The organism is Klebsiella sp. HMSC09D12 (genome assembly GCF_001808475.1).
GTDB classification, from domain to species: Bacteria; Pseudomonadota; Gammaproteobacteria; order Enterobacterales; family Enterobacteriaceae; genus Klebsiella; species Klebsiella oxytoca.
The window spans coordinates 1-57,491 of sequence record NZ_KV793482.1 but is presented as its reverse complement, the minus strand read 5'-3'; the positions used below and the strand labels follow the sequence as shown (position 1 = coordinate 57,491).

General features: G+C 54.6%; 50 protein-coding genes, 1 tRNA gene and 1 pseudogene (1 of these 52 running past the window's edge). 27 read left to right on the top strand and 25 right to left on the bottom strand.

The features are described 5' to 3' along the window. Positions 1-1,008: the 3' portion of a PTS cellobiose transporter subunit IIC gene (celB, locus tag HMPREF3178_RS14860; protein WP_070585268.1), read on the top strand. It extends 348 nt beyond the left edge of the window; 1,008 of the gene's 1,356 nt are visible here — the last part of the coding sequence; the start codon falls outside the window, past its left edge; its stop codon occupies positions 1,006-1,008. A gap of 105 nt (positions 1,009-1,113) precedes the next feature. Here celB and treC read toward each other — a convergent pair whose 3' ends face one another. From treC to treR, 3 genes are all read right to left on the bottom strand, one after another. Further along, positions 1,114-2,769: an alpha,alpha-phosphotrehalase gene (gene treC, locus HMPREF3178_RS14855; protein ID WP_004117526.1), complete on the bottom strand. Its 1,656-nt coding sequence runs from the start codon at positions 2,767-2,769 to the stop codon at positions 1,114-1,116. 54 nt (positions 2,770-2,823) lie between these two features. Then, the gene (treB, locus tag HMPREF3178_RS14850) at positions 2,824-4,242 is read right to left on the bottom strand and encodes a PTS trehalose transporter subunit IIBC (RefSeq protein WP_004108948.1); all 1,419 of its coding nucleotides are present in this window, start codon (positions 4,240-4,242) and stop codon (positions 2,824-2,826) included. A 128-nt stretch (positions 4,243-4,370) separates the two neighbouring features. Continuing rightward, on the bottom strand, positions 4,371-5,318 hold the full coding sequence (gene treR, locus HMPREF3178_RS14845) for a trehalose operon repressor TreR (protein WP_070585266.1): 948 nt from the start codon (positions 5,316-5,318) through the stop codon (positions 4,371-4,373). A 180-nt stretch (positions 5,319-5,498) separates the two neighbouring features. Here treR and mgtL point away from each other — a divergent pair, with 180 nt between their 5' ends. Together mgtL and mgtA are read left to right on the top strand one after the other, a co-directional pair. Continuing rightward, the gene (gene mgtL / locus HMPREF3178_RS32210; protein ID WP_139025212.1) at positions 5,499-5,552 is read left to right on the top strand and encodes a mgtA regulatory leader peptide MgtL; all 54 of its coding nucleotides are present in this window, start codon (positions 5,499-5,501) and stop codon (positions 5,550-5,552) included. A gap of 145 nt (positions 5,553-5,697) precedes the next feature. Next, positions 5,698-8,406, top strand: coding sequence for a magnesium-translocating P-type ATPase (mgtA, locus tag HMPREF3178_RS14840; protein ID WP_023329150.1), 2,709 nt, complete (start codon positions 5,698-5,700; stop codon positions 8,404-8,406). A gap of 67 nt (positions 8,407-8,473) precedes the next feature. On the opposite strand, the gene ridA is transcribed toward mgtA, so the two are convergent. The 5 genes from ridA to HMPREF3178_RS29980 all read right to left on the bottom strand — a co-directional run bounded on the left by ridA (position 8,474) and on the right by HMPREF3178_RS29980 (position 12,289). After that, on the bottom strand, positions 8,474-8,860 hold the full coding sequence (ridA, locus tag HMPREF3178_RS14835; RefSeq protein ID WP_023320223.1) for a 2-iminobutanoate/2-iminopropanoate deaminase: 387 nt from the start codon (positions 8,858-8,860) through the stop codon (positions 8,474-8,476). A 153-nt stretch (positions 8,861-9,013) separates the two neighbouring features. Continuing rightward, positions 9,014-10,468, bottom strand: a complete 1,455-nt coding sequence (gbpA, locus tag HMPREF3178_RS14830; RefSeq protein ID WP_064352001.1) for an N-acetylglucosamine-binding protein GbpA — start codon at positions 10,466-10,468, stop codon at positions 9,014-9,016. A 270-nt stretch (positions 10,469-10,738) separates the two neighbouring features. Next, positions 10,739-11,200 carry an aspartate carbamoyltransferase regulatory subunit gene (gene pyrI / locus HMPREF3178_RS14825; protein ID WP_070585264.1) on the bottom strand — a complete coding sequence of 154 codons (462 nt, stop codon included), beginning with the start codon at positions 11,198-11,200 and terminating at the stop codon, positions 10,739-10,741. Positions 11,201-11,212: 12 nt separating this feature from the next. After that, complete coding sequence (gene pyrB, locus HMPREF3178_RS14820) at positions 11,213-12,148, bottom strand: aspartate carbamoyltransferase (RefSeq protein WP_004108911.1); 936 nt, start codon at positions 12,146-12,148, stop codon at positions 11,213-11,215. A 36-nt stretch (positions 12,149-12,184) separates the two neighbouring features. After that, on the bottom strand, positions 12,185-12,289 hold the full coding sequence (locus tag HMPREF3178_RS29980) for a pyrBI operon leader peptide (protein ID WP_077260121.1): 105 nt from the start codon (positions 12,287-12,289) through the stop codon (positions 12,185-12,187). Positions 12,290-12,482: 193 nt separating this feature from the next. Here HMPREF3178_RS29980 and HMPREF3178_RS14815 point away from each other — a divergent pair, with 193 nt between their 5' ends. The 6 genes from HMPREF3178_RS14815 (at position 12,483) to HMPREF3178_RS14790 (ending at position 18,941) form a co-directional block, all read left to right on the top strand. Continuing rightward, positions 12,483-12,935 (top strand): NanQ anomerase/TabA/YiaL family protein, encoded by a 453-nt coding sequence (locus tag HMPREF3178_RS14815; RefSeq protein WP_024273633.1) that lies wholly within the window; start codon positions 12,483-12,485, stop codon positions 12,933-12,935. A gap of 244 nt (positions 12,936-13,179) precedes the next feature. Next, complete coding sequence (locus tag HMPREF3178_RS14810; RefSeq protein WP_004108909.1) at positions 13,180-14,154, top strand: SIS domain-containing protein; 975 nt, start codon at positions 13,180-13,182, stop codon at positions 14,152-14,154. A gap of 11 nt (positions 14,155-14,165) precedes the next feature. Then, a complete protein-coding gene (locus tag HMPREF3178_RS14805) occupies positions 14,166-14,996 on the top strand; it encodes a PfkB family carbohydrate kinase (protein ID WP_070585262.1) in 831 nt (276 codons plus the stop codon). A 94-nt stretch (positions 14,997-15,090) separates the two neighbouring features. Continuing rightward, entirely contained in the window at positions 15,091-16,656 is a 1,566-nt protein-coding gene (locus HMPREF3178_RS14800; protein ID WP_004108904.1) for an amidohydrolase, read from the top strand. A 56-nt stretch (positions 16,657-16,712) separates the two neighbouring features. Continuing rightward, on the top strand, positions 16,713-18,131 hold the full coding sequence (locus tag HMPREF3178_RS14795; protein WP_024273635.1) for a YfcC family protein: 1,419 nt from the start codon (positions 16,713-16,715) through the stop codon (positions 18,129-18,131). 84 nt (positions 18,132-18,215) lie between these two features. Further along, a complete protein-coding gene (locus HMPREF3178_RS14790; RefSeq protein ID WP_001727696.1) occupies positions 18,216-18,941 on the top strand; it encodes a GntR family transcriptional regulator in 726 nt (241 codons plus the stop codon). Positions 18,942-18,943: 2 nt separating this feature from the next. On the opposite strand, the gene argF is transcribed toward HMPREF3178_RS14790, so the two are convergent. Continuing rightward, positions 18,944-19,948, bottom strand: coding sequence for an ornithine carbamoyltransferase (gene argF, locus HMPREF3178_RS14785; protein ID WP_004108896.1), 1,005 nt, complete (start codon positions 19,946-19,948; stop codon positions 18,944-18,946). After that, positions 19,918-20,013 carry a putative translational regulatory protein ArgL gene (argL, locus tag HMPREF3178_RS32205; protein WP_370798676.1) on the bottom strand — a complete coding sequence of 32 codons (96 nt, stop codon included), beginning with the start codon at positions 20,011-20,013 and terminating at the stop codon, positions 19,918-19,920. The genes argF and argL overlap by 31 nt, the downstream gene beginning before the upstream one ends. A gap of 99 nt (positions 20,014-20,112) precedes the next feature. On the opposite strand from argL, the gene rraB reads away from it, so the two are divergent. Together rraB and miaE are read left to right on the top strand one after the other, a co-directional pair. Then, positions 20,113-20,532, top strand: coding sequence for a ribonuclease E inhibitor RraB (gene rraB, locus HMPREF3178_RS14780; RefSeq protein WP_004108894.1), 420 nt, complete (start codon positions 20,113-20,115; stop codon positions 20,530-20,532). 52 nt (positions 20,533-20,584) lie between these two features. Further along, positions 20,585-21,343 carry a tRNA isopentenyl-2-thiomethyl-A-37 hydroxylase MiaE gene (miaE, locus tag HMPREF3178_RS14775; protein WP_023320228.1) on the top strand — a complete coding sequence of 253 codons (759 nt, stop codon included), beginning with the start codon at positions 20,585-20,587 and terminating at the stop codon, positions 21,341-21,343. 40 nt (positions 21,344-21,383) lie between these two features. Here miaE and HMPREF3178_RS14770 read toward each other — a convergent pair whose 3' ends face one another. The 5 genes from HMPREF3178_RS14770 to pepA all read right to left on the bottom strand — a co-directional run bounded on the left by HMPREF3178_RS14770 (position 21,384) and on the right by pepA (position 28,117). After that, complete coding sequence (locus tag HMPREF3178_RS14770; protein ID WP_004117557.1) at positions 21,384-22,406, bottom strand: alpha/beta hydrolase; 1,023 nt, start codon at positions 22,404-22,406, stop codon at positions 21,384-21,386. 152 nt (positions 22,407-22,558) lie between these two features. Further along, positions 22,559-23,062 (bottom strand): GNAT family N-acetyltransferase, encoded by a 504-nt coding sequence (locus HMPREF3178_RS14765; protein ID WP_004108871.1) that lies wholly within the window; start codon positions 23,060-23,062, stop codon positions 22,559-22,561. A 122-nt stretch (positions 23,063-23,184) separates the two neighbouring features. Continuing rightward, on the bottom strand, positions 23,185-26,040 hold the full coding sequence (locus HMPREF3178_RS14760) for a valine--tRNA ligase (protein ID WP_016808109.1): 2,856 nt from the start codon (positions 26,038-26,040) through the stop codon (positions 23,185-23,187). After that, positions 26,040-26,483: a DNA polymerase III subunit chi gene (gene holC, locus HMPREF3178_RS14755; RefSeq protein ID WP_004098129.1), complete on the bottom strand. Its 444-nt coding sequence runs from the start codon at positions 26,481-26,483 to the stop codon at positions 26,040-26,042. Before holC ends, HMPREF3178_RS14760 begins: the two co-directional genes overlap by 1 nt. 122 nt (positions 26,484-26,605) lie before the next feature. Then, complete coding sequence (gene pepA, locus HMPREF3178_RS14750; protein ID WP_032728802.1) at positions 26,606-28,117, bottom strand: leucyl aminopeptidase; 1,512 nt, start codon at positions 28,115-28,117, stop codon at positions 26,606-26,608. 267 nt (positions 28,118-28,384) lie between these two features. On the opposite strand from pepA, the gene lptF reads away from it, so the two are divergent. Next, positions 28,385-29,482 carry an LPS export ABC transporter permease LptF gene (lptF, locus tag HMPREF3178_RS14745; RefSeq protein ID WP_004108862.1) on the top strand — a complete coding sequence of 366 codons (1,098 nt, stop codon included), beginning with the start codon at positions 28,385-28,387 and terminating at the stop codon, positions 29,480-29,482. Beyond that, a complete protein-coding gene (gene lptG, locus HMPREF3178_RS14740) occupies positions 29,482-30,564 on the top strand; it encodes an LPS export ABC transporter permease LptG (protein ID WP_004108859.1) in 1,083 nt (360 codons plus the stop codon). The genes lptF and lptG overlap by 1 nt, the downstream gene beginning before the upstream one ends. Before the next feature lie 41 nt (positions 30,565-30,605). Here the strand turns inward: lptG and HMPREF3178_RS14735 are convergent, their stop codons facing one another. Beyond that, positions 30,606-32,108, bottom strand: a complete 1,503-nt coding sequence (locus HMPREF3178_RS14735) for a helicase HerA-like C-terminal domain-containing protein (protein ID WP_004108856.1) — start codon at positions 32,106-32,108, stop codon at positions 30,606-30,608. 86 nt (positions 32,109-32,194) lie between these two features. Further along, positions 32,195-33,016 (bottom strand): TIM barrel protein, encoded by an 822-nt coding sequence (locus tag HMPREF3178_RS14730; RefSeq protein WP_049591348.1) that lies wholly within the window; start codon positions 33,014-33,016, stop codon positions 32,195-32,197. Between the two features lie 360 nt (positions 33,017-33,376). On the opposite strand from HMPREF3178_RS14730, the gene HMPREF3178_RS14725 reads away from it, so the two are divergent. Next, positions 33,377-34,882: a CoA-acylating methylmalonate-semialdehyde dehydrogenase gene (locus tag HMPREF3178_RS14725; RefSeq protein WP_004108850.1), complete on the top strand. Its 1,506-nt coding sequence runs from the start codon at positions 33,377-33,379 to the stop codon at positions 34,880-34,882. A gap of 18 nt (positions 34,883-34,900) precedes the next feature. Further along, on the top strand, positions 34,901-35,710 hold the full coding sequence (gene iolB, locus HMPREF3178_RS14720) for a 5-deoxy-glucuronate isomerase (RefSeq protein WP_004117568.1): 810 nt from the start codon (positions 34,901-34,903) through the stop codon (positions 35,708-35,710). A 196-nt stretch (positions 35,711-35,906) separates the two neighbouring features. Here iolB and HMPREF3178_RS14715 read toward each other — a convergent pair whose 3' ends face one another. Further along, on the bottom strand, positions 35,907-36,764 hold the full coding sequence (locus HMPREF3178_RS14715; protein ID WP_004098142.1) for a MurR/RpiR family transcriptional regulator: 858 nt from the start codon (positions 36,762-36,764) through the stop codon (positions 35,907-35,909). Positions 36,765-36,915: 151 nt separating this feature from the next. Next, positions 36,916-38,829 (bottom strand): bifunctional 5-dehydro-2-deoxygluconokinase/5-dehydro-2-deoxyphosphogluconate aldolase, encoded by a 1,914-nt coding sequence (locus HMPREF3178_RS14710; protein ID WP_064345352.1) that lies wholly within the window; start codon positions 38,827-38,829, stop codon positions 36,916-36,918. Between the two features lie 526 nt (positions 38,830-39,355). Between HMPREF3178_RS14710 and iolD the strand changes: the two genes are divergently transcribed. From iolD to HMPREF3178_RS14685, 5 genes are all read left to right on the top strand, one after another. Beyond that, complete coding sequence (gene iolD, locus HMPREF3178_RS14705) at positions 39,356-41,296, top strand: 3D-(3,5/4)-trihydroxycyclohexane-1,2-dione acylhydrolase (decyclizing) (RefSeq protein ID WP_032728804.1); 1,941 nt, start codon at positions 39,356-39,358, stop codon at positions 41,294-41,296. 48 nt (positions 41,297-41,344) lie between these two features. Continuing rightward, on the top strand, positions 41,345-42,358 hold the full coding sequence (locus HMPREF3178_RS14700; protein ID WP_004108840.1) for a bifunctional inositol 2-dehydrogenase/D-chiro-inositol 1-dehydrogenase: 1,014 nt from the start codon (positions 41,345-41,347) through the stop codon (positions 42,356-42,358). Positions 42,359-42,399: 41 nt separating this feature from the next. Beyond that, the gene (locus tag HMPREF3178_RS14695) at positions 42,400-43,284 is read left to right on the top strand and encodes a sugar phosphate isomerase/epimerase family protein (RefSeq protein WP_004098146.1); all 885 of its coding nucleotides are present in this window, start codon (positions 42,400-42,402) and stop codon (positions 43,282-43,284) included. A 24-nt stretch (positions 43,285-43,308) separates the two neighbouring features. Beyond that, positions 43,309-44,208 carry a myo-inosose-2 dehydratase gene (gene iolE / locus HMPREF3178_RS14690; RefSeq protein ID WP_004108838.1) on the top strand — a complete coding sequence of 300 codons (900 nt, stop codon included), beginning with the start codon at positions 43,309-43,311 and terminating at the stop codon, positions 44,206-44,208. Between the two features lie 167 nt (positions 44,209-44,375). Continuing rightward, positions 44,376-45,875 carry a sugar porter family MFS transporter gene (locus HMPREF3178_RS14685; RefSeq protein WP_004108837.1) on the top strand — a complete coding sequence of 500 codons (1,500 nt, stop codon included), beginning with the start codon at positions 44,376-44,378 and terminating at the stop codon, positions 45,873-45,875. Positions 45,876-46,047: 172 nt separating this feature from the next. On the opposite strand, the gene HMPREF3178_RS14680 is transcribed toward HMPREF3178_RS14685, so the two are convergent. The 6 genes from HMPREF3178_RS14680 to ahr form a co-directional block, all read right to left on the bottom strand. Then, positions 46,048-47,358, bottom strand: coding sequence for an ABC transporter substrate-binding protein (locus HMPREF3178_RS14680; protein ID WP_004108836.1), 1,311 nt, complete (start codon positions 47,356-47,358; stop codon positions 46,048-46,050). Beyond that, on the bottom strand, positions 47,351-48,424 hold the full coding sequence (locus HMPREF3178_RS14675; RefSeq protein ID WP_070556577.1) for an ABC transporter ATP-binding protein: 1,074 nt from the start codon (positions 48,422-48,424) through the stop codon (positions 47,351-47,353). The genes HMPREF3178_RS14680 and HMPREF3178_RS14675 overlap by 8 nt, the downstream gene beginning before the upstream one ends. 5 nt (positions 48,425-48,429) lie before the next feature. After that, the gene (locus tag HMPREF3178_RS14670; protein WP_070585261.1) at positions 48,430-49,254 is read right to left on the bottom strand and encodes a phosphodiesterase; all 825 of its coding nucleotides are present in this window, start codon (positions 49,252-49,254) and stop codon (positions 48,430-48,432) included. Positions 49,255-49,264: 10 nt separating this feature from the next. Beyond that, entirely contained in the window at positions 49,265-50,152 is an 888-nt protein-coding gene (locus tag HMPREF3178_RS14665) for a carbohydrate ABC transporter permease (protein ID WP_023320236.1), read from the bottom strand. Continuing rightward, positions 50,142-51,014, bottom strand: coding sequence for a carbohydrate ABC transporter permease (locus HMPREF3178_RS14660; protein ID WP_049088883.1), 873 nt, complete (start codon positions 51,012-51,014; stop codon positions 50,142-50,144). The genes HMPREF3178_RS14665 and HMPREF3178_RS14660 overlap by 11 nt, the downstream gene beginning before the upstream one ends. 190 nt (positions 51,015-51,204) lie before the next feature. After that, complete coding sequence (ahr, locus tag HMPREF3178_RS14655; RefSeq protein ID WP_004108819.1) at positions 51,205-52,224, bottom strand: NADPH-dependent aldehyde reductase Ahr; 1,020 nt, start codon at positions 52,222-52,224, stop codon at positions 51,205-51,207. Positions 52,225-52,458: 234 nt separating this feature from the next. On the opposite strand from ahr, the gene HMPREF3178_RS14650 reads away from it, so the two are divergent. The 7 genes and pseudogenes from HMPREF3178_RS14650 to HMPREF3178_RS14620 form a co-directional block, all read left to right on the top strand. Then, positions 52,459-52,543, top strand: a tRNA-Leu gene (locus HMPREF3178_RS14650). A gap of 189 nt (positions 52,544-52,732) precedes the next feature. Continuing rightward, entirely contained in the window at positions 52,733-53,983 is a 1,251-nt protein-coding gene (locus HMPREF3178_RS14645) for a tyrosine-type recombinase/integrase (protein WP_070585259.1), read from the top strand. Positions 53,984-54,094: 111 nt separating this feature from the next. After that, on the top strand, positions 54,095-54,904 hold the full coding sequence (locus HMPREF3178_RS14640; protein ID WP_070585257.1) for a DUF6387 family protein: 810 nt from the start codon (positions 54,095-54,097) through the stop codon (positions 54,902-54,904). Between the two features lie 166 nt (positions 54,905-55,070). After that, the gene (locus HMPREF3178_RS14635) at positions 55,071-55,277 is read left to right on the top strand and encodes a helix-turn-helix transcriptional regulator (protein ID WP_001092369.1); all 207 of its coding nucleotides are present in this window, start codon (positions 55,071-55,073) and stop codon (positions 55,275-55,277) included. 20 nt (positions 55,278-55,297) lie between these two features. Continuing rightward, the gene (locus HMPREF3178_RS14630; RefSeq protein WP_032723346.1) at positions 55,298-55,597 is read left to right on the top strand and encodes a hypothetical protein; all 300 of its coding nucleotides are present in this window, start codon (positions 55,298-55,300) and stop codon (positions 55,595-55,597) included. Between the two features lie 295 nt (positions 55,598-55,892). Next, positions 55,893-57,095 (top strand): tyrosine-type recombinase/integrase, encoded by a 1,203-nt coding sequence (locus HMPREF3178_RS14625; protein ID WP_070585255.1) that lies wholly within the window; start codon positions 55,893-55,895, stop codon positions 57,093-57,095. After that, positions 57,088-57,491 (top strand): annotated as a pseudogene (locus tag HMPREF3178_RS14620) (site-specific integrase); the annotation flags it as partial. The gene HMPREF3178_RS14625 and the pseudogene HMPREF3178_RS14620, both read left to right, overlap by 8 nt.

Here is a 57,491-nt window from a genome sequence, read left to right as displayed (position 1 = left end):
ACGATCCCCCAGGTGACGCTCTTTACGCCGGCAGACGGTTCAGCGGCGCAAATCGTCAAAGGCGTGCTGCCGGTGGGGATGATTGGCAGCCAGGGACTGTTTGTGGCGATTGTGATTTCGCTGCTCTCTACAGAGATTTATCGCCTGGTGGCCAGCCGTAATCTGGTGATCCGCATGCCGGACGGCGTACCGCCCGCGGTGGCGAAATCTTTTCTCGCCCTGATCCCCGGTTTCTGCGTGCTGGCCGTGGTGCTGGCGCTGCGCCTGATCGTTGAAGCTTCGCCGTTCGGCGATATCAATAGCATGATTACCACCCTTATCGGTATTCCCATGTCGCACGTCGGCGGTTCGCTGCCGGGGATGATTATCTCGGTGATCCTGATTGGTATCCTGTGGACCCTGGGGCTGCACGGCGACACCATTGTGCTGGTGTTTATTCGCCCGGTCTGGCTGTCGAATATGTCGGAAAACCTGGAAGCGTTTCAGAATGGACTGCCGATCCCGCATATCATTACCCAGCAGTTTTATGATCTGTGGATTGCGCCCGGCGGTACCGGTGCGCTGCTGGGGCTGGTGATTTTTATGCTGCTGCGCAGCCGTAGCCAGCAGATGAAACAGCTGGGGAAAATCGCCGCACCGGGGGCGCTGTTTAATATCAGCGAGCCGATGGTATTCGGCATTCCGCTGGTAATGAACCCGTACTTTTTCCTGCCGTTTATTTTGACGCCGGTCCTGCTGGTGATTGTCTCGTATACCGCGATGGCCACCGGGCTGGTAATGAAGCCGGCGGGGATTGCGCTACCGTTTACCACGCCTATTTTTATGAGCGGCTATCTGGCGACCGGAGGGCATATTTCCGGCGCGGTGCTGCAGGTGGTGAACCTGGCGATCTCGCTGGTGATCTACTATCCGTTCTTCCGGGTATGGGATCGCCTGAAGGCGAAAGAAGAGCAGGTGTCCGCGCAGCCGGAGGCCAGCGCGACGCTGTCGGCGGCTGACCGTATTTAAAGCGTATTCCCGGAGGCGGCGCTTGACGCGCCTGCCCGGGCTACCGGCCCGCAGACGGCTGTGAATCGGTAGCCCGGCTAAGCGTAGCGCAAGCCGGGGAGGGGGTTACGCCTGCAGCCACCATACCGCTTCAAACGGGCGCAGGGTCATATCGGCAGGGCGGTTCGCCGCTTCCGCGTAGTTGCTCATGAGCGTCCGCCAGTCGCCACTCATGGCTTCCGGCTGCCAGCGCTGGAACTCGCGGCTCAGGTTCGCCACGACGACCAGCGTTTGTCCCTGCCACTGACGGCGGTAGCACCACAGCGACGGATGTTCCGGCAGCAGGTCCTGGTAATCGCCCCAGGTCAGCACCGGCGTGCTCTTGCGCAGCGCAATCAGCTGCTGATAGGCATAAAACACGGATTCCGGGTCCGCCAGCGCTGCTTCGGCGTTAATCTCGCGATAGTTGTCGCACAGCGCAATCCACGGCTCGCCTGCGGTGAATCCGCCGTTTTCACCGCGGTTCCACTGCATGGGCGTGCGGCTGTTATCGCGCGATTTACTGGCCAGAATCGCCAACAGTTCATCCGCGTCCCGGCCCTGAGCCGCGCGTTCGATATACATGTTGTGGCTCTCAACGTCGCGATAATCGGTGATGCGCGTAAAGTGCGGATTAGTCATGCCAATCTCTTCGCCCTGATAAATATAGGGCGTGCCCTGCATGCCGTGCAGCACCATCGCCAGCATTTTCGCCGCCGGGACGCGGTATTCCCCTTCATCACCGAAACGGGAGACGATGCGCGGCTGATCGTGGTTACACCAGAACAGCGCATTCCAGGCGCGATTGTGCATTCCCTGCTGCCAGTGCCTGAACAGCGATTTCAACGCCACAAAATCCGGTCGCGCCAGCGTCCACTTCTCTCCGCCGGGGTAGTCCACCTTCAGATGGTGGAAGTTAAAGGTCATCGAGAGTTCGCTGCCGTCGAGCGCCGCATATTTTTGGCAATGTTCAAGCGTGGTGGAGGACATTTCGCCCACCGTCATCAGATTTCGCGGGGTGAAGACATCGCGGCTCATCTCCTGCAAAAATTCGTGCGCTCGCGGACCGTCGGTATAAAAGCGGCGGCCATCGCCAGCGGTATCGGACGGGAAGGACTGGTCTTTGGAGATAACATTGATCACGTCGAGGCGCAGGCCGTCGACGCCGCGATCGGCCCAAAATTCGCAGACTTTTTTCAGTTCTGCGCGCACGGCAGGGTTTTCCCAGTTCAGATCCGCCTGCTCAACGGCGTACAGATGCAGATAGTACTGCTCGCTTTCGGCGTGCCACTGCCAGGCGTTGCCGCCAAACTTAGATTGCCAGTTGTTCGGCGGGGTGGTCGGCTCGCCGTCGCGCCAGATATAGAACTGGCGATACGGACTCTCTTTGCTGAGCGCTTCCCGGAACCAGGCATGCTCGGTCGAAGTGTGGTTCAGCACCATATCCAGCACGATACGAATTCCTCGCGCCTTCGCCTGAGCCACCAGCTCATCGAAATCGTCCAGCGTGCCGTAGGCAGGGTCGATAGCGGTATAGTTGGCCACATCGTAGCCGTTATCCACCTGCGGCGAGACATAGAACGGCGTCAGCCAGATAGCGTCAACGCCAAGCTTTTGCAGATAGTCGAGGCGAGAGGTGACGCCGCGCAGATCGCCGGTACCGGTGCCGGTCGTATCCTGGAAACTCTTCGGATAGATTTGATAAATAACGCCGTTTTGCCACCAGAGGGGAAGGGTATTCATATTGCGTTCCTGCTACAAAAGAGGGGGGCGACAGCGCGCCCCGAAAATAAGATGTCAGACAATCTGTAAGGTGCCCTGGCGGAATTTGCGTTGGTAAACGACCGTCGTCAGGACAATCGGCACAATCACGGCAATGGCCATCGCCAGTGCGTAAACCTGCCAGTAGGTGGGTTGAATAGAGAGAATGCCCGGCAGGCCACCGACGCCGATGCCGTTGGCCATCACACCGTTCAGTCCGCACAGCAGCCCGGCAAGACCGGAGCCGACCATCGCGCAAAGCATCGGGAAGCGGTATTTCAGATTGATACCGTACATAGCGGGTTCCGTCACGCCGAGATAGGCGGAAATGGCGGCCGGAACGGAGATTTCGCGTTCGTTCTGTTTACGGCTGGCGATGATTATCCCCACCACTGCCGACGCCTGAGCGATGTTGGACAACGCAATCAGCGGCCATACCGGCGTACCGCCCATGCTTTGAATCATCTGCATATCGATGGCGAGCGTGGTCTGATGGACTCCGGTGATCACCAGCGGGGCGTACAGGAAGCCGAACAGCGCGGCGCCAATCGGCGCAAAGCTGCCGGTTAACAGATGACGCACGGCCCAGGCCACGCCGTCGCCAATCATGCGGCCAACCGGTCCGATAAAGGCGTGCGCGAGGAAGACCGCCAGGATCAGCGAACAGACCGGCACGATCACCAGGTAAAGATAGTCAGGCACGATGCGTTTCAACCGCGTTTCAATAAAGCCGAGCGCCAGCCCCGCCATCAAGGCCGGAATCACCTGCGCCTGGTAGCCGACTTTCTCAATCGTAAACAGGCCGAAGTTCCATACCTCCGGCACCTGCTGACCCAGCAGGTAGGCGTTCATCAGCTGCGGAGAAACTAACGTAACGCCCAGCACGATGCCGAGGATCGGCGTGCCGCCTATTTTCTTTACCGCAGACCAGCAGATACCCACCGGCAGGTAGAAGAAGATCGCCTCGCCAATCAGCCACAGGAAGTCATAAAGGGTTTTCAGCGACGGATGCATCTGCGCCAGCGTCTGGCCGTTGCTCATTGGCAGATCGCCGATCACGTTGCGGAAGCCTAAGATCAGGCCGCCGCTGATCAGCGCAGGTAGCAGCGGGAAGAAGATCTCCGCGAAATGTGAAATGAGTTGTTCATGCCACTTCATATTCTGGCGTGCGGCTTTTTTGGCCTGCTCTTTATCCGCGCTGGCCTGGCCGGTGGTCGCCAGTAGCGCTTTATAGTAGTCGCCAACCTCGGTACCGATCACCACCTGGAACTGACCGGCGTTGGTAAAGCAGCCCTTCACCATGCGTAGTTGTTCAATTTCTTTCGGTTTGGCAATGGCTGGATTATTCAGCACAAAGCGCAGACGGGTAATACAGTGGCTGACGGTGGCGATATTATCGCGTCCGCCCACCAGTTCGATAAGTTTATCGATGTCCTGCTGATTTACTTTACTCATGATGAGGCCTCATGACCGAGGGGAGAGGTTGCATTTAACTTGCAGCGGATCCTACTCGCTCCGTTTGAATTGCAAAATGGGAACGTTCCCGAAACGCAGCGAAGATCACATAAATCGTTAAGACTGGCTTAATTCAGTACGGCGGGAATGACGATTTGACGAGGCTCTCGACTGCCGGCGATCTGCTCGATCAGCTGCTTAGCCGCCTGGCGTCCGGACTCGGCGTAGCCGGGATCGACGGTCAGGATCTCCGGGTGGAGAAACTTCATCAGCGGCGTGCTGCCGACGCTGGCAAGCTGGAAATGATCGATACCCTGTTGCTGGAGATATTTGCTGGCCCCCAGCGCGAGGGTGTCGGTGGCGCAGACCAGCGCGCTGGTTTCAGCCGACAGCAGGCAGGCGACGTTTTCGTAGCCCTGCTTCATGCCCAGGCCCGGCAGCGCGGCAAGGGGCGAGAGGTGCTTTTGACGGCAGAAATCGAGGTAGGCCTGGTGGCGGCGCTGCCCGGTGGTGACGTCGCTGTGCGGAACGCCGAGGAAGCTAATGTGGCGATGCCCGCGATCGTACAGGCGCTGCATCAGCATCCTGATCGACCCTTCATCGTCATAGCACACGGAGGCGATGCCCGGCGCGTCGCGGGCCAGCAGCACCAGCGTCTCCCGCCACGGGGTGAGCATCTCTTCATGGATGCCGGTAAAACCAAACAGCACCACGCCGTCGATATTGCGCCGGGCGAGCATGCCGAGATGCTCCTCTACCAGCGCCGGGGAGAACTGGCTTTCCATCATAATCGGATCGTAGCCCTGCTCGTAAAAGGCGGGCAGCATGGTCTGGACGGCAAGGTTTTCCGACAATGAATCCAGACGCGTGACGATAATCGCCACCACTTTGTCGCTCTGGCCGCGCATCGCCCTGGCAGAACGAGAGGGTGAAAAACCGTGCTGCTGCATCACCGCTTCGACTCGCTCGCGAGTGCGTTCGCTAACGCCGCTTTCGTTATTAAGCACGCGCGATACCGTCGATTTCCCGACGCCGCTTAAGCGCGCGATATCTTTGATGGTCAGCCGGTTTTGCATGCAGGGTTCTCGTTGTAGTCCGCTTAAAGTGAGCCTAATGCTACTCAACGAAACCACAATGAGCAAAGTCTGGTTTACGTCTGGTTTAGTTGCCGGGGGGTATCATCGCCATAATAGCCACAAATAGATTATCGGTGACGTTATAATTCGCGCCGTTTGTATTCATTTACCGGAGATTTTATGGACCCCGATCCCACTCCTCATCCTCGATGGAGCTACCACTTTTTCCGGTAAATCTGCTTAGCGCTGCTTTACCGGAAGCGTAAAGCAGCGATGTCTTTGATGTCCCTGCCATAAAAATAACATGCCTGACAGGTAAGGTTGACTTGCGCCTGTCGTTAGCGCTGCGTTCGCTCGTGCGAGCGCGGAGGGACCGTTTATGTTGAAAAATTTTACCCGCCAGCTGTTTGCCCAGCTTGGCCGCCATTTACCGCATCGTTTAGTCCAGCGCGATCCGCTTCCTGATGCCCGCAATATGGCGAGCGCGCCAATCCCCGATTCTCTTGGCAAGCAGTGCCTGAACGTCGCGGCAATGGATGAGAATGAAATCTGGCGCGCTTTCGCCAGCCATCCGGAAGGGCTCAATGCAGGCGAAGTGGCGCAGAAAATCGCCCGGTATGGCGAAAACCAGATCCCGGCGCAGAAACCGTCACCCTGGTGGGTGCATCTGTGGAGCTGCTATCGCAATCCCTTCAACCTGCTGTTGACCGTCCTGGGTATCGTCTCCTACTCGACGGAAGATCTGTTTGCCGCGGCGGTCATCGCCCTGATGGTGGGGATCTCCACGCTGCTGAACTTTATCCAGGAAGCCCGCTCGACCAAAGCGGCGGACGCCCTGAAGGCGATGGTCAGCAATACCGCGACGGTACTGCGGGTGGTGAATGAGCAGGGTGAAAGCCGCTGGTGCGAGCTGCCCATCGACCAGCTGGTGCCGGGGGATATCGTTAAGCTATCGGCGGGAGACATGATCCCCGCAGATCTGCGCGTTATTCAGGCGCGCGATCTGTTTGTCGCCCAGGCGTCGTTGACCGGTGAATCGCTGCCGGTTGAAAAAGTCGCCCGTACCCGCGACCCGCTGCAGACGAACCCGCTGGAGTGCGACACTCTGTGCTTTATGGGCACCAACGTGGTGAGCGGTTCGGCGCAGGCGATTGTTTTCGCCACCGGCGGCGGTACCTGGTTTGGTCAACTGGCTGGCCGCGTCAGCGAGCAGGAAAGCGAGCCGAACGCCTTTCAGAAAGGGATCAGCCGGGTCAGCATGCTGCTGATCCGCTTTATGCTGGTGATGACGCCGGTTGTGCTGCTGATTAACGGCTATACCAAAGGCGACTGGTGGGAGGCGGCGCTGTTCGCGCTCTCCGTCGCGGTGGGCCTGACCCCGGAGATGCTGCCGATGATCGTCACCTCGACCCTGGCGCGCGGGGCGGTGAAGCTGTCAAAACAGAAAGTGATCGTCAAGCACCTCGACGCGATACAGAACTTTGGCGCGATGGACATTCTGTGCACCGATAAAACCGGTACCCTGACGCAGGATAAAATCGTGCTGGAGAACCACACCGATGTCTCCGGCAAGGTGAGCGAACGCGTGCTGCATACGGCCTGGCTGAACAGCCACTATCAGACCGGACTGAAGAATCTGCTCGATACCGCAGTGCTGGAAGGCGTTGAACAGGAGTCGGCGCGCGGGCTGGCGGAACGCTGGCAGAAAGTGGATGAGATCCCGTTCGATTTTGAGCGTCGCCGCATGTCGGTGGTGGTGCAGGAGCAGAGCAACGTTCATCAACTGATCTGCAAAGGGGCGCTGCAGGAGATCCTCAACGTCTCGACCCAGGTGCGCTATAACGGCGACATCGTACCGCTGGACGACACCATGCTGCGGCGCATCCGTCGGGTGACCGACAGCCTCAATCGTCAGGGATTGCGCGTGGTGGCGGTGGCGACGAAGTATCTGCCCGCCCGCGAAGGCGACTACCAGCGCGCGGATGAATCCGACTTGATCCTTGAAGGCTATATCGCCTTTCTGGATCCGCCGAAAGAGACCACAGCCCCGGCGCTGAAAGCGCTGAAGGCCAGCGGTATTACGGTCAAAATCCTGACCGGAGACAGCGAGCTGGTGGCGGCCAAAGTCTGCCACGAAGTAGGTCTGGATGCGGGTGAAGTGGTCATCGGCAGCCAGGTTGAAGCGCTGAGCGATGATGAACTGGCCGAGCTGGCAAAACGTACCACCCTGTTTGCGCGCCTGGCGCCGCTGCACAAAGAGCGTATCGTGACTCTGCTGAAACGCGAAGGACACGTGGTGGGATTTATGGGCGACGGCATTAACGACGCCCCGGCGCTGCGCGCGGCGGATATCGGTATTTCCGTCGATGGCGCCGTGGACATTGCTCGTGAAGCGGCGGATATCATCCTGCTGGAGAAGAGCCTGATGGTACTGGAAGAAGGGGTTATTGAAGGCCGCCGGACCTTCGCCAATATGCTCAAATACATCAAAATGACCGCCAGCTCCAACTTCGGCAACGTGTTCAGCGTGCTGGTGGCCAGCGCCTTCCTGCCGTTCCTGCCGATGCTGCCGCTGCATCTGCTGATCCAGAATCTGCTGTACGATGTCTCCCAGGTCGCCATTCCGTTTGATAACGTTGACGATGAGCAGATCCGTAAACCTCAGCGCTGGAACCCGGCGGATCTCGGGCGCTTTATGGTCTTCTTTGGGCCGATCAGTTCGATATTCGATATTCTGACGTTCTGCCTGATGTGGTGGGTGTTCCACGCCAATACGCCGGAACATCAGACCCTGTTCCAGTCCGGCTGGTTTGTGGTGGGCCTGCTGTCACAGACGCTGATCGTGCATATGATCCGCACGCGGCGGATCCCCTTTATCCAGAGCCGCGCGGCCTGGCCGCTGATCGTGATGACGCTGCTGGTCATGGTGGTTGGGGTAGCGCTGCCGTTCTCGCCGCTGGCGGGGTATCTACAGCTTCAGGCGCTGCCGTTAAGCTACTTTCCGTGGCTGATTGCTATCCTGGCGGGCTATATGACCCTGACCCAAATGGTTAAGGGCTTTTACAGCCGTCGCTACGGCTGGCAGTGAGCGAGGCGCTTTAAGAGCAGAAACAACAAAGGCAGCCACGGGCTGCCTTTGTTCATACTGTCTATGATTAGCGGCGAATGGCGATCGCTTCAATCTCAATCTTCACGTCTTTCGGCAGACGCGCCACTTCTACGCAGGAGCGCGCCGGGAAGGTGGCGTTGTGCTCGGTGAAGAAGGCTTCATACGCAGCGTTAACGGTTGCGAAATCGTTGAGGTCTTTCACGAAAACGGTGGTTTTAACGATATCGCCCACTTTCAGGCCCGCGGCTTCGACGATAGCTTTCACGTTCTCCAGCGACTGACGCGCCTGAGCTGCAACCTCTTCCGGCACGCTGCCGGTTTTCGGGTCTACAGGGATCTGCCCGGAAGTGATGATCATGTTACCCAGATCAACGCCCTGAACGTACGGGCCGATGGCTGCTGGCGCATTTTCCGTCGCGATAGTTTTAGACATGAGTTCTCCTGAAATATTTAAATGTAATCAGACTGGCGTGGGCCATTATAAAGAGTGCTGGCTGCTTTATCATTAAGCAGGCCGCATTTTGCGAAGGAGAAAAGCGGATAACGCAGGGCGCTATCCGCATAAGGCGTGAGCCGCCGGGAGAAATTATTGGGCGACTTCGGTCCAGGCCATCGCCCAGTCAGAGCCAACCCCCGGCTCGTACTGGCTGGCGTGTTGGCTCCACTGCACGCAGTAGCCGCTGTAGGGGAACGGACGACATTGGTACACTTTGCCATTTTTAGGCTGCATGACCTTCGTTCCCGCCGTATAGCTTTTCAGGTTATCCGGGAAGGTATAATCGTAGTTTCCGGTAGGCGCTGGCGTTGGTTCGCTCTTCTCTTCCAGCATCAGGTTGATCACACCCTGGCTGATGATGGCGCCCTGCGCATTACTGGCTGAGTAGCGCAGCATATGATGGCCTGCCTGAACGTTGGTCAGTGGAATCGATAACGGCAGAGAGCGATTATCTATCGTTTGCTGGAGACTCCCTTTCTCTGCACCCGCATGATCGCTGACGACGGCGATGAGATGCATCTCGCCTTTGGCCGCGGCGTTGAAAGTCACCGTTGCTTTGCCGTTTTCGATGGGGGTTGCGGCGACGTTGCTGAGGCTCAGGGATTCTTTCGCGGTATCGTCCGCTTGCGATTCGCTATAACTCAGCGTGACGCTTTGCAACGCGCTGCCTTGCGGCGCATACACCTGGTTAACGCCATAGATGGGATTAATGTTGCCACTGTCGTCTTTTACTCCGGCACGCAGGCTATCATGGTGTGCGGTATTAATGACTTCCGCCAAATCGTAAGACCATTGGCTGGATTTCCCTTGCGCTTCGCTGGCAATAGTCAATTCCGTTTGCAGCGAATGAACCTCTCCGCTGGCATTAAAGAAATGGGCAATGACTTTATCACCAGCATGAAGATCTTTTCCGCTCAGCTGACCGGTAAGCTGCGTTGTCCAGAGGGAACCGTTCTCAGCGTCATCGCCGGTACCGCCAAAATCGACGTCAATGGCCTGATAAAAACTATTTGCCGTATCGGCGATTTCCCAGACTGCATAAATAACCTGATAACCGGTACGCTCTGGCACATTACATGAGTGGGTGACCTCAATAGCCGGCGTCATGCCGTTACCGTCAATTTGACAGAAGGGCTTACTTTCAAAATCGCTGCGCGTCAGCGGCTTATTTTGGTCCCAGTTCTGCTTGGTTATGTAATAACGCCAGTTGGTGGTTCTATGGGGAGCAGAATGGTGCCAGATGAAGTTATTTTCCCCGCTCTTTATTGCGCTTTTAGCCCAGCGAGTCGGGCTCTGGCTATCAAGCTGTGAGAAGTTGGCTTTACCCGCGCTGGCCAGTTGACCGTCCGGCGGCATTGCGCCTTCAGGAAAACCGCTCGTTTGCTCAACGCTTTGCGGCTCCCACTGTACTGAACCGCAGTCGCTGTTTTTGCCTGTATTACATTGATAGGCCCGACTGGGCGGAAACGCCACGTAGCCATGAGCCAACGCCGAGGAGGTAAATAATAATGCGGCGGTATATATCGATAATTTCTTCAGTTGCATAATTCATCCAGTGAACAATGATTAATTATTGGAAAGCGTTTATGCAGTGTATAAAGCGAAAAATACCGGAGCAATATCGATGATATTTAATGATGAATATAAATAATGACTCATTTTAGCAATGAGGTGAGACGATCGTAAATGATAATAAACTGAGATAGAGTGATGCCTTTTCAAACGAACATTGAAATGGCAGCCGCGCGTTTAATGTATATGATGCTTTCAGGAACAGGCCCCTTTTCGGGGCTGCTCCTGATGACGCTAATAAATTTAGTTTGCCAGCACGACATGATGTGAAAATTCTTTTTCACAGTATTTGCACTTCAGCGCGATATCGTTTTCACGTTTCTTCACCGCAAAGCTGGAGGATACCGGCTCGGCGTGGCTGATGCAGTTGCTGTTCGGGCATACCAGCACGTTATTGATACGGTCCGGCAGATTCGGTCGTGATTTACCAACGACTTCATACTCATCAATGCGGTTCACCGTGGCCTGAGGCGCATACAGAGAGAGCTGGTTGACCTGCTCATCGGTCAGGAAGGTGTTCTCAATTTTGATTAAATCCTTACGGTCCATTTCGCCTGACGGCAGGTTCAGGCCGATGGTGATGCGCTGATCCGTTTCGGTTAGTTTGAACAGCGTCAGCAGCTTAAAACCGACCTGCGCCGGGATATGGTCGATAACGGTGCCACGTTTGATGGCTTCTACCTGTAATTTATTGTCGTGTGTCATCTTTATTTCCCCTTACAGTGCCAGATCGCTATTCAGTACCAGCGCCAGTAACGCCTGGCGCGCGAAGATGCCGTTGCCCGCCTGCTGGAAGTACCAGGCGTGCGGCGTTTTATCAACATCGGTGGTAATTTCGTCAATGCGCGGCAGCGGATGCAGCACCTTCATATTCTCACGGGCGCCTTCCAGGTCGGCGGCGCGCAGAACAAACTGCGCCTTGACGTTGGCATATTCTGACGGGTCGAGACGCTCTTTCTGTACGCGAGTCATATACAGAATGTCCACCTCTTCCATCACCTCTTCAATCGCGTTATGCAGGCTCCAGGCAATGCCTTTTTCGTCGAGCATATCGAGAATGTACTGCGGCATGGCCAGCGCGTCCGGCGCGATAAAGTAGAAGCGATTGCCGTTAAATTTCGCCAGCGCCTGCGTCAGGGAGTGGACGGTACGGCCATACTTCAGGTCGCCGACCATCGCCACGTTAAGATTTTCCAGACGGCCCTGCGTCTCCTGAATGGTGAAGAGATCGAGCAGGGTCTGCGTCGGATGCTGGTTAGCGCCATCGCCGGCGTTGAGTACCGGAATACCGCCGGAGAACTCGGTCGCCAGGCGCGCCGCGCCTTCCTGCGGGTGGCGCATCACGATAGCATCGACGTAGGTGCTGATGACCGAGATGGTGTCGGCCAGGGTTTCGCCTTTTTTGCCCAGCGAGGTGTTGCTGCTGTCTGAGAAACCGACCACGCTGGCGCCCAGGCGGTGCATGGCGGTTTCAAAAGACAGGCGTGTGCGGGTCGACGCTTCAAAAAAGCAGCTGGCAATCACTTTATGCTTGAGCAGCTCCGGCTGTGGATTTGCTTTCAGTTTTGCAGCGGTCGCCAGTACCAGTTCAAGGTCTTCGCGGCTGAGATCGTTTATGGAAATGATATGTTTTTGGAATAGCGGGTTAGCCATGTTTATCTCCTGACGCCTGGGCAAAAAAAAAGCCCCTTAAATAAGGGGCTTTACGAATACGGATGCAACGGAAAGGAAAAACGGCAGGCCAGCGTCTGTTCTCAGACGCGGTAAGACGCGATGTCGTACACACTGAACCATAATTCCTCCCGGCAAAACGGGTGGCATTATACGCAGCTCATTTTTCGGATCAAGCGATTAATCCACAAACAGGTAAACGTTTGCCTGGGTAATCATGCGTTAACGCAAAAAACCCGTAAAAAGTGGTGGTATGGCAGTCAGAAGGGGGGTATAAAACCTGAAAATGAAAAGCTGTTTTACATTTGAGGTTACTATGATCGTTGGAAATATTCACCATCTGCAAAGCGGGTTGCCGGAGCCTCTGCGCAAAGCTATTGAATACGTGAAAGCCCATGTCACCGACGCGACGCCGCTGGGTAAACATGATATTGACGGTAACAATCTGTTTTATCTCATTTCTGAAGATACTACCGAGCCGATGGCCGACCGCCGCGCCGAGTATCACGCCCGCTACCTGGACATCCAGATTGTATTGAAAGGTCAGGAGGGCATGACCTTTAGCGTTCTCCCTGCCGGCGAGCCGGATACCGACTGGCTGGCGGATAAAGACATCGCTTTCCTGGCTGAAGGGGCGCAGGAAAAAACCGTGATTCTCAGCGAAGGCGACTTTGTCGTGTTCTATCCCGGCGAAGTGCATAAGCCGCTATGCGCGGTTGGCGCACCGGCGAAGGTGCGCAAAGCGGTTGTGAAGATGCTGATGGTTTAGTTGACGAGCGTATTTTTACCCAAGGCTAGCAATTGTCGTCTTGTGACCATTGTTAGCCTTTGTTTTTTCTAGCTATTCCCAATTTTTTACTTCTTATTCCCTCTCATTTGATGCTTCAGCCAAATGCTCATACCGCGCGCATTGTGCAAATTTTGATGGCGATCTCATTAATACGTTATATAACGTATTAATGTTGTTTCCGTTAATTTGAACAATCAATAGTGAGATGTGGAGTTATTACTATATGAATACTAAAGAAATAATTAATGCCGTTGCGAAAGAGATAGAAGATAAAGGCGGAATCCGCCAGGTGTTCCTTGTGGCCTGCGGCGGATCATTAGTGGATATGTATCCGGCTAAATACTTTCTTGATAGCGAGGCGACAACGCTTCATGTCGGCATGTATACCGCCAATGAGTTTGTCTACGCGACGCCAAAAACGTTGGGGGTAAATTCGCTGGTTATCGTCTGTTCGCACGGGGGCAACACGCCAGAATCCGTCGCTGCGGCTAAGCTTGCACAGCAGCATCAAGCGCATACTATTACGCTGACTCACAACGCTCAGGCACAGCTGATCGAATACGCCAGCCACAACATTCTCTATGCCTGGGGTAACGATACCAATGTGGTCGATAATCCGATGGCGATTATCCTCAATCTGTGCGTTGATACGCTGCAGCAGGTTGAAGGTTTCGATAATTACGCTGATTTCCAACAGGGAATGGCCCAAATTAACGGCGTCATTGCTCATGGCCGTCAGCAGGTTGCGGATCGCTGCCAGCGTTTTGCCCAAAAATATCAGGATGAAAAACTCTTCTATATCCTCTCCAGCGGAGCTTCTTACGGCCATGCTTATGGTTTTGCTATCTGCTCACTAATGGAAATGCAATGGCTACATGCCGCACCTATTCACTCCGGTGAGTACTTTCACGGGCCTTTCGAAGTTACGGATAAAGAGACGCCGTTTATTTTATTAATGAACGAAGGCCGTACGCGGGCGATGGATGAGCGAGCTTTGGTCTTCCTCACCAAGTACGCAGAGAAAGTGGAAGTCGTTGATGCTAAAGAACTGGGTATCGGGGTTCTCCCTCCGTCAGTCGTGGAGTTTTTCAACCCGGTGCTGTTTTACAGCATCATGTGTGAATATCGTTCTGCGCTTGCCGACATTCGTCAGCATCCATTGGATACCCGCCGCTATATGGGGCTGGTGGAATACTAAGGGGAATTATGATGAATGTGATTGGAATTGGCGATAACGTCGTCGATAAATACGCCCATACTCAGACCATGTATCCCGGTGGAAATGCGTTGAACTTTGCCGCTTATGCGGCCATGTTGGGACACAACGCGGCCTATCTGGGGATTTTTGGTAATGATGCCTCTGCGGAGCACGTTATGCAGGTGCTGGATAAAGTTGGCGTCAAGTGGCCCCACTGTCTGCAGGTGGCCGGGGAGAACGGCTGTGCGCAGCTGAAAATCGAAGAGGGAGAACGGATATTTCTTGGTTCGAACGCCGGGGGGATTCGTAAGACAACTTCGATGGATTTTATTTTTCAGCATGAGCAATACCTGCGTGAGTTTGATCTGATCCATAGCGGTTGTTACAGCTACATGGAGACGCAATTACCTCAGTTACGCAAGCTCAACATTCCTGTCTCTTTCGATTTTTCAGATGACTTTGTACTGGAGCAGGCGCTGCCGCTGTGCCGTTACGTCGACTTCGCATTCTTCTCATGCGCTGACTACAGCCTGGCGCAAACGCGTGAAATTGTGCAACAGGCGCAGGCCAGCGGGAGTCGCATTGTCTGCGCGACGCGTGGGGATGAAGGCGCGATTTTATTTGACGGGCAGGATTGGTATCAGCAGGCGCCCGATTACGTCACTCCAGTCGATACAATGGGCGCAGGTGATGCTTTTATTACCGCTTTCGTTTGCCATTTTCTGGCCCAACCTACGGGTAACAAGCGCGAAGCGATTACCAATAGCCTGCAAAAAGCAGCAGCTTTCTCGGCACAAATTTGCCTGAAAGAAGGGGCGTTTGGCTACGGGACTCACTACTAACCTATAACGCCCTCTCTCATTTTTCCGTACTGATTTCCGTCCGCTTGCCGGGCGGAAACGGGGATTCGTGCGCTTTTTCCGTGAGGAAAGAAATATGCATAGTGAAGCTGCTGATTTGATTTTACGTTCTGATGCTATTTTTACTGCTGCCAGAAATGAGCTATTTAGCGGATATGTCGTCATTAAAAATGGCGCTATCGCGGCGATGATAGCGAATGGGGAAGATATTCAACCCTGGAGAGGTGAAAGTACTCGCTTTATCGAACTTGGCGATCGCCTGATTTGTCCGGGATTTTGCGATAATCACACGTTTTTTACCGGCTATATGAGCATGCGGCGTGGCGTCGATCTCCATGCCGCCCGCGACAGTAATCATGCTCTTGAACTACTACAGGCTGCAGAAAATCTTCTCCCTGAGGGGAAAAGCCTCTATGGCTGGGGCTGGTCTGTTGCCCGTTGGGGAGCGGTGCCTGATGCCAGGTTACTGGATGACGCTTTCCCGCAGAGGCCGGTTGTCGCCATTAACGATGACAAAAGCTATTGCTGGATGAACCGTGCCGCCGTGGAGCTTTATGGCTTTACCGCTGAAGAGTGCAGCGCGGAGGCGAGAATCGCATTATTGGATGAGATGCTGGCTGATACCGCACAGTTAAAAAAAGAAATGCGGGCATTTATGACCCGACTTGCCGGACAGGGAATCACGGCGATAAAAGACGTTTGTTTCAACGATGCGCCGCGGTTGATGAATGCCTGGGATGAACTGGAAAAAGAGGATGCGCTGTCGCTGAGGGTGAGCATTGTTTCTCAGCCCGTATCTGCGCCTGTCGATCTTGCTTTCGGTGAACAGGCCCGACGCCGCTTTCATTCGCCATGGCTGCGGTTTCATGGTTTTAAATTTATGGTCGATGGCGTTATTGCCGATCATACCGGCGATATGATTTACCCCTATGCCGATCGTCCCGGCACGAACAATGAAAGGCCCGTTGACTATGATGCCCTGCGCCAGCAGGTTTTGCTGGCTGATGCTCGTGGATTCAACTGCTGTATGAATGCGGAGGGCGATGCCGCAATTCGCCGCTGTATAGATATTTTTGCCGAATGCCGTCAGCGTCACCCGCAGAGTGTGATCAGACATTCTCTGAGCGATCTGGAATGCCCGCATCCAAACGATATTCCCAGAATGGCTGAGCTCGGCCTCTTTGCCGAAGTTTATGCACAAATTCTGCTCCTTAATCCCTGCGAAGCCGAAGCCTATATGCGCGAACGCTATGGAGAAGAGCGCGAAGCGCAATTCTACGATTATGCCGCACTATTCGGGGCTGGCGTAACGGTCACTATTGGTACCGATCTGCCCCTGTTTATTCCTTCTGTTCCTGACGCGATGTATGCCGCCTGCTGTCGTCAGTTCCCTGATGGTTCACCCGTAAATGGCTGGTACCGCGAACGCGGAATGACGCGACAGCAGCTCTTAACGGCCTGGACGCTGAATAGTGCTCGACATCACGGCATGGAAGATATGACCGGTAGCCTTGAGCCGGGAAAACGTGCGGATATCGCGGTTTTTGACCGTAATTTGTTGAGCTGCCCGAATGATGAGTTACGGACTTCCACCGTTGTACTGACCCTGGTGGATGGCCGTATTACCCATGACCTTCTGTGACTCTAAAAATGCCGAATGACGGCGAACATAATATAAACATCTTACCGAGGCGGATTATGCGTATTGCAAAAATAAAGTGGGCGATGCCACACTGCTACGCTCTGATTTTCTTCATTATTATATTAGTAGCGCTGCTGACATGGTGTATTCCCAGCGGCAGTTTTGATTATCACTCAGTGACTTTACCCGGCGGTGAAACGAAAACATTAGTGATCCCGGGGTCTTATCATCTGCTGGAAAAAGTCAGCAGCGAGGGCGATTTACGTCAGGGTATTGCCGCCGTACTGGCCGCGCCGATGGAGGGAATTATCAAGGCCGCCGACGTAGTGGCGTTTGTACTCATTGTTGGTGGTGCTTTTGGCGTTATTTTACGTACTGGCGCTATTGAGCGGGGGCTGGTGGCGCTGGCTGAACGTCTGGCTGGTAAAGGGATTCTGGTTATCCCTATCGCAATGACCTTGTTTAGCCTGGGGGGCGCAACTTTTGGTATGAGCGAGGAGGTGATCCCTCTTTATGCGATCTTTATATCCCTCATGTTCGCGCTGGGTTATGACTCAATGACCGCGATCCTGATTCTTTTTCTGGGAACCCAGATTGGCTATGTTGGCGCAATGACCAATCCGTTCTCTGTACTCATTGCCCAGGGCGTAGCGGGTATTCAGGGAAATCCGCAGCTTTGGCTGCGTGCCATCGCATGGCTGGTCTTCACATTGCTGGCGATGACTTACACCATGTGGTACGCACATCGTGTTAAACGCACTCCACAAAAGTCGCCGGTATATGAGAATGATTGCCGCAACCGTGAGCAGTTTTTGTCGATACAGGATACGTCGGTCCATTTTTCCATCGCCGATCGAGTGATTATCATCGCTTTTGTGCTGGCGCTGACCATCATCTCATGGGGGTTAATCACGCGTGGCTGGTACATGGTTGAGATCGGCTCCGTGTTCCTGGCTCTGGGGCTATTTTCTGGGATCGTCGGGCGCATGGGTATTAGCGGGATGGCCGACAGCTTTGTCGAAGGGTGTAAAGAGTTTGTTTACGCCGCCGTAGTGATAGGACTCGCGCGCGGTATTTTGGTGGTGGCGGAGAACGGACGAATTATCGACACGTTGCTCTTTGGCTTGTCGGAAATGCTGGAAGGGTTGCCGCAGTACGCATTCACCACTCTGATGCTATTAGGGCATAACGTCATCACCTTTTTTGTCCCCTCCTCTTCGGGCGAGGCTGCGCTCACTATGCCCGTGCTGGCGCCATTAGGCGATTTAGTGGGTATCAATAAAGAGGCGATGGTAATGGCTTATCAATTTGGCAATGGCCTGACGAACCTGGTTTCTCCTACCGGTGGTGTATTGCTGGCCGGGCTGTCTATTGCGCGCATTGGATTTGGTCAGTGGTTAAAGGCGATTGCGCCGCTGTTTCCGGTGCTGTGGATAGTCAGCGCCGTGTTTGCTGCGATTTCGGCCTGGGTCTAAGGGATATGCGCGCCGTCGTAGTTTGATCTGCGCGCTTCGATTATAATCCTGCTTCGCATCAATGGCCGTGCTGGTACCTCTTTTATGTCGAATTTTGGACTGCAACAGAATACTTCCGTACCGTTATACAGGCAGCTTAAAGATAAAATCCTCAGCGATATCTCGTCCGGGAAACTCGCTGAAGGAGAGAAAATCCCCACCGAGATTGAGCTCAGCGAACTTTACAATATCAGCCGCATTACGGTGCGCAACGCAGTGAAAGAGCTGGTAGCCGAAGGCTATTTGGTGAAAAAGCAGGGGAAGGGGACTTTTGTCTGTCTGCCTAAAATTGAGCGTAAAGTTGTGCACCTGCTTAGCTTTACTGCCGCATGCGATGCTAACCATCTACCAACCCACAGCGTAGTGACTCGTCGTGAGATTCTGCCGGACTATCGTAATGCGCGTCAGCTTCTTGAGCTTGAGAGGGATGATTCCGTGCTTTATATCCAACGCCTCAGGATCGCTGGCGATGCGCCGTTAATGTTAGAGAATAATTACTACTCACTGAAACGATTAGGATTTTTACAGCAGGAAGATCTCAGCGGGTCGCTTTATCAGCTATTGCGTGATAAATACGCGATCGTGCCTACCTATGCGGGTGAAACGACGGTAGAGATGGTGCGCGCGCATTCTGACAACGCACCGCTGCTGCAGCAACCGCCCGGCGAACCGTTATTCCTGATGAAAACGCTGATTCTGGATAGCCAGCATCAGCCTATTCACTATGGAGAACAGTATATTGTCGCCGAGCGTTACACGTTTAGTTTTTGATTTCAGTGGGAAAGCGTCGCAACCATCACCGCTTTGATGGTATGCATGCGGTTTTCCGCCTGATCGAAAACGATGCTCGCCGCGGATTCAAATACCTCGTCGGTCACTTCCATTCCGCCGTGCAGGCCGTACTCCGCCGCCATCTGTTTGCCGAGCGTGGTCTGGTCGTCGTGGAACGCGGGCAGACAGTGGAGAAATTTCACCTGCGGATTGCCGGTCAGCGCCATCATCTCGCGGTTCACCTGATACCCGCGCAGCAGCGCGATACGCTCCGCCCACTTCTCTTTAGCTTCGCCCATCGATACCCAGACGTCGGTATAGATAAAGTCCGCGCCCTTCACGCCCGCAGCGATATCTTCAGTTAGCGTAATATTGCCGCCGTTTTTCTGCGCCAGCGTGCGGCACTGCGCAACCAGCTTCTCTTCCGGCCAGCAGGCCGTTGGCGCGACCAGACGCAGATCCAGCCCGGTCAACGCAGCGGCTTCAAGCATGGAGTTACCCATGTTATTCCGCGCGTCGCCGGCGTAGACCAGAGTCATCTCGTTAAAAGCTTTGCCCGGCAGGTGTTCCTGCATAGTCAGTAAATCCGCCAGCAGCTGGGTGGGGTGAAATTCGTTGGTCAGGCCGTTCCACACCGGAACGCCGGCATACTCGGCAAGGGTTTCCACCACTTCCTGGCCATGGCCGCGATATTGAATACCGTCATACATGCGCCCCAATACGCGAGCGGTGTCTTTAATCGACTCTTTGTGGCCAATCTGGCTGCCGCTTGGTCCGAGATAGGTGACGCGAGCGCCCTGGTCAAATGCGGCAACTTCGAAAGAGCATCGGGTGCGGGTAGAGTCTTTTTCGAAGATGAGCGCGATGTTTTTACCGGCGAGATGCTGAATTTCGATATTGTTTTTCTTATCAGCTTTAAGCCTGGCGGCCAGCTCAAGCAGAGCGGTGATTTCGGCGGGGGTAAAATCGAGCAACTTTAAAAAATGCTTCTGATAAAACGCGGACATGGTTCCCTCACGTGGCTCAAGCCATTTGTTGAATTAAAATTCACTTTATATGTATGAATATTCATTTGCAACCCCGCATCATAAATCTTTCTCTCAGAAGGTGGAGGCAATCACGGCGGTATGTGACAATAGAAGTATCTGCGACACATTATGAGGAACGAGCCATGGCTAACCCGGAATTACTGGAAGAACAGCGTGAAGAAACGCGTCTGATTATTGAAGAACTGCTCGAAGACGGCAGCGATCCTGACGCGCTGTACACCATTGAACACCATCTTTCTGCCGATGATTTCGAAACGCTGGAAAAAGTGGCGGTCGAGGCCTTCAAGCTGGGTTATGAAGTGACTGAGCCAGAAGAGCTGGAAGTTGAAGAGGGTGATACCGTGATTTGCTGCGATATCCTCAGCGAATCCGCGCTGAATGCCGAGCTGATCGATGCCCAGGTTGAGCAGCTGATGACCCTGGCGGAAAAATACGACGTCGAGTACGACGGCTGGGGTACCTACTACGAAGATCCTAACGGGGAAGAAGGCGATGACGACGAAGATCTCGTTGATGAAGACGACGACGGCGTCCGCCACTAAGTAGCAGAGGTATACGGCGGCACGGTATGCCGCCGTATAGCAAGGAACTTCAATGGATTACCCGCAAATACTCGCTCCGATTTTAAGCTTTCTGCATTGCCCAACACCTCAGGCGTGGATTGATGAAGCCCGTAAACCGGAAAACCTCCCGCTGCTGTTGACCGACCATATGGTGTGCGAACTGAAAGCGGCGCAAAACGCCATGCTGCTGGTGCGTCGATACGTCGCGGATAAAGCAGGCGCGGATGAACTGCTGGCCTGCCTGAAGCCGTACGAGGACTTTACCTACCGCTGGGGGCCGGAACCGGATTTCGTCGCGCTGCATAAGCAGATAAATAAAAGCGCCATGCCGCAGACCGACGATCCCTGGGGACGTCAGCTACTCGACAGCATGATCCTGCTAATCAAAGAAGAGCTGCATCACTTCTGGCAGGTGAGGGAAATTATGCTTTCCCGCGATATCCCATACGTCAAAATCACCGCCAGTAACTATGCTCGCGGGCTGCGCCGGGAAGTGCGTTCGCATGAACCGGTCATGTTGATCGATAAACTCATCTGCGGAGCCTATATTGAAGCCCGCTCCTGCGAGCGTTTTGCCGCGCTGGCGCCATGGCTGGATGACGATCTGCAAAAGTTTTATCTGTCGCTGCTGCGCTCTGAAGCGCGCCACTATCAGGACTATCTGGATTTGGCGCAGAGGATTGCCGGGGACGATATCAGTGAACGCGTACGCCAGCTTGGCGAGGCGGAAGCGGTGCTCATTAACGCGCCCGAGGCGGAGTTTCGCTTTCACAGCGGCGTGCCCGCCTGAGCGTCAGGCCGCAGCTTCATCGCAGCGGCCTGACGATCCATTACAGATTGGCGTTTTTATCTTTTTCTGCTGTCGCGGCGGCTTTGGGCGCGCCGAGGGTGGTTTTAAACCAGTTCACTACCCGTTCAATAACCGGCTTCTGATACCAGCTGTCATCGCCGTGCTCCGCGCCTTCCAGCAGCACGTAATCGGCCGGGTTACCCTCTTTCTTCAGCGCGCGATAGAGCTGTTGACTTTGTACCGGTGAAACCAGAGTGTCGGCGCTGCCGTGCATAATTAAAAATGGCGGCTTTTTACCGCGAATATGGCCCATCGGGCTGGCAGCCAGCGCTTTTTGCGGGTCACTGGCAATCGTCGCTCCCGGCCAGTCGCGAAAGGCGCTACCGTGGACCAGCAGCGCTTCAGTGACTGCAGGTGACTGGTGCACTTTTTGAATCGCCTGCGGAAAACCTTCGCCGATATTCAACAGATTCGAAATTCCGTACAGCGTGGCGGCGGCCTGCACGTCCGATGACTGCGCCAGGTTATCGCCACGATCGAACGTTTTGTCGCCATTGGTAAGCGCCAGCATCTGCGCCATATAGCCGCCTGCGGAATCCCCCAGCACGCCAATACGCGACGGATCTATACCGTATTCCGCTGCATGTTCGCGCAGATAGCGAACGGCGGCTTTACCATCGATAATCGGGGCCGGGAAGGTATCGGGAACCGTACGGTATTCCGCCGCCGCGACGACGAATCCCGCCGACGCCAGCGCCATACGCATCTCGATAAACTTATTCCAGGCCGCGCTGGTGAAACCGCCGCCGGGGAAATAGACGATTGCCGGTTTCAGATCGCCGTCACGCGGCACCAGCAAAGACATATGCAGTTGACGAACGGCGACGGTGCTTTTTACCTGGCTATATACGATATCGTTGAGCGCATCGATACGGCCCCGGGTTTTTTCCACGCGGATGATCTGAGCGCCTTCGGTATTGCCAGCGAGTTCGCCGGCGTTAACGCTGGAAGCCATGCCGGCAAGTATCATGCTGCTGGTGAGCAGGAGGGAGAGTTTTTTCATTGTGTTCTATCCTGAGCAAGGCCTGCCGCGGCGGCAGGCTAAAAGATCCAATGCTCGAAGAGTGTATTAGCGAACACGTGCGGTGAATAACGCTCTTTTTGCATGAAAACCATGCGTTTTTTCGATTAATCCGCATCGCCTTTTCGCTGGCGCTACAGCACTTTCAGCATCCTGACTTCGCAGTCAACGTGGCCGGTGCAGCCCAGCGGCTCAGCAATATGCTCGAAGCCAAGGTGTTCATATAAACCGATCGCTTCTTTAAGGAAAGCGGTAGTTTCCAGATAACAGCGTTTGAATCCCTGCTGGCGGGCGTGATCCAGGGCCATCAGCGCCAGCTTTTTCGCCAGCCCCTGGCCGCGCGCGGAGGTCATAAAATACATTTTCTGGAGTTCGCAGATATCGGGCTCGCTACAGGTCAGAGGCGCAACCCCGCCGCCGCCAACAACCTGACCGTTTTGCTCAACTACCCAATAGGCGGCGCCCGGCTGGCTATATAGCTCATAGAGTTCATCCAGATTCGGATCGGCTACCGTATAGCCTTTGTCGGCGGTCAGGCCATATTCAGCGGAAACCTGGCGGATAACAGCGGCTATCGCCGGATTATCATTAGCCGTGATGCGGCGCAGGGTTAGCGGTAGGGTTGCGCTCGTATTCATGTGAAGACTCATTGCAAAATAATGACGGATAATGTTGTTAATAACACTGCTGGAGGGGAGAGTGCAAGCGAGGATCTTTCACAGAAAACGCCCCTTATCCGAATGGATAAGGGGCGAGTGAATTACAGCGCGGCGATAACCGCCTGCTGCTCAATCAGCTTCGCTTTCGCTTCCGCATAACCTTCCAGCTTCTCACGCTCTTTGGCGATCACCGCTTCCGGCGCGCGGGCCACAAAGCCTTCGTTGGAAAGTTTGCTTTCGATACGGCTAATCTCGCCTTCGATTTTGCTCACTTCTTTCGCCAGGCGCGCCAGCTCATCTTCTTTATTGATGAGGCCAGCCATCGGGATCAGCAGCTCGGCGCCGTCGATAATTTTGGTCACGGAAACCGGACCTTTATCATCGGCCGGCAGCACGGTGATGCTTTCCAGACGCGCCAGGTTCAACAGGAAGCTGCGGTTATCGTTCACGCGACGAATCGCGGCATCGCTGCAGCCGCGCAGCAGCAGCTCAAGCGGCTTACCAGGGGCGATGTTCATTTCCGCACGGATGTTACGCACGGCGACGATCGCCTGCTTCAGCCATTCGGTATCGGCCAGCGCCGCTTCGTCAACCTGAGACGCATCGTACTGCGGGAACGGCTGCAGCATGATGGTATCGGCAGTGATACCGCAAATGACCTTCACGCGCTGCCAGATGGTCTCGGTGATGAACGGAATAATCGGGTGCGCCAGGCGCAGCAGACCTTCCAGAACGGTCACCAGCGTGTGACGGGTGCCGCGCAGCTCAGACTCGGAACCGCCGTTCATTACCGGCTTGGTCAGCTCCAGATACCAGTCGCAGAACTGATTCCAGGTAAACTCGTACAGAATGCCTGCGGCGATATCGAAGCGGAAGCCGTCCAGCGCTTCGCGGTAGGCTTTGATGGTCTGGTTGAATTCCGCAAGGATCCAGCGGTCCGCCAGCGACAGGGTCATTTCGCCGCCGTTAAAGCCGCAATCCTGATCTTCGGTATTCATCAGCACAAAGCGGCTGGCGTTCCACAGCTTATTACAGAAGTTACGGTAACCTTCCAGACGCTTCATATCCCAGTTAATGTCGCGGCCGGTAGAGGCCAGCGCCGCCAGGGTAAAGCGCAGGGCGTCGGTACCATGCGGCTCAATGCCGTTCGGGAACTGTTTCTCGGTGCGTTTGGCGATTTTCTCCGCCAGCTGCGGCTGCATCATGTTGCCGGTACGTTTCTCCAGCAGCTCCGGCAGGGAGATGCCATCAACCATATCCAGCGGGTCGATAACGTTGCCCTTCGATTTGGACATCTTCTGGCCTTCGTCATCGCGGATCAAACCGGTCATATAGACGGTTTTAAACGGCACCTGCGGCTTGCCGTTTTCATCTTTGATGAAGTGCATGGTCATCATGATCATGCGGGCAATCCAGAAGAAGATGATGTCGAAGCCGGAAACCATCACGCTGGTCGGATGGAACTGGCGCAGGGCATCGGTGTTTTCCGGCCAGCCGAGAGTGGAGAACGTCCACAGCGCGGAGGAGAACCAGGTATCCAGCACGTCTTCGTCCTGGCGCAGCGCCACGTCGGCGCCGAGGTTATTTTCCTGGCGTACTTCGTCTTCGGTACGGCCAACGTAAACGTTGCCGTCGTTGTCGTACCATGCCGGGATGCGGTGACCCCACCACAGCTGGCGGGAGATACACCAGTCCTGAATATCGCGCATCCAGGAGAAGTACATGTTTTCGTACTGCTTCGGCACGAACTGAATGTCGCCGTTCTCGACCGCTTCAACCGCCGGTTTAGCCAGCACGTCGGCACGTACGTACCACTGATCGGTGAGCATCGGTTCGATAACGACGCCGCCGCGGTCGCCGTATGGTACGGTCAGATCGTGCGGTTTAATCTCGTCCAGCAGGCCCAGCGCGTCGATGGCGGCAACCACCGCTTTACGCGCGGCAAAGCGCTCCAGCTTCTGGAACTCCGCCGGGATGGCGTTTGAGTAGACGTCGGACTCGTTGCCTTTGGTGTCGTAGACTTCCGCGGTTTCGCGGATATCGCCATCAAAGGTCAGGATGTTGATCATCGGCAGCGCATGACGCTTGCCCACTTCATAGTCGTTAAAGTCGTGCGCCGGGGTGATCTTCACGCAGCCGGTGCCCTTTTCCATATCGGCGTGTTCATCGCCCACAATCGGAATGCGGCGGTCAACCAGCGGCAGAATGACGAATTTGCCGATAAGGTCTTTATAGCGCGGATCTTCCGGGTTAACGGCCACGCCGGTATCGCCCAGCACGGTTTCCGGACGGGTGGTAGCGACGACCAGATAATCTTTACCGTCAGCGGTTTTCGCGCCGTCGGCCAGCGGATAGCGGATATGCCACATCGAGCCTTTAGACTCGCGGTTTTCCACTTCCAGATCGGAGATGGCGGTACGCAGTTTCGGGTCCCAGTTGACCAGACGCTTGCCGCGATAGATCAGATCTTCTTTGTACAGGCGGACAAAGACTTCTTTTACGGCGTTGGACAGGCCTTCGTCCATGGTGAAGCGCTCGCGCTCCCAGTCCACGGAGTTGCCCAGGCGGCGCATCTGACGGGTAATGGTGCCGCCGGATTCCGCTTTCCACTGCCAGATTTTATCGATAAAGGCGTCGCGACCGTAGTCGTGGCGGGTTTTACCTTCTTCGGCGGCAATCTTACGCTCAACCACCATCTGGGTAGCGATACCCGCGTGGTCGGTACCGGCCTGCCACAGGGTATTTTTACCCTGCATGCGCTGGTAGCGAATCATGGTATCCATGATGGTTTGCTGGAAGGCATGACCCATATGCAAACTGCCGGTGACGTTCGGCGGCGGGATCATGATGCAGAAACTTTCCTGGCTTTCGTCGCCATTGGGTTTGAAATAGCCCTGCTTTTCCCAGTGCTCGTAAAGCGGCTGTTCGATATCTTGGGGGTTGTATGTCTTTTCCATTATTTCCAGGTTGCCGTGTTCAGGTTGAAACCAGCCATGCGGTACGCTTTATAGCGTTCGCGCGCCAGTTGTTTCAAAGAGTCTTCATAAGGGACGAAGTCTATCACTTCTGTGAAAGCGGTGGCAAAATCTGCAAAGTTTAGCCGCAGGCTAATCAGAATATCCCGCGGGCTGCTGTTGCGTTTTTGCGGCCAGGCGATCTCCACCGGCGCGCCGCCGCGCGGACCTTCCCCCGCCAGATTATGCGGAACGAAACTTTCTGCGGGGCGTGCCCAGAGCGCTTCGTCCAGACGAATGGCCTGCTGCTCATCTTCGCAGGCGATGAGCACGCGTTTACCGCTGCGCCAACGTTCTGCGGCAATGTCACACACCAGCTGTTCAACGGCGCTCAGGCCATCCTGTTGCGTATCATTGTCCAGAAGATAGAACGTTGCGTTTTTCATATATGGGGCTTCTTGTGGTGACTTTAAATGCTTAAGCCGGGCGGCGCTACGCTGACCCGGCCTATAAACGGTATCTTTCCAGAGGCCCGGCAAGCGTAACGCCGCCGGGCATCAGACGGCAATTACTCTTCGCCGGTAAATCCGGCGCGGTTGAGCAGGAACTGCGACAGCATCGCCACCGGACGACCGGTCGCGCCTTTGGACTTCCCGGAACGCCAGGCGGTGCCGGCAATATCCAGATGCGCCCAGTTGTATTTACGGGTAAAGCGCGCCAGGAAGCAGCCTGCGGTAATCGCTCCGCCAGGACGGCCGCCGATATTGGCCATATCCGCAAAATTTGACTCCAGCTGTTCCTGGAACTCGTCGGCAAGCGGCAGACGCCATGCGCGATCGCCCGCCAGTTCGGACGCGCCGATCAGCTCGTGGGCCAGCGGATTGTGATTCGACATCAGGCCGGTGATGTGGTGGCCGAGCGCGATCACGCAGGCGCCGGTCAGGGTGGCCACGTCGATAACCGTTTCCGGCTCGAAACGCTCAACGTAAGTCAGCACATCGCACAGCACCAGGCGACCTTCGGCATCGGTGTTCAGCACTTCCACCGTTTGCCCGGACATCGTGGTCAACACGTCGCCAGGACGATAGGCGCGGCCGCCAGGCATGTTTTCACATCCGGCCAGCACGCCGACAACGTTCAACGGCAACTGAAGTTCCGCCACCATGCGCATCACGCCGTACACCGCCGCCGCGCCGCACATATCGTATTTCATCTCGTCCATGCCTTCTGAAGGCTTGATGGAGATACCGCCGGAGTCAAAGGTCAGGCCTTTACCCACCAGCACGATAGGCCGCGCGTCTTCTGCCGGGTTACCTTTGTATTCGATAACCGACATCAGCGATTCGTTCTGCGAGCCGTTGCCGACCGCCAGATAAGAGTTCATTCCCAGCTCTTTCATCTGCTGCTCGCCGATAACGCGGGTAATGACGTTCTTACTATAGGTATCGGCCAGTTGGCGCGCCTGGGAGGCCAGATACGCGGCGTTACAGATGTTGGGCGGCATGTTGCCCAGATCTTTCGCCGCTTTGATGCCGGCGGCGATCGCCAGACCGTGCTGGATAGCGCGTTCGCCGCTGGTCAGCTCGCGACGGGTGGGAACGTTGAAGACCATTTTACGCAGCGGGCGACGCGGCTCGCTTTTGTTGGTTTTTAACTGGTCGAAGCTGTACAGCGTCTCTTTGGCGGTCTCGACGGCCTGACGCACTTTCCAGTAGTTATTGCGGCCTTTGACGTGCAGTTCGGTCAGGAAGCAGACGGCCTCCATTGAACCAGTATCATTCAGCGTATTGATGGTTTTCTGAATAACCTGCTTATACTGACGCTCGTCCAGCTCGCGTTCTTTACCGCAGCCAATAAGCAGAATGCGCTCCGACAGAATGTTCGGCACATGGTGCAGCAATAAAGTCTGGCCAGGTTTGCCTTCCAGCTCGCCGCGACGCAGCAGGGCGCTGATATAACCGTCGCTAATTTTATCAAGCTGTTCGGCGATGGGGGAGAGACGACGTGGTTCGAAGACGCCGACCACGATACAGGCGCTCCGCTGCTTCTCCGGGCTACCGCTTTTTACACTGAACTCCATGCACTACGCTCCTGAATCTTAAAGACAACGACGGTGGCTACGGATAGAATTGAAAGCTTTCGTAACTCATGTCCGCTGTTGTGGTGACTTCGTGTTAATCTTAACGTTATTACGGCCTTGGTTCGTCAGAAAAGATCCTGATACGCAGAACCAGCGAGTCATTTAATCTTAGCGATGTTTTCGACGACTAAAGAGAATAAATGACGTTTAAGCCATGAAACAAGCAATTTTCCTGCAATAAAACGGGTTTTTACGGGCGTATTTATAGTGATAATCATAAGATATCTGGTTCGTGAGACGCTGAAAAGCCAGTTGGCGATCCTATTCATCCTGCTACTCATTTTCTTCTGTCAGAAACTGGTCAGGATCCTCGGCGCCGCTGTTGATGGCGATATCCCGACAAATCTGGTGCTCTCGCTGTTAGGGCTGGGCGTACCTGAAATGGCGCAGCTTATTCTGCCCCTGAGTTTATTCCTCGGGCTGCTGATGACGCTGGGCAAACTGTATACCGAAAGCGAAATCACGGTGATGCACGCCTGCGGCCTGAGTAAGGCCGTGCTGGTGAAAGCCGCCATGATCCTTGCGCTCTTTACGGGCATTATCGCGGCGGTCAACGTGATGTGGGCGGGGCCCTGGTCGTCCCGTCATCAGGATGAAGTGCTGGCGGAAGCGAAAGCAAACCCCGGCATGGCCGCGCTGGCCCAGGGCCAGTTCCAGCAGGCCAGCGACGGCAGCGCAGTGCTGTTTATTGAGAACGTCAACGGCAACCGTTTCAGCGACGTCTTCCTTGCCCAACTGCGGCCACGAGGCAACGCGCGCCCTTCGGTGGTGGTCGCGGATACCGGCGAGCTCTCGCTGCGTAAAGACGGTTCGCAGGTGGTGACCATGAATCAGGGCACCCGCTTTGAAGGCACCGCGATGCTGCGCGACTTCCGCATTACCGACTTTAAAAACTATCAGGCGATTGTTGGCCATCAGGCGGTGGCCTCCGATCCGAACGATACCGAGCAGATGGATATGCGCACCCTGTGGCGTACCGATACCGATCGCGCCCGGGCGGAGCTGCACTGGCGCTTCACGCTGGTGGCAACGGTATTCATCATGGCGCTAATGGTGGTGCCGCTCAGCGTGGTGAACCCGCGCCAGGGTCGCGTGCTGTCGATGCTGCCGGCGATGCTGCTCTATCTGGTGTTCTTCCTGCTGCAAACGTCGATTAAATCGAGCGGCGGTAAAGGCAAAATGGATCCGATGATCTGGATGTGGGCGGTAAACCTGCTCTATTTCGCGTTGGCCGTGCTGTTGAACCTGTGGGATACGGTGCCGATGCGCCGCTTCCGTGCCCGTTTTAACAAAGGAGCGGCGTGATGCAGGCGTTTGGCGTACTTGACCGTTATATCGGTAAGACGATTTTCAATACCATCATGATGACCCTGTTCATGCTGGTTTCCCTGTCGGGCATCATCAAGTTTGTCGACCAGCTGAAAAAGGCCGGGCAGGGCAACTATGATGCGTTAGGGGCCGGAATCTACACGATTCTCAGTGTGCCGAAAGATATCCAGATCTTCTTCCCGATGGCGGCGCTGCTCGGCGCGCTGCTGGGGTTGGGCATGCTGGCGCAGCGTAGCGAGCTGGTGGTGATGCAGGCTTCCGGCTTTACCCGCCTCCAGGTGGCGCTGTCGGTGATGAAAACCGCGATTCCGCTGGTGCTGCTGACCATGGCGATGGGCGAGTGGGTAGCCCCGCAGGGCGAGCAGATGGCGCGCAACTATCGTGCTCAGCAGATGTACGGCGGTTCGCTGCTTTCCACTCAGCAGGGCCTGTGGGCGAAAGACGGCCATAACTTTGTTTATATCGAGCGGGTAAAAGGTAACGATGAGCTGGGCGGAGTGAGCATCTACGCGTTTAACGACCAGCGCCGTCTGCAGTCCGTTCGCTACGCCGCTTCGGCAAAATTCGATACCGAAAATAAGCTCTGGCGACTGTCGCAGGTGGATGAATCCGACCTGACCGATCCGAAACAGGTCACGGGGACGCAGACCGTCAGCGGGACCTGGAAGACCAACCTGACGCCGGATAAGCTTGGCGTGGTGGCGCTGGATCCGGATGCGTTGTCAATCAGCGGCCTGCACAACTATGTTACCTATCTGAAGTCCAGCGGTCAGGATCCGGGCCGCTATCAGCTCAATATGTGGAGCAAAATCTTCCAGCCGCTGTCGGTGGCGGTGATGATGCTGATGGCGCTGTCGTTTATCTTTGGCCCGCTGCGTAGCGTGCCGATGGGCGTCAGAGTCGTGACCGGGATCAGCTTCGGTTTTATCTTCTACGTGCTGGACCAGATTTTCGGCCCGCTCACCCTGGTCTACGGCATCCCGCCGATAATCGGCGCGCTGTTGCCGAGCGCCAGCTTCTTCTTGCTGAGCCTCTGGCTGATGATGCGTAAATCCTGACGTAACGCGCCCCCTTCCTGAATCAGAAAGGGGGCGTTTTTTTAGCGTTTCCGTCCGCCAAGTAAGCTTCCCAGCATTCCCCTGACTATCTGCCTGGTGACCTGACGCACCGCGCTCTTCGCTGCCGTTTGCACAATGCCGTCGCGTTTGCCGCCGCGCGGCCCGGTAGTGCCGAACAGGATATCTTTGAGCCCGCCGAGCAGGCCGTCGTCATCGCCGTTTGGCTGGCCTTTTGCGGGCGGGGATTGCTGCTGCTCAGTTGTGGTCTGCACGCCCTGCTGCAGCATTTCAAACGCCGATTCACGGTCGATCTCTTCTTCATATTTTCCGTACAGCGGCGAGTGGTTAAGCAGTCCGTTACGTTCGTCATCGGTGACCGGGCCCATGCGCGAGCAGGGCGCAATAACCATCGCCCGCTCTACTATCGAGGGGCTGCCTTTCTCATCAAGAAAGGAGATCAGCGCCTCGCCGGTGCCCAGCTCCTGGATCGCCTGCTCGGTGCTGAACGCCGGATTCGCGCGCATAGTTTGCGCGGCGGTTTTTACCGCTTTTTGGTCTTTCGGCGTGAAAGCGCGCAGGGCGTGCTGCACCCGATTGCCCAGTTGACCCAGCACCGCATCGGGAATGTCCGCCGGGTTTTGTGAAACAAAATAGACTCCGACGGCTTTAGAACGAATCAGGCGGATGACCTGCTCGATTTTATCCAGCAGCACCTGGGGCGCATCGTTAAACAGCAGATGCGCCTCATCGAAGAAAAAGACCAGCTTTGGCTTTTCCTGGTCACCGGCCTCCGGCAGACGTTCGTAAAGCTCGGAAAGCATCCACAGCAGGCTGGCGGCGTACAGCTTCGGCATCTGATAGAGCTTTTCCGCGCTCAGGATATTAATTACCCCTTTACCCTGCGCATCAACGCGCATCCAGTCCTGGATATCGAGCATGGGTTCGCCGAAAAAGTGCTCTGCACCCTGCTGCTCCAGGGTCAGCAATCCGCGCTGAATCGCCCCGACGGAGGCGCTGCTGATGTTGCCGTACTGGTTCTGAAAAGCTTTGGCGTTGTCGCCAATGTGTTGGGTAATCGCGCGCAGGTCTTTAAAGTCGAGCAGCAGCAGCCCGCGGTCGTCGGCGATCCGGAAGATAATATTCAATACCCCGGACTGAACCTCATTGAGGTTGAGCAGGCGAGCCAGCAGCAGCGGCCCGAGATCGGAAACCGTGGCGCGGACCGGGTGGCCTTTCTCGCCAAAGATATCCCATAGCACTACCGGATTAGCATGCGGCTGCCAGTCCGTTGCGCCGATTTTTTCCAGCCGCGCCTGCAGTTTTTCCGAACTTTGGCCCGCCTCAGCGATACCGGTAAGGTCGCCTTTCACATCGGCCATAAATACCGGAACGCCGATTTCCGAGAAAGATTCCGCCAGCTTTTGCAGCGTGACGGTTTTACCGGTCCCCGTGGCGCCGGTAATTAAGCCGTGGCGGTTCGCCATAGCGGGCAATAAATGCAGCTGTTTTTCCAGCGTGCGTGCAATCAGCAGCGGTGAGCTCATGAGCGATTTCTCCATTTATCCTGCTGCGAGTATAGGCAACCTGATAGCAAAAGTGGGGAGATCGCGCACGCCTTCGCTTATTCCCTTCAGGCGCAGTGGCGCTGAACTAACGCGATACTCTGCTCGATTTCGCGGCGGATATCGTCTTCGCTCCAGTTTGCCAGCTCCGGTGAGAAGGGCTCGAACGCATATACGCCCTGATAGCCGCGGGCCTCCAGGTTTTTGACCTGCTCGCAGCTTTGCAGCTGGTCTTTTTCGGTCAGCATAATGCGTTCGTTGTCGGTCAGGGTTTCGCGCGGGCGGGTATCTTCTACGCCGGAAAGGTGCACCAGGCCGATTTCGCCGATATCCACCTGGCTAAACTCCTGCTCCGCCTGTGGATAAAGATGATGGTGAAAGGTATCGATCAGCAGCTTAAACGGCACCCGTGCGTCGTGAATCAGCGTTTGCGCCTGCGCCGAGGAGCGCAGCGAGCTTTGCGGGAAGCCGAGCGGCTCGACGAGTCCCTCAATGCCATAGAAGGCGAATAGCGGCGCCAGGTCGCGCAGGGCGTTAAGGGTTTCGCTCGCCGGAACCTCGGTACCATCGTTCAGTGGACACAGCACCAGCGATTTCGCGCCGACGGCTTTGGCCTCTTTTAGCAGGGACTCCGTCAGGCTGCGAACCTCTGCGGTGCGGCAGTTGAAAGGATAAACCGCGTTGATAGTGAGGATCTCAATATGGTAGCGGTCAGCCAGTTCACGAACCTGCTGGTGGCTCAGGTCGTCGGTCACTTTTCCGCTGGGGAGGTCGTTACGTAGCTCGACTTTGTTTAGCCCGAGGCTGTTCACCAGCCGGAAGAAGGCCTCAATGCTGAGGGAAGGGGCAATCTTGCGGTTGATACAGAAACGCTGTGCTGCAATAGCCATTTTGACTCTCCTGAAATAGATAGTTCGGCGTCGTTCGATTACCCCATAGTCAAAACATTTATTCCAAAATTAGCAATGCATGAAATGGCGATTTTTTGAGCCGACTCGCAAAATATTTTTCTTGTCTTCTTGCATTGCGGCGGGTTCCGGAAGGCGCTACACCTGCTCTCTTTTTATGGGGGCTTTGCCTGTAAGACAGCGTTTCCTTACAAGAAAATGCGACCATCATCACCAAAATACAATTTCATTAATGATGAATATTGAAATATTAATTTCATTTTACTACGGTACAACACAGCAGATCCAGTAATGGGCCGTACTGCGTTGGCCCCCGATACCCCATACATATGAGGCGAGAGCATGACTATCACAGGAAACTTTATTGGCGGGAAGACCGTTACCAGCGGCAGCAACAATACAATGCCGGTTTTCGACCCCGCGACGGGCAAAGTGGTCCGCGAAGTCACGTTATCGACCGCGCAGGAAGTCTCCGATGCGATTCAGGTGGCGCATGATGCTTTTGATGGCTGGTCGCGTACCACGCCGCTGCGCCGGGCCCGCGTGCTGTTTAATTTTAAAATGTTACTTGAACAGCACGCTGAAGAGCTGGCGGGGATTATCGTCAGCGAACACGGTAAAGTCTTTTCCGATGCGATGGGCGAACTGACGCGCGGCATGGAAGTCGTTGAGTTTGCCTGCGGGATTCCGCACCTGATCAAAGGCGAGTTCTCATCGGATGTCGGCACCGGCGTCGATAGCTATTCTCTGATGCAGCCGCTGGGCGTAGTGGCGGGCATTACGCCGTTCAACTTCCCGGCGATGGTTCCGATGTGGATGTTCCCGCTGGCGCTGGCCTGCGGCAACAGCTTTGTCCTTAAGCCGCCAGCGCTGGCCCCTGGCGCTGCGGTGCGCCTGGCGGAGTTGCTGAAAGAAGCGGGGCTGCCGGACGGCGTCTTTAACGTGGTGCACTGCAGCAATGAAGATGCTGAGCAGCTGTACAAGGATCCGCGTATTGCGGCGGTAAGCTTTGTGGGATCTTCCGGCGTGGCGGAGCATATTTATAAAACCGCCAGCGCTTATGGTAAGCGCGTTCAGGCATTTGGCGCGGCGAAAAACCACGCGATTGTGATGCCGGATGCCGATCTTGATGCCACCGTGAATGCGATAATGGGCGGCGCGTTCGGCTCTGCGGGCGAGCGCTGCATGGCGCTGCCGGTGGTCGTCGCTGTGGGCGATGAAACGGCAGATAAACTCATTGCGCGCCTCAAGCCGCTGGTGGAGTCCCTGAAGGTCGGCCCGGGCTGTATGCGCGGAAAAGAAGAGAACGAAATGGGTCCGGTCGTCTCAGAGGCGCATCAGAAAAAAGTGCTGGGATATATTGATAAAGGCGTCAGCGAAGGGGCGACGCTGGTGGTTGACGGGCGCAAGCTGCGAGTTGCCGGTTTCGAAGAGGGTTACTACGTTGGCGGAACGCTGTTCGACAACGTGACGCCGGAAATGACTATCTGGCGCGAAGAGATTTTTGGCCCGGTACTGGGTATTGTCCGCGTGGCGGACTACCACAGCGCGCTGGAGCTGGTAAACAGCCATGAGTTCGGCAACGGCAGCGCCGTCTTTACCAGCAACGGCCACACCGCGCGTGAGTTTGTACATGATGTCCAGGCCGGAATGGTTGGGGTCAACGTGCCGGTACCCGTTCCAATGGCCTTCCATAGCTTTGGCGGCTGGAAACGCTCCGTATTTGGCGCACTGAACGTGCATGGGCCGGATGGCGTGCGTTTCTATACGCGTATGAAAACCGCCACCGTCCGCTGGCCGCAGGGTCAGCAAACCGTATCTGAATTCAGCATGCCGACGTTAGGCTAATCGGCGAAGGAGAGCGCCATGTCTTTACTGGCTAAAGCAAAAAAAGAAGGGCAGATTCAGCACATCACCCCGCTGAGCGCGGGGTGGAAGTACATTGGTTTTGATGTCTGGATGTTAAAGAAAGGGCAAACCGTTACCCTGGAAAGCGGCGATCGCGAGCTGTGCCTGGTGCTGGTCGCCGGGCTGGCTTCGGTAAAAACCTCGCAGGCCGATTTTCCGAATCTGGGCCAGCGTATGTCGCCGTTTGAGCGGACCCCGCCCTGGTCAGTTTACGTGCCGCCGCAGGATAAAGTCGAAGTGACGGCAGATTCTGACCTTGAGCTGGCGGTATGCAGCGCCCCGGGTAAAGGAACTTTACCGGCTCGAGTTATCTCCCCGCAGGACGTGGGCGTAGAGCATCGCGGTAAAGGGCGTAACCAGCGGCTGGTGCACAATATTCTGCCGGATAGCGCGCAGGCGGACTGCCTGCTGGTGGTAGAGGTTTACACTGACGAAGGAGCGACCAGCTCATGGCCGTCGCACAAGCACGACACGGCGCTGCCGGGTCAGGAAACTCAGTTGGAAGAGACCTACTACCACCGTTTCGATCCGCCGCAGGGTTTTGCCTTCCAGCGCGTCTATACCGATGACCGTAGCCTTGATGCCTGTATGGCTCCCTACAACCACGATGTGGTCATGGTACCGCGCGGCTACCATCCGGTAGCGGCGATCGCCGGGTATGACAGCTATTATCTGAACGTGATGGCCGGTCCGGATCGCAAATGGATGTTTACCTGGGAAGAGGATCACGCGTGGATCAACAGCCCTGATTATCCCCGCCACGATTAACAACCGTTGATGACAAAAAGGCCGGTTAGCCATGCTAGCCAGCCTTTTTGATCCTGTAGCCCGAATAAGATCGTCGTCGCAATTCTGCCACATCCCCGGCTCGCGCTGCGCTCAGCCGGGCTACGGGTTTACCGTCGTCTGCGGACAAGTCGCCCGGATAAGACGTTTACGTCGCAATCCGGGAATAATGAAAAATTTAAGCCAGCTGCTTCGTTTCTGCATCCTTGCTGCTGTTCAGCGCCAGCGAGACCGCCAGAGTCTGAGCCAGACACAGGGAGGCCACCTGCGAGCGGAAACCATCAACCTGCGCCTCGCGCACGACAAAGCAGACGTCGCTGAAGGCCGCCAGCGGGCTGACCTGGCTGTCGGTAATCGCTATCTGACGTGCTTTACGCTGCGCGCCGAGCTCCACCAGTTCAACCACTTCCCGCGCATACGGAGAGAAGCTCACCGCCACGACGACATCTTTCGGCCCGACCAGGCTGAGCTGTTCGGTAAACATGCCGCCCAGACCGTCAATCAGGAACGCTTTACGGTCCAGATGGCGCAGGGCGTAGGTCAGATAGGAGGCGACGCTAAAAGAGCGGCGCAGGCCGATAACGTAGATATTTTCCGCTTCCGCCAACAGCGCGACCGCACGCTGCAGATCGTCGCCGGAGGTCTGCATCGCCAGCTGCTGCAGCGCCTGAGTATTAACCATAGTGAACATATTCAGAATTTCGGTCGGCGTTTCCGGCGGGGTTGCGTCATCCGTGGTGGTCTGGCGGAACAGACGCGCGCGCTCGGTATAGTTAGCGGTCTCTTCCATCAGGTGCTGCTTGAACATCTGCTTCATTTCGTTGAAACCGCTAAAACCAAAGGCGTTAGCGAAGCGGATCAGCGTGGAAGGGGGGACGTCAGCTTGTTGCGCGATAGAGGCCACGGTATCGAAAGCCACGCTATTGCTGTTATCGAGAATATAGCGGGCTACCTGTTTCAGGCGTTTGCTTAACGTATCGTAGCGACGCCTGATTTCATCCTGCAAGATGGTAAGTTGGGTCGGATTATTGGCCATAGATTGCGCTCTGAGAAAATGAAAGGAATATAATTTCCAGTGTATCAAATGAAGCGAATTTTTCATTTACTACGATGAAATACGCGATTCATTTCACGAAGATCCAGAAAAAAGCCCGCATCTTTGGGAAAGGATGCGGGCCAGGTTAGTATCAGCCGCGGGCTTCGCGCCAGTAGCCGATGAGCGTGAGATAGTTGCGTTTGACTTCGTCAATCAGCGCCTCATCGCTGAGCTCTCCCTGCATCCAGCGCCGTGAAGGCTGGCCAAAAATGGTGCGTCCTACGGCAAAACCTTTGATCATCGGATGCTTCGCCGCTTCGGCAAAACCGGCGCGCAGACGGTCCGAAGGGGCGTCCAGGCCGAGGATTAAGATCCCGCGGCACCAGCTATCTTCGCGCGCGATCAGTTTGCCAATCCTTTCCCATTCCGCGCTCGACAGCGGCGGCAGCTTCCACCAGTCCGGCTGGATGCCCAGCTGATAGAAGTGCTCCAGCATGTCGTGGTAGTGGCGTTCATCTTTATCCGGGCCGTTTTCCGGCAGAATAATTTCCAGCAGCAGCTCATGCCCGGACTTGTTGCACGCCTGCCAGACCTCCAGCAGCAGCGCATCCTGTTCGGCGCGCAGCTCGGCCGGGTCGGCCGGGTGGTAGAAGACCAGGCATTTCACGACGTGCTCCAGCGGCCAGTCGATAAGCTGGGAACCGATGTTGCCATGTTCCAGGCGCAGCGGGCGCGAGCTTGGCATTTCAATCGGCCGGCCAATCCACCAGCCCTTGCCGGTGATGGCATTGAGCGAGCGCTGGCCGTAGGTGCCATCGGCGAGAATGCCGCTGCGGCCGTCAAGACCGGCTTCGTCTGCGGCGGCTTCCGCGGCCGCCAGCAGCAGCAGCTTCAGCTGCGGAATACAGGATTCATCACGCCCGGTTTCCAGCGCCAGGTCTGCCAGCTGCTTACGGTGGTCAAAGGCGAAAATGCACAGCTCCGGCCACGCCTGGCGGCGGCTTGTGACGCGATGGAGATGGTTGAGGCGAGCGTCGATATCCGGACGCGGGACAGATTCTGCTCGCGACAGATAGTCGTCAAGTTCGGCTTTGGTTGGCATCGCGGGCGCGCAGCCGTGACGTGAAACCACCAGCGCGCCGCAGGCGTTAGCGTAGCGACAGGCCTGCTCCCAGCCTTCGTCGTTAAGCCAGCCGCGCAGCAGGCCGGACATAAAGGCATCGCCAGCGCCGAGGACGTTAAGCACGTCTACGCGCACGCCCTGCTGCAGCGGCACGCTATCCCAGCTGTCGGGAATGTCGCCTTCCAGCACCACGCAGCCCATCGGACCGCGTTTGCAAACCAGCGTCGCTTTCGTGGCGTTACGCACGTTTTTCAGCGCGGTCAGAGTATCGGTACTGCCGCCGGCAATATGAAACTCCTCTTCAGTCCCCACCACTAAATCGAACAGATGCAGGACTTCCTGCAGCTGGCTGGTCACCTGACCGGACTCAATGAAACGCGTTTCGCCGTCGCCTAAAGAGGTTAACCCCCAAAGCACCGGACGATAGTCGATATCCAGCGCCGTACGCAGGCCGTGACGGCGCGCGTACTCCAGCGCCTTCAGCACCGCTTCACGCGTGTTGGCGTGCGAAAGGTGGGTACCGGTTACCGCCAGCGCCCGGGAGGAGGCGATGTACTCTTCCTTAATGTCTTCTGGCGAAAGGGCCATATCGGCGCAGTTATCGCGGTAAAAAATGAGCGGAAATGTCTCCTGATCTTTAATCCCCAGCATCACTAACGCCGTCAGGCGCTGCTTATCGGTGATCAGATATTCGGTATCGACGCCGGCGCGGCTGAGCGTTTCGCGTAAAAAACGACCATTGTGCTCATCGCCCACGCGGGCAAGCATCGCCGATTTTAATCCCTGTATAGCGGTGCCGAAGGCGACGTTGCCGGAAGAGCCACCCAGGTACTTAGAAAAACTGGCAACATCTTCCAGCCTCGCGCCAATCTGCTGGGCATAGAGATCGACTGCCACCCGGCCAATACAGATGACGTCGAGTCGCTTTACTGCTGCATTCATAGCTAGGGTTTCCTTTTGCATTTCTGCTGTACGGAAGAGTCGGGATGCCGACAGCGTCTCCGAAAACAGCCTGAGGGTTATTGGTTATCCCTAGTTTGAGAAATAAATATTTCATTTGCAAACTAGATCGAAATTAAAAAACCAAAAATGTGAGGGATATACCACTCTGCCGCGCCGAGCCCCATTCTGCCTCAGATCCTGCGCGCCGAGGTAAAGCTGAACTACCGGCCATTTACTATCACTCTTTACCTATGATTTTTAAGGGGATATTAAGAGCAGTACCGCGTAAATTGCGTGTTATCCCGGATACAGGATGTGAATGAAACGGGTGAAATGCATAGAGAGTTTGATCCCTCTCGCAAAATGAAATATTTCTTCTGTATTTCTATTTAATGAAAAAAATGTTTGCCTATAATCCAGAAGTATTCCAGTGGCGTTAACGATTTTCCTGGCCCATCGCTTGTCACGCTGGGCGGGGTAAAACGCTGACCTACACGCAAATACTGAACAATAAGGATTGGGCAACATGGGCAAACTGAGACTGACAATGGCGCAGGCGCTGGTGAAGTTCCTGGATAACCAGTACCTGGAAGTCGATGGCGAAGAGCATAAGTTCGTTAAAGGCATCTTTGCTATCTTTGGCCACGGCAACGTGCTGGGAATGGGCCAGGCTCTTGAACAAGATAGCGGTGAAATGCGGGTCTATCAGGGGCGTAACGAGCAAGGGATGGCGCATGCCGCCACCGGTTTTGCCAGACAGTCCCTGCGTCGTCAGATTATTGCCTGCACCTCCTCCATTGGCCCCGGCGCGGCAAACATGATTACCGCTGCCGCCACCGCGACCGCCAACCGCATCCCTCTGCTGCTGCTGCCGGGAGATGTGTTTGCGACCCGCCAGCCTGACCCGGTATTACAGCAAATTGAGCAGAGCCACGATCTCAGCATTACCACTAATGACGCGTTTCGCGCGGTGAGTAAATACTGGGATCGCATCACCCGTCCGGAACAGCTGATGAGCGCCTGCATCAACGCCATGCGTGTGTTGACCGACCCGGCGGAAACCGGTGCGGTCACGCTCTGTCTGCCGCAGGATGTCCAGGGCGAAGCCTGGGATTATCCGCAGTCCTTCTTTACCCGTCGGGTACACCGCCTTGACCGCCGTCCGGCCAGCGTCGCACAGCTGGCGGATGCGGTGGCGGCGATTAAAGCCAGCCGTAAGCCGCTGATCGTCTGCGGCGGCGGGGTGAAATACTCCGGCGCCGGCGAAGCGTTGACCCATTTTGCCGAACGCTACGGCGTACCGTTTGCCGAAACCCAGGCGGGTAAAGGCAGCGTTGTCTCTTCGCATCCGTATAACGTGGGCGGCGTCGGCGAAACCGGCTGCCTGGCAGCGAACCTGCTGGCGAAAGAGGCGGACTTAGTCATCGGTCTCGGCACGCGTTTCAGCGATTTCACCACCTCGTCAAAATGGATTTTCCAGCACCCGGGCGTGCGCTTCCTCAATATTAACGTCAGCAACTTCGATGCCTGGAAGCTGGATGGGATTCCGATGCTGGCGGATGCCCGCGAAGCCCTCACCGCCCTCGATGACGCCCTGTCCGGCGAATCCTGGCAAGCAGGCTGGGGCGAGCAGATTGAAAGCGTGCAGAGCCGCCAGCTGAAAGAGACCCAGCGCGTTTACCAGGCGGTATGGCAGGAAACCGCTTTCGTCCCGGAAATCGACGACCATCTGGATCGGGAATCGGTGTATCGCGAATTTCGCCAGATAACCGACTCCACCCTGACGCAAAGCAGCGTCCTTGGGGTACTCAACGAAACGCTGCCGGCGGATGCGGTGATTGTGGCGGCGGCAGGTAGCCTGCCGGGAGACCTGCAGCGCGTCTGGCGCAACCGGGCCACCAACACCTATCACGTTGAATACGGCTACTCCTGCATGGGGTATGAAGTCAGCGCCGCGCTGGGCGTGAAGTTAGCCCAACCGCAAAGCGAGGTCTATTCGCTGGTCGGCGACGGCTCATTCATGATGCTGCACTCCGAGCTGGTGACCTCCCTGCAGGAGCGCGCGAAGATCAACATCGTACTGCTCGACAATATGGCCAACGGCTGTATCAACAACCTGCAGATGGAACACGGTATGGACAGCTTCGGCACCGAGTTCCGCTTCCGCTGCGCCGAATCGGGCCAGCTGCAGGGCGGCCTGGTACCGGTAGATTTCGCCACCGTCGCTGCCGGCTACGGCTGCAAAACCTGGCGCGTCACGACGCTAGAAGAACTACGCCACGCGCTGGACGCCGCGCGCCGCGAAACCGTCAGCACCCTGATAGACATTAAAGTGCTGCCGAAAACCATGGTGCACAAATATGGCAGCTGGTGGAACGTCGGCGTCGCGCAGTCTGCGCTCTCCGAGCGGATCCGTAAGGTTGCGCAAATGATCAATGAAAAACGCGCTCAGGCGCGGGATTACTAAAACAGAACACAAACCCTGAACCCTACAAATCTCGGGAGAAAACCAACTATGTCACTCAAATTAGGTGTCATCGGTGCCGGCGCTATCGGTAAAGAACATATCCGTCGTTGCACTCAGGTACTGCAGGGAGCCACGGTAGTGGCGGTTTCGGATATCAACGAAGAGAACGCGCGCGCCGCGGTTGCGCTGCCGGGCGTGCATGCCGAAGTGTACGCCGACGGTCATGACGTGATTAAGGCCAGCGATGTGGATGCCATTCTGGTTACCTCATGGGACCCCACCCACGAAGAGTACACGCTGGCCGCCATCGCCGCCGGGAAGCCGGTGTTCTGCGAGAAGCCGCTGGCGATGAGCGCGGAAGGCTGCCGCCGCATCGTTGATGCGGAAATGAAAGCCGGTCGCCGCCTGGTGCAGGTCGGATTTATGCGTCCTTATGACGAAGGCTATCTGGCGCTGAAAAAAGTGATCGATGACGGCGATATCGGCGCGCCGCTGATGCTGCGCTGCGCGCACCGCAACCAGTCGGTAGGTGAGGATTACATCACCAACATGGCGATCACCAACACCCTGATTCACGAGCTGGATGTACTGCGCTGGCTGCTGAATGACGACTATGTTTCCGTGCAGGTGCGCTTTCCGCGCTCCACTTCCCACACCCATGCGCGCCTGAAAGACCCGCAGATCGTGTCGTTTGAAACGAAAAAAGGCACGCTGATCGACGTGGAAGTCTTTGTGAACTGTCAGTACGGCTATGACATCCAGTGTGAAGTGGTGGGGGAAACCGGTATTGCCCGCCTGCCTGAGCCGTCGGCTGTGCAGATGCGCAAAGCCGCTAACCTGTCGACCGCTATCCTGACCGACTGGAAGGATCGCTTTATCAAAGCGTATGACGTTGAGCTACAGGCCTTTATCAATGATGTTCAGGCCGGTCAGCTGCACGGCCCATCGGCATGGGATGGCTACGCGGCATCCGTTGCAGCCGACGCCTGTATCAAAGCCCAGGGCACCAGCGAGCCGGTTGAGGTGACGCTGCCTGAGTGCCCTGATTTCTACAAACGCTAATCCCGCTTTGCTGACGGAACTTCTTTGCACAGGTAACGACGATGAAAATTGCTTTTGACGTTGATGTCATTAAAGACCTCGGGGTCACCCGAATGGTCCATCAGGTGGCGGAGTGGGGCTACAAGTACATTGAGCAATCGCCGCACCCGCAGATCAACCCGTTCTACAAGCACCCGCGCGCCAGCCGGGAAATTATGGCTGAGTACAAGCAGGCGCTGCGCGATACCGGCGTAGAGCTCTCTTCGTTTATCTGCGTCTACCGCTGGTCCGGTCCGGATGAGCTGCGCCGTCAGGCAGCAGTAAAAAACTGGAAACGGCTGATCGAAATCGCGGTTGAAATGGGTGTACAGGTGATCAACACCGAGTTCTCCGGCGATCCTAACCAGCCGGAGATTTGCGATGAGATGTTCTATCGCTCCATGGAAGAGCTGCTGCCGATTTTTGAGCGCGAAGGCATCCGCGTTGAAATTCAGGCGCATCCGTGGGACTTCTGCGAAGAGAACAACGAAACCGTCGATATCGTGAAGTCGTTCCGCAGCGATAACGTTAAGTACGTTTACAGCGTCCCGCACACCTTCTTCTATGACAAAGGCGTGGGTGACGTTGAGAAGATGCTGCGCTACGCGGGAAGCGATCTCTCCCATGTACTGATCGCGGATACCCGCAACCATACAAAACACTGCCGCTATATCGTTAACCCACCGGGCGTAGATGCCGTCGTTCACCAGCACGTGGGCGTCGGGGAAGGGGATGTTGATTTCGACGCGCTGTTCCGCACCCTGCGCGATATGAAATTTGCCGAGCAGACCTTCAAGGTCGGCGGTGAGCCTATCGTGGCCACCTCGCTGTTCGGCTACCCGGAAAAAATGAAATACCAGGCAGTGGAAACCCGTGAACTCATCGAACGTGAATTGCTGCGCCGGTAGGCGCAGCGGCAGGAGCCCCCTACTATGAACAAAGATAACGTAAAACTGGCTATCGCCCCAATTGGCTGGACTAACGACGATATGCCGGAGCTGGGCAGCGAGAATACTTTTCAGCAAATCGTCAGCGAAATGGCGCTGGCGGGTTTTACCGGCAGCGAAGTCGGCAGCAAATATCCACGCGATCCGGCGGTTCTCAAGCCGATGCTGGATATCCGCGGCATTCAGATTTGCAACGCCTGGTTCAGCACCTTTTTTGCTAACGGCCAGCGGGAAAAAACCATTGATGAATTCGTTAACCACATGAATTTCCTGCATGCTATGGGCGCGAAAGTGATCGGCTGCTCGGAGCAGAGCGGCAGTATTCAGGGGCTGGAAAAGCCTATCCTGGAGAATGAGAAACCGTGCTTTAGCGAAGAAGAGTGGCAGCGGGTGGCGGAAGGCTATAACACCCTCGGTCGTCTGGCGGCGGAAAAGGGCATGCAGGTCTGTCTGCACCACCATATGGGGACCGGTATTCAGACGACGGCAGAGATCGACAAGTTTATGTCGCTGGTGGATGACAAGGTCTTCCTGCTCTACGACACCGGACACGCCTGGTATTCCGAAGGCGGCGAAGAGCCGATGCTGGCGATTCTGAAAAAATATCTGCCGCGCATTAACCATGTTCACCTGAAAGACGTACGTCCGCCGGTGATCGAGCAGGTGCGCCGCGAAGGACTCTCCTTCCTGGATGGCGTGAAGAAGGGGACCTTCACCGTGCCGGGCGACGGCGTCATTGATTTCCGTCCGGTGTTTAAACTGCTGGACGAGCATGGCTATAAAGGCTGGATGGTGGTTGAGGCCGAGCAGGATCCGGCGCTGGCCAACCCATTCGAATACGCCGTAAAAGCGCGTAAATACATCCGCGAGACGGCAGGAATCTAATCGTTGTTTCATTTTCAGGCCATACGCCGTATGGCCTGCTTTTTTGCCCCATCACTCAGCAGTAGCTCAAGACGTAGAACGAAAACAACACGTCGGTGAGGCCTCGGCCTCTGCATTCAGACTAGAGCAAATCTTCCCTCAAACAAGGCGGGTTACTGGAGTCTATTATGTCTAAGGAACAATATCTTACACTCAATAAAGCGTCGGGACCGAATAGCAATACCCCGACAACGCCCTTTGTAAAAGTTGTCGCCCTGATCGCGACGCTTGGCGGTTTACTTTTTGGCTATGATACCGGGGTGATTTCCGGTGCCTTACTCTTTATGGGCACCGAGCTTCATCTCACTCCCTTTACCACCGGTCTGGTCACCAGCTCGTTGCTGTTCGGCGCCGCCTTTGGCGCACTGCTATCTGGCAATCTGGCGAATGCGGCGGGCAGAAAGAAAATTATTCTGTGGCTGGCGGTACTTTTTGCCATCGGCGCGATAGGTACCTCTATGGCGCCGGACGTTAACTGGATGATTTTCTTTCGTCTTATTCTCGGCGTCGCGGTCGGCGGGGCGGCGGCTACCGTTCCGGTCTATATCGCCGAGATAGCTCCCGCGAATAAGCGCGGACAGCTGGTTACTTTGCAGGAACTGATGATCGTATCCGGTCAACTGCTGGCCTATATTTCTAATGCCACGTTCCATGAAGTCTGGGGCGGGGAAAGCACCTGGCGCTGGATGCTGGCGGTGGCGACGCTACCCGCCGTGCTGCTCTGGTTTGGCATGATGTTTATGCCGGATTCACCGCGCTGGTACGCGATGAAAGGGCGCCTGGCGGAAGCCCGTCGCGTGCTTGAGCGCACCCGGCATAAAGATGATGTTGAGTGGGAGCTGCTGGAAATCACTGAAACGCTGGATGAACAGCGCAATCTCGGTAAGCCCCGGTTCAGCGAGATTATGACCCCGTGGTTGTTCAAGCTGTTTATGATCGGTATTGGTATAGCGGTTATTCAGCAGCTTACCGGTGTAAATACCATTATGTACTATGCCCCCACGGTACTGACCTCGGTTGGTATGACTGATAATGCCGCGCTGTTTGCCACTATCGCCAACGGCGTAGTCTCAGTATTGATGACATTCGTTGGCATCTGGATGCTTGGCAAAATTGGCCGTCGCCCAATGACCATGATTGGTCAGTTCGGCTGCACCGCCTGCCTGGTCTTTATCGGTGCGGTCAGCTATCTGTTGCCGGAGACGGTTAACGGCCAGCCTGATGCGCTGCGTGCCTATATGGTTCTGGCAGGGATGTTACTGTTTCTGAGCTTTCAGCAGGGGGCGCTGTCGCCGGTGACCTGGCTGCTTATGTCGGAAATTTTCCCAACCCGTCTGCGCGGTATTTTTATGGGGGGGGCGGTATTTTCAATGTGGATTGCCAACTTCCTGATCTCCCTGTTCTTCCCGATACTGCTGGCGTGGTTAGGGCTTTCAGGCACCTTTTTTATCTTCGCCGGTATTGGCGTATTTGGCGCGATATTCGTCATTAAATGCGTACCGGAAACTCGCCACCGTAGTCTTGAACAAATTGAGCACTATCTGCGGGATAAGCTGGACACCAGTGAAGAAGGGCAGGCCGCCAGGGCCCGGCGAATAGTGGCTGAATCGCAGGCGAATAAAGTGTAACGCTGAGCGGTATCTGCGATGCTGGATAGGTACTCAGCGGTCTGTACGGCCCGGGCTAATGAGCCGTATCGAACGATCCCCTCCCCCTTGAAACAGGGGGAGGGGGTACACTGCTTCCGTACGCTATGACAGAAGATACCTCAACTATCGACGGGGATAGCGAGGGAAAGGGCTACTTCACTTCCGCCAGCGCGGTCTTATCGACGTAGGGCTTCATCAACGCATCGGCTTCCTTCTGCGCCGCCTGCACCGCGGCTTCCGGGGTAACATTGGCATCATTGACCACCGCGGCCAGCTGGTTTTCCATCGCCTTACGCACGGCAACGGTCTCCCAGGTGGAGTACCACGGATGGGCATACTTCAGCTGTTCGAGGGCGATAGCCGCGCGCGGATCCTGCTGCAGATACGCCTTCATTTCCGGCGTATCGTAGGCGGCCTTACGCGGGGAGAAGTAGCCGGTAAAGCGACTCCAGGCGCCGTTGACCTGCGGGCTCACCAGATACGTCAGGAACTGATACGCCGCTTTTTTCTGCGCGTCGTTGATGCCTTTGAAGCTAACCAGGCTGGCGCCGCCGATCGGTACCGCCCGCTGCTCTTTAGCCGGCAGCATCGCCACGCCCAGCTCAAAATCTTTGCTGTTCTCGCGCATAAAGCCCAGCGCGCCGGTGCTCAGCATCGCCATTCCGACTTTGCCGGAGAAGAAGCTGGCGCCGATCTGTTTCGAATTCAACACCCCGGAAGGCATCACTTTGTCTTTATAGACCAGGTTCTGCCAGAAGCGCAGGGCGCCGATGGTGGTTGGCGTGTTGTAATAGACTTCGCCCGGATAGTCCTCGTTAAAGTATTTCCCGCCGTTAGCGCGCACCAGCGCCGAGAAGATCCAGCCGCCGTAATCATCATTAGTCGACGGCAGCATGATCCCCCACTGGCCTTTGCTTTCGTCGGTCAGCTTTCTGGCGTCCGCCAGCAGCTCGGCCCAGGTTTGCGGCGGCTGTTTGATCCCGGCCCGATCGAACATCGTTTTGTTGTAGTAGAGGATCGGCGTCGAGTTATGGAACGGGATCGCATAGGTGGTGCCCATCACCTGGGCGTTTTTATGCATGGCGGGCCAGAACGCCTTCACCAGAAAATCCCCCGCTTTTTGATCGCCATACTGGAACAGTTCGTCCATCGGCAGGATCTCATCTTTCAGCGCCAGATCGGTGGTGAAGTTGGCGGACATAATCACCAGCGCGGGCGGCTGCCCGGCTTTCTGCGCTGATTCGGCTTTGATCTTGGTGGTGTCGTAGTTGCCGGTAAAGATCCCGCGCACTTCGACATCCTGCTGCGACTCGTTGAATTGCTTAATGACGCGGGTCATCTCCATGGTCAGCTTGCCGTCCACCGGCGCCGGAAACATGAAGTCGATCTTCTCTTTCGCCAGCGCCGCGCCGCTCAGGGCAAGGCTGAGCCCAACCGCGAGAGCGGTGAGAGGTTTAAACATGGTCTGTCTCCATCAGTAAATTATGCTGTTTCTCAGCATGAAAAAGATGCACATCGGCAGGTGAAAAGCCGAGGATCAGCGAATCGCCTTTCTCCGGTACCGCGCCGCGATGGCGACGGCTAAAGCGTAAGGTGCCGATGGGGGTGCTGACGTGGAGCAAATAATCGGCTCCCATCAGTTCTCGTTGCAGCACGGTGGCGGGCAAGCGCAGATGGTTCTCCTCCACGCGGTCGCTGATATGTTCCGGGCGAATGCCTAACCACACTCGGGATTCTTCACGGTAGCGCGGCGGCAGCGGATAGCGCAGCTCACCCAGTAATACCTCACCATCAGCGCAGGGCAGTGAGAGCAGATTCATCGCCGGAGATCCGATAAACCCGGCGACAAACAGGTTGGCCGGGTTGGCGTACAGATACTCCGGTCGCCCGACCTGCTGTACGTGGCCGCTGTTCATCACCACGATGCGGTCGGCCATCGACATCGCTTCCGTCTGGTCATGGGTGACGTAGACGGTACTGGTTCTGAGCTGCTGGTGGAGATCCATAATGCTGTCGCGCACTTCGCTACGCAGGCGGGCGTCGAGGTTGGAGAGCGGCTCATCCATCAGGAACAGGCGCGGATTGCGCACAATCGCCCGCGCCATCGCCACCCGCTGCCGCTGGCCGCCGGAGAGCTTCGCCGGTTTGCGATCGAGCAGGGTATCCAGCTGCAGCATCTGCGCGACTTTATCCACCCGCGGCTGCCAGCTGGTCTTCTCCTCTTTGCGCACCTTCATGCCGAAGGTGATGTTGTCGCGCACCGACAGGTGCGGAAACAGCGCATAGTTCTGGAAGATCATCGCGAAGTTGCGCTCTCTGGGCGACATTTCGGTGATGTTCTCATCGTGCAGCCAGATCTCCCCCTCGCTGACCGGCTCCAGCCCGGCGAGCAGGCGCAGCAGGGTGCTTTTACCGCAGCCGGACGGGCCCACCAGCACCACGAATTCCCCTTCGCGAATATCCAGCGACAGGGCGCTGAGGGCCGATTTACCGTCAAACTGTTTACTGATGTTTTGCAGACTAAGCATGGCGTTTAGCAATCTTCCGTTGGGCAGCTGATATTTTCGTCGTACATCCAGGGGCCGGCGTAGTGGGTCAGAGGATGCTGATAGCTCACCCACTGCTCGTCGACCTGGCGATGCATCAGGCACGACGCCGGAGAGAGGTCGTAGTACGGTCGGGTATCTTCATGCAAGTAGGGCACCTGGTGGACGGTTCCCGGGATGGTGGAGATGATGGCCTGGCGATACTGGGTCATGGTCAGGCTGTGGTTATGGCCGCAGAAAATGCGCGTCAGCGACGGGAAACGCTCAACCAGCGCCAGCAGACGATGGCCGTTTTCGCAGGCGATAGGGTCCATCTGCGCGTTGCCCAGCGGCAGCGGCGGATGATGCATAAATACCGTCGCCGGTTTATCGCCACCATCAAACAGCTGGGCTTCCAGCCATTTGATGGTTTCCTCGGTCAGCCAGCCTTTCGACGTGCCCGCCCGGCTGGAGTCGATAAACAGCAGGCGAGTGGCAAAATCGTCTACCGCGTAGTGCATGTTTTGCGCGTCGCGGCCGAGCTGCGGGCACAGCGGATGCAGGTACTCCAGAAACAGCGCTTTATCGTCGTGGTTGCCGGGAATGAGATACAGCGGATAGTTCAGGCTGCCGAGGATCTGACGGGCGACCTCATACTCTTCCGGGCGGCCGCAGTTGACGATATCGCCGCTCACCACCACCGCGTCCGGACGCTCCTGCAGGGCGTTCAACTGGGAGACGACGTCGGCATTGGCGGCGTTGACGTCAATAAAGCCGTACAGCTTCTGGCCGCGGCTGCGGAAATGGGTATCGGAAATTTGCGCTAACAGCATGAAGAGCTCCTTATTTGATCCCGGAGAAGCCGAAGCTTCGCAGGAACTGTTTCTGGAAGAGGATAAACGCCAGCATCAGCGGCAGGCAGACCATTAGCGTGCCGGCGCCGATGATGCCCCACTGACCGCCGGATTCGGCGCCCATGGCGAACGAGACCAGCCCCACGGTCAGCACCTGTTTGTCCGGGTCGTTCAGCATCATCAGCGGCCACAGATACTCGTTCCAGTGGTAGGTAATGCTGACGGTGGCGAAGGCCAGCACCGACGGCCAGGACATCGGCAGCAGCACGCGGAACAGCACCTGCCACCAGCGACAGCCCTCCATCAGCGCCGCCTCTTCCAGCTCTTTGGGTATGGCCAGAAACGCCTGACGCATCAGGAACACGCCGAACGCCGAGGTGAAGTAGGGCATCATCACCCCGGTGAGGGTATTAAGCAGGCCGAAGGTTTTCAGGGTCAGCATGTTCGGCACCATCATCACCACCGGCATGATCATCAGCTGGACGAGGAACATCAGGAACAGCGTCTTCTTGCCGCGAAACTCGTGGCAGGCGAAGACGTAGCCGGCGGTGGTGATGGTCAACAGCTGCACGAAGAAGGTGCCGAAGGTGAAGATAAGGGTGTTGGCGTAGAGGCTCAGCCAGTCGGCGCTGGCCCAGGCATCGCGGAAGTTATTCAGCGTCAGCGGCATACGGGGCAGCAGCGAGGCCATATCCTCGCCGAAGGTCGTGGCGCTGAACGAGGTCGCCAGCATCCATAAAAACGGGCTCATCCACAGCAGCGCCAGGCAGCACATTAATACCGTGAGCGTAAAGGGCTGCGAGCGGCGCAGGCGCAGCCAGAGCGGGCGCGATGCGCTGTGCGATCGCAGCGCCAGCGGCGAGATTTCAGCGCTCATAGTGCGCTCCTTTCTCCAGCAGTTTGAGGTTAATCAGCGAGAAGGCAAACAGCCCGGCCAGCGTCAGGAAGGTGGCGGCGGAAGCTTTACCTAAATCATGGGTGTCCCAGGCGAGGTTCTGGATGTAGTAGAGCAGTACTGTCGTGGCGTTATCCGGCCCGCCGCGGGTCATCACCGCCACGTGGTCGATCTGGGTGATGGAGTAGATCAGCGCCGTGGTTATCACAAAGCTCAGGGTCGGGCGCAGCAGCGGCAGCGTGACCTTAAAGAACACCTGCGTGCGGGTGGCGCCTTCCATGATCGCCGCTTCGCGCGTGGAGGCCGGGATGCTTTGCAGCCCGGCGAGGAAAAACAGCATGTAGTAACCGGCGAACTTCCACACGCCAATCAGCGCCAGCGCCAGCAGCGCGCTATTGCTGCGCCCCAGCCAGTTGTTGTTCATCGGGCCGAACAGCTTCGCCAGATAGTGGTCGAGCAGGCCAAGGCCGGGCATAAAGATAAACAGCCACAGCGCGGCGGCGCTGACCATCGGGATAATCATCGGGAAGAAGAAGGCGGTGCGCAGCCAGCGGTTGACGCGGTGATTCTCGGTCAGGGCGACCGCCAGCAGCAGGGCGAGGGTCACGCCCGGTACCACCGTCAGCAGGATATAAAGCAGGTTATTCACCAGCGACTGCCAGAAGACGTTGTCGGCGAACAGACGACTAAAGTTCTCCAGCCCGACATACTGGCCGCCGTCGCTGACCATGCGGGTATCGAACAGGCTGTCATAAATCGATCGCCCGAGGGGAAACCAGGTAAACAGTAATAAAAACAGCAGGGAAGGCGACAGTATCAGCCAGGGAAGCCAGGTTTTTCTCATGGTGGCGGACGTCTCATTCAGGCGTTTGTAGAAGCCCGGATTGTGAGAAGGATTGACTGCAAACGTATGGCGGGGAGATGACGGTTTAATGACCAGGGAAACAAGCGCCGGGCAGACGGGCCGCCCGGCATCACCCCGGTCAGTGGCGTTCAGGCCGCGAGGCTGCGGCCTGAAGCATGATGAGGAACGATCAGAAGTCGGCTTTCAGCACCACGCGGTAGCGGGCCTTGCCCTCGCGAACGTGCTTCAGCGCCTCGTTGATCTGCGACATCGGGAACAGCTCGGTGGTTGGCGCAACTTTGCTGCGTCCGGCAAATTTCATCAGCTTGCGCAGCTCGGACGGGTTGCCGGTGGCCGAGCCGGAGATGCTGCGGTCGCCGCCAATCAGGGTAAAAGCGGGGACCGGGAACGGCTTCATTACCGCGCCGACGGTGTGGAAGTTGCCGCCGTACGCCAGCGCTTCAAAGTACGGCTGCCAGTCGAGATCGACGGCGACGGTGTTGATAATCAGGTCGAACTGGCCGGCCAGCGCCTTTAAGGCTTCGGGATCGCGGCTGTTCACCACGCGATCGGCGCCCATTGCCAGTACTTCCTGCTCTTTCGCCGGGTTAGAGCTAAAGGCGGTGACTTCCGCGCCCATCGCGTGCAGCAGCTTGATGGCGATATGGCCGAGGCCGCCAATGCCGATGACGCCGACGCGGCTGTTCGCCGTGACATGATGCATCAGCAGCGGTTTGAAGACCGTGATGCCGCCGCAGAGCATCGGCCCGGCGGATTCAAGATCGACGTTTTCCGGCAGCGGGATCACCCATTGCCAGTCGGCGCGCAGCTTATCGGCGAAGCCGCCGCGGTTGATGATGGTGGGCACCGAGCCTTCCAGACAGTTCACGTGGTTGCCGCTGATACAGGCGTCGCAGTGGCCGCAGCTGCGCGCCGTCCAGCCAATGCCGACCTTCTGGCCAACCTTCAGCCCCTTATCCTGCGCCGCGCTGCCCAGGGCCGCCACCCGGCCAATCACTTCGTGACCGGCCACCAGCGGATAGCTCGACATGCCCCATTCATTGTCGATCATCGACAGGTCGGAGTGGCAGATCCCGCAGTACTCCACCTGCACTTCGACATCTTCCGGCTTGAGGTCGCCGGCATCGTACTCCCACAGCGACAGATCGGCGCCCGCTTCTTTGGCGGCGTAACTTTTAATAGTGCTCATGACAGTTTCCTTGGGTTTGGCGTAGTTAAGAAGGAAGTGTAGAGCATGGGGCGAGGGGACGCTTGGCAGAAGGAGGGGGGAAGGAGGGGTATAGAGGAGGGAAAAATGTGCCCTGAAGAGGCTAACACACTGAGCCGATGAAAAATTCATCACTTGGTGGCAGGTGAATGCAACGTTGCTTGCATGGCAGCGTATGACAGGTATAATCCAGAACGTTTTCCGTATCCTTTCCGTGCCGGAGTGGCGAAATCGGTAGACGCAGTTGATTCAAAATCAACCGTAGAAATACGTGCCGGTTCGAGTCCGGCCTTCGGCACCATACAAAGCTTTTTTCAAGTCTACTAACGTCTACTTTAGTCCATAAAAACAGTAAGTTAAGCAGGTTTCTGGCTTTTCTTAGTCTGTCTACGTCTACTCAATTCCTTGAACATATACCAACTGATGATGGTATAACTGATGGTATTCCCGGTTCGATTGATTTTGGTACCAACACTGGAGGTATCAACTGATGGCTCTCACCGATATCAAAGTTAGGACTACCAAGCCCTCCGACAAACCCTTCAAACTCACCGATGGGCAGGGTATGCACCTGCTGATCAATCCCAATGGTTCAAAATACTGGCGACTCCAATACCGTTTCGATGGCAAACAGAAAGTTTTAGCATTGGGTGTTTATCCAATGGTCTCACTTGGTGAAGCTCGCAGGAAACGAGATGAGGCCAAAAAGTTGGTATCTGATGGTATAGACCCTTCCGAGAAGAAAAAAGCCGACAAGATCGAGCAAAGTGAAGCTTTGACATTCGAGGCTGTCGCAAGGGATTGGCATACTGCCTGTAAAAGGAAATGGTCTGATTCCCACAGCGAGAGAGTTCTAAAAAGCATGGAAGATGGTCTCTTTACTGCCATTGGTAAAAGAAAAATATCCGAGCTTAATACCAGAGATCTTCTTGCCCCTATCAAGGCCGTTGAAGCTTCCGGGCGATTGGAAGTTGCTTCCCGCCTACAGCAAAGAACAACAGCAGTAATGCGATATGCCGTCCAGAATGGGCTGATAGATTACAACCCTGCTCAGGAGATGGCAGGAGCTATTGCCGTAGCCAAAAGAACCCACAGGCCAGCTTTGCCATTCGAACGATTCTCAGAACTCTTAGAACGAATTGATAACTTCAAAGGTAGGAAACTCACGAAGTTAGCCGTAAAACTGACATTGCTAATTTTCATTCGTTCCAGTGAACTCAGATTTGCTCGTTGGTCAGAGATAGATTTCGACAATGCCATGTGGACTATCCCTGGGGAACGTGAGCCATTGCCAGGGGTCAAACATTCTCATCGAGGCTCAAAAATGAAGACCCCACACCTCGTGCCGTTAAGTCGTCAGGCTTTAGAACTCCTCAAAGATATCAGAGAAATCAGCGGGGAATGTGAACTTGTGTTCATTGGTGATCATGATTTTAGAAAGCCTATGAGTGAAAATACGGTAAACAAGGCTTTAAGGTCTATGGGCTACGACACTACGGTTGAAGTATGTGGACATGGTTTTCGTGCGATGGCATGTAGTGCGTTGATCGAATCGGGAAAATGGTCAAGGGATGCTGTTGAACGGCAGATGAGCCACCAAGAGCGAAACTCCGTTCGTGCTGCCTACATACATAAAGCAGAGCACATTGATGAGCGAAAGTTAATGCTTCAATGGTGGGCCGATTACCTTGACCTCCTTAGAATACGACAAGTTTCACCATTTGATTTTAAAAGGATTTAACTATGAATAAGTAGTTAAGTAATCGCTCTCCCTTATCAACTTTGTTAAGGGAGAATTAATTCAGATAAGCAGTGTTAACTCATTCAAGCTTTGAATACAGTGGAGGGATTAATGAAAGTAGTAAGCCCTTATGAAGAATTAAAAAGCTGGTTTAGTCTCGAAAACTATGAGCAGTTAAAATCACTTACAATCAAAGAACTGCATACTGAACTTGCCTTTAGAGAAGCGATTTTCGACAGTGTAAATTTTGGATGGGAAGATGATAATCAAAATTTAAGATCTATCCTTGAAGGTAATCCTATTTTAAGCACACAAGATAATAATCATGGTCATTTTGGCAAGGGCCAAAGACATGTTGCACAGGTTAGCTTCGGTGATATAAAAAAATTAGAGAACAAGTTAATAATGTTTAGCATGGATTTTTTTGAAGAAAATGGCGATTTCAAAAAAGAGTTGAAAACGAAGCCAATAACAAAAACTATGAGAGACTTTTTTCTTAACCAAAATAGCAGCAAGATGTATGTTACATTTGATTTAGGAATGTCCAGCGATGAAGAAATTATAACAGCCTTACAAACGATGCTACCCATTCTCAGGAAAGAATATGAAATTGAGCCAGTAAAAACAGAAAAAATTGGACTGGCAAAAATAAGAAAGCTTGTCGATTACAATATTATCCCAATGATGGATCTATTGATTTGGGCAAAATTTAAAAAAGTAAAAATCTCAAATATGGTCTTGTCTCGTGTCTTGTATCCCGACTTTACAAGTGAGATCAGAGGAGAAGATCACATTAAAGATACAGACAGGCCTGTTGCAGAGAAGTCATTGAATGGAGAAACAACCCGTAGTCTCGAATACTTTATCAGCAAAAACAGCCATCTCCTCAACATACCGATTTCTGAACTCGGCTCTTTCTAGTTGTAAATCATCATGTTAATTGTCAAGGGGAGGGCGTAAATATTTTTCTTCCCCAGAATTTCCTTTCATTCTTCCCTCATCTAACTTTTCAGTTATCAGCATTCCCTTCATAGATACAAATCTGTGTGGCTAATATCTCCGTAACGGAAACGGAGGAGACAGCCAAATGAATACAATCAATCAAAGCTTAATTCGTTTACCAGAAGTCTTGAAACGAACTGGTTTCGGCAAAGCCTGGATCTATCGTCTGATCAGTGAAGGTCGGTTTCCGGCACCAGTGAAGATCGGTGTTCGTGCCGTTGCTTTTGTCGAGAGTGAAGTTGACGAGTGGATTCAATCAGTTATCGAAACAAGTCGAAATAATGTTGCTTAGTTAATTTGGGGAGACATGTTATGAATATCGAAGAATTTGTGAGTGAAGATAACCATATGTGCAATTTAGGCGATGATCTTTTTTACAAGATCTTCGAGTTGGGGGCAATCTATGATTTACCTGATAATGAATTTAACAGAAAGATTGTTTACTGGTTAAGCCAGTATTTAGTAGGGAATCTAAGGAAACCGTTAGATGAGATCTCTGAGCTTAATGCTTCCAAACAGATATATGTTTACGAGACTTGGTTCTCGTTAATTAAATGCCCTGATGAAATGAAACTTTTGGCGAAGCGGATAATTCTATATCTATTGGATTAATAAATTTTTATGAAAATGTAAGGTTTGGATGAATATTTTCGGTTAAAACTTTACAGAATAACTTACATTATTTTTATGACCGTTTATTCGCAAGGCAGTGAGATAATTTTCGAGGTATTAGGTGTACATAATTCTAACTAGATCTACCAGATGATAATTTGACAGGAATAATCGTCTATCTCACTGTTTTAATTTAACTAAATGACTTAATCGATTCAAATAAATTTGTAAATCTAAGAAATGCTTATTATTAATATATTGGAATTATACTTTTTGTAAAGTTTAGGAGGAAAATATGCGTAGTATTTGTGTGGATTCTTTTATGTTCGAAAATGGTGAGAGATATTGTCATATTGTAAATAAAAATACTGGTGAACCATTGTATTATCCTAACTTGTATATAACAACACAGGTCAGGAATCGGTCAGAGTCTATATCAACAATGAAGGTTATTGCCGGTAGCATTTCATTGTTATATCGATTCTTTATGAGGAAAGAGATCAATATTGATGAAAGAATTCAGAAAAAGATATTTCTGGCTCCTCATGAAATTGAAGATTTGATTGAATTCACTTCATTCAATTTCCGAGATGGCGAGGATGATAATTTTAGGAGTTCAAATGTCAAAAAACCAACTAAGTACTTTCGGATTACAACTATAGCTAACTATCTGGAATGGCTGTGCAAAATACATCTTTCTCATACAGGACAGAAGGATACTCTCAAATATATTTTAGATTTCATTAACAACATAAAACGAAAGAAACCGAGAAACAATGATAAATATAATATGGATATAGAAAAAAGCTTAGATAAAGAACAATTGGATTCTTTATTTAGCACTCTTGCACCGGGTAGTAAATTAAATCCTTTTTCAAAAAAAGTGCAAAAAAGAAACAATCTAATATTCCTGCTATTACACTGCTTTGGCCTGAGAGCAGGTGAACTTTTGAATCTGCGAATTGGTGATATAGATTTTGCAGAATCGACAATTGCAATAAGAAGAAGAGCAAATGATAAAACAGATCCACGAGTGTATCAGCCATTAGTTAAAACTTGTGAGAGGAAATTAATTGCTGATACAAAGCTCATGTTTGAAATTTCAGATTATATTATGAATGATCGAAGAAAGATAAAAAATTCTAACAAACATGATTTCCTGTTTATTACTTATAAGGAAGGAAAAACTCAAGGGCAACCTATTTCATTTTCATCATATCACAAAGTGGTGAGTGTTGTTCGTCAATCCTCCTCACTTCTAGGGGGATTGACAGGTCACAAACTCAGACATACATGGAATTATGAGTTTTCGAAAGCAATAGACAAGAATCAGGACATATCCGATGAAAAAGAGCAACAAATCCGTTCTTATCTCATGGGATGGCGACCGGGTTCAGAAACTTCAATGATTTATAATCGCAGGCATATTTTTGAGCTATCGAAAAAAACTGCACTTCAACAACAAAAGAAACTATTCAAAGGAGAATTTGATGAATAATTTAATTAAATATAACTCTGATAAAATGTCTTTGCATGAGCATAAAATCGTCAGTTCGATTGAAAGCAATGGAATCAATCTTACAAACTTAATATATGCTATGAACGAAAATTTGGTTTGTGGATTTGTATATACAGTACAATATTATTTTAATAGTAACAGCTATTTGTATGTGAAAAATATTGTTAGAAATATGGAGAGTCTTATCCGTAAAGTATCTCCTACTCAAATTGATGATAAGGTTCTAATTGAATATCAAAATAAGAAATTATCAAAAGCCCCAGCATCACTTCGCGTTTTACGACCATTTTTGATTAAATGGTTTGAGTTAGGATATCCAGGAATAGATGAAAGTGCGGTAGAACTGGCTTTGTTGAATAAATCGAACTTTTGCTG

Excerpts from the sequence above, each read along its gene's own strand:
- treC (WP_004117526.1), bottom strand. The coding sequence starts at position 2,769 with ATGAATACCCTTCCCCTCTGGTGGCAAAACGGCGTTATTTATCAAATC.
- treB (WP_004108948.1), bottom strand. The coding sequence starts at position 4,242 with ATGAGTAAAGTAAATCAGCAGGACATCGATAAACTTATCGAACTGGTG.
- treR (WP_070585266.1), bottom strand. The coding sequence starts at position 5,318 with ATGCAAAACCGGCTGACCATCAAAGATATCGCGCGCTTAAGCGGCGTC.
- mgtA (WP_023329150.1), top strand. The coding sequence starts at position 5,698 with ATGTTGAAAAATTTTACCCGCCAGCTGTTTGCCCAGCTTGGCCGCCAT.
- ridA (WP_023320223.1), bottom strand. The coding sequence starts at position 8,860 with ATGTCTAAAACTATCGCGACGGAAAATGCGCCAGCAGCCATCGGCCCG.
- gbpA (WP_064352001.1), bottom strand. The coding sequence starts at position 10,468 with ATGCAACTGAAGAAATTATCGATATATACCGCCGCATTATTATTTACC.
- pyrI (WP_070585264.1), bottom strand. The coding sequence starts at position 11,200 with ATGACACACGACAATAAATTACAGGTAGAAGCCATCAAACGTGGCACC.
- pyrB (WP_004108911.1), bottom strand. The coding sequence starts at position 12,148 with ATGGCTAACCCGCTATTCCAAAAACATATCATTTCCATAAACGATCTC.
- HMPREF3178_RS29980 (WP_077260121.1), bottom strand. The coding sequence starts at position 12,289 with ATGGTTCAGTGTGTACGACATCGCGTCTTACCGCGTCTGAGAACAGAC.
- HMPREF3178_RS14815 (WP_024273633.1), top strand. The coding sequence starts at position 12,483 with ATGATCGTTGGAAATATTCACCATCTGCAAAGCGGGTTGCCGGAGCCT.
- HMPREF3178_RS14810 (WP_004108909.1), top strand. The coding sequence starts at position 13,180 with ATGAATACTAAAGAAATAATTAATGCCGTTGCGAAAGAGATAGAAGAT.
- HMPREF3178_RS14805 (WP_070585262.1), top strand. The coding sequence starts at position 14,166 with ATGAATGTGATTGGAATTGGCGATAACGTCGTCGATAAATACGCCCAT.
- HMPREF3178_RS14800 (WP_004108904.1), top strand. The coding sequence starts at position 15,091 with ATGCATAGTGAAGCTGCTGATTTGATTTTACGTTCTGATGCTATTTTT.
- HMPREF3178_RS14795 (WP_024273635.1), top strand. The coding sequence starts at position 16,713 with ATGCGTATTGCAAAAATAAAGTGGGCGATGCCACACTGCTACGCTCTG.
- HMPREF3178_RS14790 (WP_001727696.1), top strand. The coding sequence starts at position 18,216 with ATGTCGAATTTTGGACTGCAACAGAATACTTCCGTACCGTTATACAGG.
- argF (WP_004108896.1), bottom strand. The coding sequence starts at position 19,948 with ATGTCCGCGTTTTATCAGAAGCATTTTTTAAAGTTGCTCGATTTTACC.
- argL (WP_370798676.1), bottom strand. The coding sequence starts at position 20,013 with ATGAATATTCATACATATAAAGTGAATTTTAATTCAACAAATGGCTTG.
- rraB (WP_004108894.1), top strand. The coding sequence starts at position 20,113 with ATGGCTAACCCGGAATTACTGGAAGAACAGCGTGAAGAAACGCGTCTG.
- miaE (WP_023320228.1), top strand. The coding sequence starts at position 20,585 with ATGGATTACCCGCAAATACTCGCTCCGATTTTAAGCTTTCTGCATTGC.
- HMPREF3178_RS14770 (WP_004117557.1), bottom strand. The coding sequence starts at position 22,406 with ATGAAAAAACTCTCCCTCCTGCTCACCAGCAGCATGATACTTGCCGGC.
- HMPREF3178_RS14765 (WP_004108871.1), bottom strand. The coding sequence starts at position 23,062 with ATGAATACGAGCGCAACCCTACCGCTAACCCTGCGCCGCATCACGGCT.
- HMPREF3178_RS14760 (WP_016808109.1), bottom strand. The coding sequence starts at position 26,040 with ATGGAAAAGACATACAACCCCCAAGATATCGAACAGCCGCTTTACGAG.
- holC (WP_004098129.1), bottom strand. The coding sequence starts at position 26,483 with ATGAAAAACGCAACGTTCTATCTTCTGGACAATGATACGCAACAGGAT.
- pepA (WP_032728802.1), bottom strand. The coding sequence starts at position 28,117 with ATGGAGTTCAGTGTAAAAAGCGGTAGCCCGGAGAAGCAGCGGAGCGCC.
- lptG (WP_004108859.1), top strand. The coding sequence starts at position 29,482 with ATGCAGGCGTTTGGCGTACTTGACCGTTATATCGGTAAGACGATTTTC.
- HMPREF3178_RS14735 (WP_004108856.1), bottom strand. The coding sequence starts at position 32,108 with ATGAGCTCACCGCTGCTGATTGCACGCACGCTGGAAAAACAGCTGCAT.
- HMPREF3178_RS14730 (WP_049591348.1), bottom strand. The coding sequence starts at position 33,016 with ATGGCTATTGCAGCACAGCGTTTCTGTATCAACCGCAAGATTGCCCCT.
- HMPREF3178_RS14725 (WP_004108850.1), top strand. The coding sequence starts at position 33,377 with ATGACTATCACAGGAAACTTTATTGGCGGGAAGACCGTTACCAGCGGC.
- iolB (WP_004117568.1), top strand. The coding sequence starts at position 34,901 with ATGTCTTTACTGGCTAAAGCAAAAAAAGAAGGGCAGATTCAGCACATC.
- HMPREF3178_RS14715 (WP_004098142.1), bottom strand. The coding sequence starts at position 36,764 with ATGGCCAATAATCCGACCCAACTTACCATCTTGCAGGATGAAATCAGG.
- HMPREF3178_RS14710 (WP_064345352.1), bottom strand. The coding sequence starts at position 38,829 with ATGAATGCAGCAGTAAAGCGACTCGACGTCATCTGTATTGGCCGGGTG.
- iolD (WP_032728804.1), top strand. The coding sequence starts at position 39,356 with ATGGGCAAACTGAGACTGACAATGGCGCAGGCGCTGGTGAAGTTCCTG.
- HMPREF3178_RS14700 (WP_004108840.1), top strand. The coding sequence starts at position 41,345 with ATGTCACTCAAATTAGGTGTCATCGGTGCCGGCGCTATCGGTAAAGAA.
- HMPREF3178_RS14695 (WP_004098146.1), top strand. The coding sequence starts at position 42,400 with ATGAAAATTGCTTTTGACGTTGATGTCATTAAAGACCTCGGGGTCACC.
- iolE (WP_004108838.1), top strand. The coding sequence starts at position 43,309 with ATGAACAAAGATAACGTAAAACTGGCTATCGCCCCAATTGGCTGGACT.
- HMPREF3178_RS14685 (WP_004108837.1), top strand. The coding sequence starts at position 44,376 with ATGTCTAAGGAACAATATCTTACACTCAATAAAGCGTCGGGACCGAAT.
- HMPREF3178_RS14680 (WP_004108836.1), bottom strand. The coding sequence starts at position 47,358 with ATGTTTAAACCTCTCACCGCTCTCGCGGTTGGGCTCAGCCTTGCCCTG.
- HMPREF3178_RS14675 (WP_070556577.1), bottom strand. The coding sequence starts at position 48,424 with ATGCTTAGTCTGCAAAACATCAGTAAACAGTTTGACGGTAAATCGGCC.
- HMPREF3178_RS14670 (WP_070585261.1), bottom strand. The coding sequence starts at position 49,254 with ATGCTGTTAGCGCAAATTTCCGATACCCATTTCCGCAGCCGCGGCCAG.
- HMPREF3178_RS14665 (WP_023320236.1), bottom strand. The coding sequence starts at position 50,152 with ATGAGCGCTGAAATCTCGCCGCTGGCGCTGCGATCGCACAGCGCATCG.
- HMPREF3178_RS14660 (WP_049088883.1), bottom strand. The coding sequence starts at position 51,014 with ATGAGAAAAACCTGGCTTCCCTGGCTGATACTGTCGCCTTCCCTGCTG.
- ahr (WP_004108819.1), bottom strand. The coding sequence starts at position 52,224 with ATGAGCACTATTAAAAGTTACGCCGCCAAAGAAGCGGGCGCCGATCTG.
- HMPREF3178_RS14645 (WP_070585259.1), top strand. The coding sequence starts at position 52,733 with ATGGCTCTCACCGATATCAAAGTTAGGACTACCAAGCCCTCCGACAAA.
- HMPREF3178_RS14640 (WP_070585257.1), top strand. The coding sequence starts at position 54,095 with ATGAAAGTAGTAAGCCCTTATGAAGAATTAAAAAGCTGGTTTAGTCTC.
- HMPREF3178_RS14635 (WP_001092369.1), top strand. The coding sequence starts at position 55,071 with ATGAATACAATCAATCAAAGCTTAATTCGTTTACCAGAAGTCTTGAAA.
- HMPREF3178_RS14630 (WP_032723346.1), top strand. The coding sequence starts at position 55,298 with ATGAATATCGAAGAATTTGTGAGTGAAGATAACCATATGTGCAATTTA.
- HMPREF3178_RS14625 (WP_070585255.1), top strand. The coding sequence starts at position 55,893 with ATGCGTAGTATTTGTGTGGATTCTTTTATGTTCGAAAATGGTGAGAGA.